A 57,059-nucleotide genomic window follows, 5' to 3' on the forward strand; every position below is an offset into this window, starting at 1 on the left:
ACGTCTCATTGATCTTGAGCATGGCTTCGCGGACGCCCTGCTCCTCGTTGACCTCGGAGTGGAACACTTGGAAACCGTAGGTCGAGCGATAGAACTCGACCGTCTTGTCGAGGTCGAAACAAGCAATTCCGATGTGGTCGATTCGCGTCAGCATGGGTCCAGTGCAGCGCTATTGACGGTGGTTACGCAACGTGCGCGCGATCACACTCGCTGCCCGGTGACCCGGCCCGTACCGCTCAGTACATTGAGGTAAACCCTCGTTCACTACCGCGTCACTACACCTCAAGGGGCCGTGCCTCATGTCTGGAACGAACCGCACCACCTCCGTCATCGTCGCCGGCGCCCGTACGCCCATGGGGCGTCTGCTCGGCTCCCTCAAGTCCTTCTCCGGTGCGGATCTCGGCGGATTCGCGATCAAGGCGGCGCTGGACCGGGCCGGAATCGGCGGCGACCAGGTCGAGTACGTGATCATGGGGCAGGTCCTCCAGGCCGGAGCGGGCCAGATCCCGGCACGCCAGGCCGCCGTCAAGGCCGGCATCCCGATGAACGTGCCCGCGCTGACCGTCAACAAGGTCTGCCTCTCCGGGCTCGACGCGATCGCTCTGGCGGACCAGCTGATCCGCGCCGGCGAGTTCGACATCGTCGTGGCCGGCGGCCAGGAGTCCATGACGAACGCCCCTCACGTGCTGCCGAAGTCCCGTGACGGCTTCAAGTACGGCGCGATCGAGATGCTCGACTCCATGGCGCACGACGGTCTGACCGACCCCTTCGAGGGCATCGCCATGGGCGAGTCCACCGAGAAGCACAACACCCGGCTCGGCATCGCGCGGGCGCCGCAGGACGAGTTCGCGGCGCTCTCGCACCAGCGGGCCGCCGCCGCCCAGAAGAACGGCCTCTTCGAGGCCGAGATCACGCCCGTCGAGATCCCGCAGCGCAAGGGCGACCCGGTTCTCTGCTCGAAGGACGAGGGCATCCGGCCCGACACGACCGCCGAGTCGCTGGGCAAGCTGCGGCCCGCCTTCGCCAAGGACGGGACGATCACGGCCGGTACGGCCTCGCAGATCTCGGACGGTGCGGCGGCTGTGGTGGTCATGAGCAAGGCCAAGGCCGAGGCTCTTGGGCTTGAGTGGATCGCCGAGATCGGGGCTCACGGGAACGTGGCCGGTCCCGACAACTCGCTTCAGTCGCAGCCCTCGAACGCGATTGCGCACGCGCTGGGCAAGGAGGGGATCGGCGTCGAGGATCTCGACCTGATCGAGATCAACGAGGCGTTCGCCGCGGTCGCCGTCCAGTCAATGAAGGACCTCGGAGTTTCGCCGGAAAAGGTGAACGTCAACGGTGGCGCGATCGCCCTCGGGCACCCGATCGGCATGTCCGGTGCGCGGGTCGTCCTGCACCTGGCGCTGGAGCTGAAGCGCCGTGGCGGCGGCGTCGGTGCGGCGGCGCTGTGCGGCGGCGGCGGTCAGGGCGATGCGCTGATCATCAAGGTGCGGGGCAACTGAACCGTCCGTATTCAGGTACGCGGTAGGTACGCCGATTCAAGGAGCGGAGCTGTGATGCAGGACGTCCCCGAGCTGGTGGCTCAGGCGCGAGAGGGCCGGCCGCGTGCCGTTGCCCGGCTGATCTCGCTGGTCGAGGGGGCGTCCCCGCAGCTGCGCGAAGTGATGGCGGCGCTGGCTCCGCTCGCCGGCAATGCGTATGTCGTGGGTCTTACCGGCTCGCCCGGTGTCGGCAAGTCGACATCTACGTCGGCGCTCGTTTCGGCGTACCGGCGGGCCGGGAAGCGGGTCGGGGTGCTGGCCGTCGACCCGTCGTCGCCGTTCAGCGGGGGCGCGCTGCTGGGTGACCGGGTGCGGATGTCGGAGCACGCGTCGGACCCTGGGGTTTACATCCGGTCGATGGCCACGCGCGGGCATCTCGGCGGGCTCGCGTGGGCCGCGCCGCAGGCTATCCGGGTGCTGGATGCGGCCGGGTGCGATGTGGTGCTCGTGGAGACGGTGGGCGTCGGGCAGTCGGAGGTGGAGATCGCCTCCCAGGCCGATACGTCGGTGGTGCTCCTTGCCCCTGGGATGGGGGACGGGATCCAGGCCGCGAAGGCGGGGATCCTGGAGATCGGTGACGTGTACGTCGTGAACAAGGCCGACCGGGACGGGGCGGACGCGACCGCCCGCGAGCTCAACCACATGCTGGGGCTCGGGGAGTCCCGGGGGGCGCACGACTGGCGGCCGCCGATCGTGAAGACGGTGGCGGCGCGGGGCGAGGGCATCGACGAGGTCGTCGAGGCGCTGGAGAAGCACCGGGCTTGGATGGAGGAGCGGGGGGTTCTCGGCGAGCGGCGGGCGAAGCGGGCGGCCCACGAGGTGGAGACGATCGCGGTCACCGCGCTGCGGGAACGCATCGGCGACCTGCGGGGGGACCGGCGGCTCGGGTCGCTCGCGGATCGGATTGTGGCGGGCGAGCTGGATCCTTATGCGGCGGCGGATGAGCTGGTGGCGGGGTTGACGGAGGGGTAGTGCGGGTTGGGTGGCGCGGTTCTTGGCTGTGGCCGCCGTGGGCCCCGTGCGGGGTTTGGCTTGCGCCGGGTGGGCCCCGTGCGGGGGTTGGCTTGCGCCGCGTGGGCCCCGGGCGGGCTCGGGCCGCTCCGGGGGCGCCATTCGGGACTGCATGATTTAGCTGCGGTGCGGGGGCTGCGTGTGCGAGGCCAGTAATTCGCGCACAAATCACGCTTTACGTCCCGAACAGCGCCCCCTGCGTGACCCGCCCCCTCGCGCCGGTGGGTGGTGCCGACGCCGCTTGCCTGGCGGGGTTTCGGCCGGGGGTCCCGGGGGTTGTCCCCCGGGCAGGCACAGCACGTCCCGAACAGCGCCCCCTGCGCGACCCGCCCCCTCGCGCCGGTGGGTGGTGCTGCCCTTCCTTCGGGTCAGTCGTTGTCGCCGTCGTCCGCGTCGTCCGCGTCGTCCGCGTCGTCCGCGTCGTCCGCGTCGTCAACGTCGTCAACGTCGTCCACGTGGGACTTGAGTACCTTCGCTGTGGTCGCGTCTACGTCCAGCTCGTGCTCCTTGCCGTCCTTGCCGTCGATTTCGATCTCCCAGAGCAGACGGCCGTTGCTGTCGTCGTCGTCCAGGTCTATCGACGTCACCTTGCCGGGGGTCGACTTCAGGGCCGTCTCCATGGCCTCGTCGGCCGTCACCGGTGTGCCCTTGGGGGCTCGGTCGTCGTCGTCCTGATCGTCGTCGAATGCTGCTGCCGCGACGCTCGTCGTCCTGGTGCTTGTCGGCTGCGTGGCTTCGTCGTCCGCTGTGGCGAAGGCCGTCGTGGTTCCGCCGACGATGAGCAGGGCCGCTGCGGCCGTGGCGATGGCGAGCTTGCGCTTCATGAGTGTTCTCCCGAGCAGACGTTGGTTGTGTTCGTTGCTGTGGAACCAACATGGCCGAGCGATGCTGAAGGCAGCCTGAAGTCGCCTGAAGGAATCTTCAGGTTCGGTTTGCGAAGCTGGGCGCATGCGCTTGTTGATCGTGGAGGACGAGAGGCGGCTCGCGGTGTCCCTGGCCAAGGGGCTCACCGCCGAGGGCTTCGCCGTGGACGTGGTGCACGACGGGCTCGAAGGGCTGCACCGGGCGGGGGAGGGCTCGTACGACCTCGTTCTGCTCGACATCATGCTGCCCGGAATGAATGGCTATCGGGTGTGTGGTGCTCTGCGGGCCGCCGGGAACGACGTGCCGATCCTGATGCTGACGGCCAAGGACGGGGAGTACGACGAGGCCGAGGGGCTGGATACCGGTGCTGATGATTATTTGACCAAGCCGTTTTCGTATGTGGTGCTGGTTGCTCGGGTCAAGGCGTTGCTGCGGCGGCGGGGTGGTGGTGCCGGCGCCTCGCCGGTGGTCGTTGTCGGGGATTTGCGGATGGATACCGCCACTCGGCGTGTGTACCGGGGCGAGGACGAAGTCGTGCTGACCGTCAAGGAGTTCGCCGTACTTGAGCAGTTGGCGGTGCGGGCGGGCGAGGTGGTCAGCAAGGCGGAGATCCTGGAGCACGTCTGGGACTTCGCGTACGAGGGCGATCCGAACATCGTCGAGGTGTACGTGAGCGCGCTGCGGCGCAAGCTCGGCGCCGGGCGTATTCAGACGGTGCGCGGCGCCGGGTACCGGCTGGTGGCGGGATGATGCGCCGGCTCTTCGGATCCGTACGGGCGAGGGCCGCGCTCGGTGCGACCGTGGTCGTCGCGGTGGCGCTGGTCGCTGCGGGGCTGGCTGTGCTGTTGGTTCTGCGGGCCAATCTGACCGACCAGGCGGATCTTCAGGCCGAGGTCGACGCGCGGGATGTGGCTTCGCAGGTGGCTCTGGGGCGTTCGTACGGCGGGCTGGATCTGCCCGACGACCGGCCCGTGCAGGTCGTCGACGAGGGCGGGCGCGTGGTCGCCGTCAGCGAGGACCTGGAGGCGATCGAGGGGGCGGGGAGTCCGGCGGTGCGGGCCGGCAGCGGTTCCGGGGAGCCGGTGGATGGTGACGATGACGATGATGACGACGACCCGGGGCGCGGCGAAGTGTCGGGGGACGAGCCTCGGATGTCGTCCGGCAGTGCCACGGTGGACGGCGAGCGGGCCGACTACCGCTTCGTCGCCGTCGAGGCGACCGCACCCCAGGGGCAGACCGTCACGGTGTACGCGGGTGCGCCCCTGGCCACCGAGCAGGACGCGGTCGGTACGGTGCGCGAGGCCATGCTGATCGGGCTGCCGCTGCTGCTCGTGGTCGTGGGCGGGGTGACGTGGCTGGTGACGCGGCGGGCGCTGCGGCCGGTGGAGGGCATCCGGCGGGAGATGGCCGCGATCACGGCCTCGGAGGACCTGTCGCGGAGGGTTCCGGAGCCGGACGCGCACGATGAGGTGGCGCGGCTCGCGGTGACCACCAACGAGACGCTCGCGGCGCTGGAGGCGTCGGTGGAACGCCAGCGGCGGTTCGTCGCCGACGCGTCGCACGAGCTGCGCAGCCCGATCGCATCGCTGCGCACGCAGCTGGAAGTGGGCTCCGCACACCCGGAGTTGCTGGATGTGGAGGGTGCGGTGCGTGACACCGTACGGCTTCAGGGTCTCGCCGCCGACCTGCTGCTGCTCGCCCGGCTGGACGCGGGGGAGCGGCCGGGGCAGGGGCGGGTCGATGTGGGGGCGCTCGTACGGGAGGAGATCTCCCAGCGTTCGGACCGGCTGCCGGTGGTGGTGAACGTACGGGCGGGTGCGGCCGAAGTGGAGGGATCGCGCGGGCAGTTGGCGCGTGTGCTGGGAAATCTGCTGGACAACGCGCAGCGTCACGCGCGGAGTTCGGTGGAGGTGACTGTGCGGCGTGACGGTGCGGCTGTGGTGGTGGAGGTCGCTGATGACGGGGGCGGGGTGCCGGTGGACGAGCGGGAGCGGATCTTTGAGCGGTTCGTACGGCTCGACGATGCGCGGAGTCGCGACGACGGCGGCGCGGGGCTGGGCCTGGCCATCGCGCGCGATGTGGCGGAGCGGCACGGGGGGTCACTGACGGTGGCGGAGGCGGTGCGCGGGGCTGGTGGGGGTGCGGTGTTCGCGCTGCGACTGCCGGTGGCGGGAGGGTGAGTTGCGCCCGCCTGCGGCGGGCAGTGCGCGTCCCACCCGCCCGCTCGTTCAGCGGGGCTGGGAGGTGAGCGCCTCCGCTGGGCAGCTCGACGCCGTCGGCGGCTGCCGGGCTGTGGTGCCAGGCCCCGGCGCGGGCGGAGTTCGGCTCAGCGCGCGGTGGCTTGGGTGCCTCTTGCCCGCCTGCGGCGCGGGGCTGTGGAGTGCCAGGCCCCGGCGCGGGCGGAGTTCGGCGCAGCGTGCCGCGGTCGCGGGGTCGGCTCTCCCGGCGCAGCGTCGTGCAGCGTGCCGTAGCCCGGAGGCCCCCGGCCGGGTCGTGTCAGGGGTGCGTTGGGGGGAGGGGGCTGCCGGGGGCTCGCTGGTTCGGGGTGGTGGGGAGTGGCGGCTCCCCGGGGTCTAGCGGTGCCGGCGCGCGGTGGGGAGGGTCAGGACCTGCCGCGGCGGCCGCGTAGTTGGTCTACCACCGGGGTCAGCGATGCCTTCATGTCGGCCAGTGCCTCGGGGGCCAGCATGCCGATGAAGTGCTTGCGTACCGACTCCACGTGGTGCGGCGCGACCTTCTGCATCGTCTCGCTGCCCTCGTCGGTGAGGACGGCGTACAGGCCACGCCTGTCGGACTCGCAGTTCTCTCTGCGGACCAGCCCCGCGTTCTCCATGCGCGTGATCTGGTGGGAGAGGCGGCTCTTGGACTGAAGCGTGGCGGCCGCGAGGTCGCTCATCCGCAGCCGGCGCTCCTCGGACTCGGAGAGGTTGACCAGGATCTCGTAGTCGTTCATCGTCAGCCCGTACGGCTGAAGGTCCTTTTCGAGTTGGTAGGTCAGCAGCCGATTGGCATCCAGGTAGGTGCGCCAAGCGCACTGCTCTGCATCGGTCAGCCAGGGGGTGGCCGTCTCGGTCTCCATGTATGGATTCTACCTAAGAAGTTGAATTCTGGACGAAGTTGCGGAGTGTGACGCCCGGCACGACCGGCGCGCAGAAGGGGCGCAGGCGTTCGACGTCACACTCCGCAGACTACCGCTCACAGGCCGAAGCGGCGCTGGAGGTCCCCCAGCTGACCGGGAAGGCGCGGTGCGGCCCCGTGTTGCCCCTGGCCGGAGCCCGGTCCGCCGCCTCCGCCCGGTACGCCCGGCTCGTGCGGGGTCGTGCCCGTGGCCTGCTCTGTCATCAGGAGTTCGGTGGACTGGAGCAGGACGGTTCCCGCTCCCACGAACTCGAACTGGTGCTCCTCGCCCGACGTGCCGCCGAGGCCGGTCAGTGACCGGATTCCGCCCATGACGCCGGTCATGTACCCGTGGTCGTAGTGGTGGCAGGGCGACGGGCAGTCCGCCCAGCCGACCAGGGCCTGCGGGTCCACGCGGATCGGGGGCTCCATGAAGACCACCGGCCCGTTGGAGGCCGCCACGAACTTCCCTGTGCCGATGAGGGTCAGGAAGCCCGGGACGATCGACTGCTTCAGGGCGAGAGTCGGCTCGTACGCCAGGAGGTTGCCGGAGCGGATGGTGAGGTTGCCGTTGTCGAGGTCGAAGCTGTTGACGTCGAACGCGCGGTCCGCGAGCAGCATCTTGCCCTGGCCCTCCGCCACCACCCAGTCGCTCGCGTGCAGCGGCGAGTGGAAGCTGGTGCGCAGGAGGCGGTCGAAGCGGCCGTGGCCGATGCCGTTGAAGTCGATCTGCCCGTAGTAGGCGATCATCTTGCCCTTCTGGAGGAACCACTGGCTCCCGTTGAGCTCCACACAGAAGGTGTACGCGTTGACGTTGTCGTCGGAGGGGAGGGTGTGCGGGTCGAAGATGACGGGACCTGTCACAGCTTTTCCTCCGAGGCCTGTACGTACACCGCGCCGTTGCCGGACAGCTCCAGCTGGAACGCCTCGCCGGAGCCGCGGCCCACCATGTCGCGCCAGCCGAGTGCGGTGGAGAGCTTGTTGCGTACGTCGCCGTGGTGCGCGACGTACGCCTGCGGGTCGACATGCACCGGGCGCTGCGGGGTGATGGGCAGCTCGATCACGCCGCCGTGCGCCATCACCGCTACCGCGCCGTGGCCCTTGAGGGTGGTCGTGAACAGGCCCTGGCCCGTGACCTGGCCGCGCACCATGCCCATGACGCCGCCCTGCGAGCCCATGAACATCGTGCCCTGGGTGAGAGTGCCGTCGAAGGCCAGGAGGCGGTCCGCCTCGACGTAGAGGGTGTCGCCGGCCAGGTTGATCACCTGGATGTGGTGGCCGCCGTGGCCGAAGACCACCGTGCCCGAGCCCTCGACCGTCATGAGCGGGGTCGCCTCGTCGGCCACCCGGCGGCCGATCATGGACATGACGCCGCCCTGGCCGCCCTGGATATTGGGCGTGAAGGAGACCTCGCCCTTGTACGCGAGCATCGCGCCGCGCTGACTGAACAATTTCTGGCCGGGCGCGATCTGTGCCTCGACCATGCGGGAATTGATTTCGGTGAACGGCATGTCAGACGTCGCCCCCGATGGTGTTGCGCTCGCTGGGCTGCACGTAGACGAGACCGTCGCCCTCGAAACGGATCTGGAACGCCTCGCCCGAGCCCTCGCCGATGAGCGTGCGGAAGTTCACGCCGGACTGGAAATGCTGCTGGAGGTTCCCCTGGTGCGCGATGTACGCACCCGGGTCGACCTGGAGCGGGTACTGGGAGGAGACGCGCAGGACCACCGCCGGGCCGTCCGACATGATCGCTGCCTGGCCGCTGCCTTCCACGGTCGTGGTGAACAGACCGTTGCCGGTCGCGCCGCCGCGCAGCCCCGTGAAGGAGGTGCCGGTGCGCAGACCCGCGTCCGTACAGAGGAGATTGCTGGACTCCACGTACAGCTTCTCGCCGTGGAGCGATACGAGACTGATCTCGCTCGCGCGGTCGGCGAAATAGCAGGTGCCGTGACCCTTCACCTCCATCACGGTCATCTGCTCGCCGGTGAGCCGGCGCGTCACCATGCCGCGCACGCCCTCACCGCCGCCGGACATCTTCTTGAAGGCCATCTGGCCGTCGTACGCGACCATCGAGCCGTTTTTCGCTTTGACGGCGTCGCCGGTCATGTCGACGGCGAGCACCTTGCTGCCTTGGAGTCGGAACTGAGCCACGGAAGTGACGGTATCCCGTGCGCGCGACCCTGATAAAGGGGCGGCGGGTGTGGCTGTCACAATGGGGGCCGAGCTTGTGCGTCCGTTCACAAGATCGACAGTGACAGTTTTCCGCGACTACGAAGGTTGCCCTCCGTGGACATCAAGACCGCTTCCGCACTCCGCCGCCTCCGCCTGGTCTCCACGCCCGAGGCGGTTTCCTTCCTGCTGCTGCTCGTCTGCTCGGTGCTCAAGCGCACGACGGAATTCAACGCGGTCCCGGTCATGGGCGCAGTGCACGGTCTGCTCTTCGTCCTGTATGTCCTCTTCTGGGCGGACGCCTGGAACCGCACCAAGTGGCCGCTGAAGACCGCAGCCTTCTACTTCGCGATGTCCGTCCTGCCGACCGGCGGCTTCTTCGCCGACCGCGGCCTCAAGCGCGAGGCCGAGGACGCGATCATCGCCGGGCGTGCCCGCAAGGAAGGCGTGGTCGGCGCATGATCGTCGCCTTCTCCGTCTCCCCGCTGGGTGTCGGCGAGGACGTGGGCGAGTACGTCGCCGATGCCGTCCGCGTGGTGCGCGAGTCCGGGCTGCCCAACCGCACCGATGCGATGTTCACGTCGATCGAGGGTGAGTGGGACGAGGTGATGGACGTCGTCAAGCGTGCCGTCGCCGCCGTCGAGGCCCGCGCCCCGCGCGTCTCCCTGGTCCTCAAAGCCGATGTACGCCCCGGAGTCACCGACGGCCTGACCTCCAAGGTCGAAACGGTGGAGCGCCACCTGAGCGCCTGATCCGGCTGCCGACGCCGCCCCTGACCGCCCCAAGCGGTCGGGGGCTTTGTCGTGCCTGCGTAACAGGCAAAACCGCCCGCTCGGACGCCCTTGGTTCGACATGCCGACAAATGTCCCCTTCTGTAGGGGGTATCGGGACATGCTCGACAGCTGGAGGCACTATGCGGCCGGAGGGCTACGACTACGAGACCCACAGCATGCTCGCCGGGCCGATATCGGAGCCCGGGCCCGGTCCCTACCGCGTGCGGTTTCGGAGTCTCATGTCCCAGGAGCCGCGCCGAATACGCGCCGTACTGCTGATGACCCTGGCACCGCTCCTCTCGGCCGTCCTCCTGGTTTACCTGGTCTGGCCCACCCAATGGACCGAGCGCGAGGGCGGCGACCGCTGGCTGGTGCATCTCGACTTCGTGATGCTGGTCGCGATCGGGCTGATCATGTCTTTCATGCTGGTCAACGTGGTGTCCATCGCACACGCCACGCTGGTCGCCAGGGACCCCATACCCGTGACGCCCGAACGCGGCACCCGGGTCGCGTTCCTCACCACGTACGTACCCGGCAAAGAACCGATCACGATGCTGCGGGCCACGCTCGAAGGCGCGGTCCGGCTCCGGCACGACGGGCCGCTCGACATATGGCTCCTCGACGAGGGCGACGACGTACAGGCCAAGACGCTCTGCGTGGACCTGGGCGTACGGCACTTCACCCGCCGTGGCGTACCGGAGTGGAACAGGAAGAGGGGCCCGCACCGGGCGAGGAGCAAGCACGGCAACTACAACGCCTGGCTCGCCATGCACGGCAACGCGTACGACTTCTTCGCCTCCGTAGACACCGACCACGTCCCGCTCCCCAACTTCCTTGAGCGGATGCTCGGTTACTTCCGCGACCCGGACGTGGCCTTCGTCGTCGGGCCGCAGGTGTACGGGAACTACAGCGCGTGCGTCACCAAGGCGGCCGAGTCGCAGCAGTTCCTCTTCCACGCGCTGATCCAGCGGGCCGGCAACCGCTACGGCGCCCCCATGTTCGTCGGCACCAACAACGTCGTACGCGTCGCCGCCCTCCTGCAGGTCAGCGGCCTCTACGACTCGATCACCGAGGACATGGCCACCGGCTTCGAGCTGCACCGCAGGAAGAACCCGGTCACCGGGCACTTCTGGCGTTCCGTGTACACCCCGGACGTGCTGGCCGTCGGTGAGGGGCCCGCCTCGTGGACCGACTTCTTCACACAGCAGATGCGCTGGTCCCGCGGGACGTACGAGACCCTTTTCAGGCAGTACTGGAAGGCACCGTTCCGGGTGCCGCCGGGTCGCTTGCTGACGTACACGCTGATGCTCGTGTACTACCCGATGACCGCCGTCAACTGGCTGCTCGGCATCCTCAGCTGCGTCCTGTTCCTGTGGTTCGGGGCCTCCGGCACCCAGGTCTCCTCCTCGGTGTGGCTGATGCTCTACAGCGACGCCGCGGCCCTCCAGGTAGGGCTTTACCTGTGGAATCGGCAGCACAATGTCTCGCCGCACGAGCCCGCGGGCTCGGGGGGACTCGCGGGCATGGCGATGTCCGCGCTCTGCGCGCCGGTCTACGCCAAGTCGCTCGGCTCGGCGCTGCTGCGCACCCGGGGCAGGTTCGTGGTCACGCCCAAGGGCGGCGAGGCCAGCCCCGACCGGCTGATGACCTTCCGCATCCACCTCTTCTGGGCCGCGGTGCTGAGCGTCTCGCTGGTCGCTTCCTTCCGCTACGGCCACACCCATGCGGCGATGCGCACCTGGTCCGTACTCGCGTTGATCATCGCGCTCGCGCCGGTCGGCGTCTGGTGCTGGACCTTGTTGCGTGCGCGCCGCGACAGGGTCGCGGTCGTCGTCGGCACGAGCGGCACGAGCGGTACGAGCGGCATAAGCGGCACGAGCGGCACGAGAAGAACACACGGCGAGGAGCCGGAGCCCGCGTTCGCCACGACGACCGAAGGGAGCTGACGCATGGACTACCAGCCGACGAAGAAGTTCAAGAAGACACTCCTCGGCAGCGGCGCGGTGGTCGTGCTCGCCGGTCTCAACGCTCCGGCCGTGCTCTCGTTCGCCGAGGAGAAGTACCACGCGTACAAGATCGCCCAGCCCGCCTACAAGGCGCAGTACGGCTCCTGGAACACCGTCGACATTCCGGAGGAATACCGTACGAACGCGATCCACGCAGCCCTGCTCCACACGGGCAAGGTGCTGATCATCGCGGGCTCCGGCAACGACCAGAAGAGGTTCGACGAGGGTTCCTTCGACACCGTCCTGTGGAACCCGGCGGACGACTCCTTCAAGCTGGTGCCTACGCCCGAAGACTTCTTCTGCGCCGGACACTCCCAACTCCCCGACGGGCGCCTCCTGGTGGCGGGCGGCACCGCCCGCTACGAGGTGCTCGGCGACAAGGTCATGCGGGCCGGTGGCGGGATGCGGGTGAAGAACGAGAGCCCGGACAAGCCCGTCACGCTCAAGAAGGGCACCCGCTTCCGCTCGCCTTTCGGGGGAACGTACGTCTCGAAGTTCGACGTGACCGTGCCGAAGGCGAAGCGCGAGATCACGTACGCAAAGAGCGGGCGAAGGATGCCCGGGAGGACGAACGTCGTCGCGGCCGAGGCCCGGGTCTTCGTCGAGGCCGTCAAGGAGGGGCCGCAAGGGGTCACCAAGGAGGCAGTGCAGTACGAGATCGAGGGGCTGGAGGGCGACGCCGCCGCCAATACGTACGGGATCGCCCAGGAGATCACCATGGAGAAGCAGGACTTCCAAGGGATCAGGGCGGCGTACGAATTCGACCCCAGGGCCGAGAAGTACATACCTGTCGACCCGATGAAGGAGGCCCGCTGGTATCCGACTCTGGTCACCCTCCAGGACGGCAAGGTGCTGGCCGTCTCCGGGCTCGACGACGTCGGCGCGATCCTCGCGGGCGACAACGAGTACTACAACCCCAGGACGAAGAAGTGGTCCGAGGCGCCCTTCCGGTACTTCCCGACCTACCCCGCACTCTTCCTCACCAAGGGCGGCAAGCTCTTCTACTCCGGGTCCAACGCCGGGTACGGGCCCGCCGACAAGGGGCGCCGGCCCGGGATCTGGGACCTGTCGACCAACACCTTCAAGACGGTCGGCGGCCTCACCGACCTCGACCAGACCGAGACGTCGGCCTCGCTCGTCCTGCCGCCCGCGCAGGACCAGAGGGTGATGATCCTCGGCGGCGGCGGAGTCGGCGAGTCCGACAAGGCGACCGGCCGTACGGCGATCATTGACCTGAAGGAGGACAGTCCGGCCTTCAGGGATGGTCCTCAACTCCCGCAGGGCGTCAGGTACTTGAACAGCGTGATCATGCCGGACGATTCGGTTTTCACCAGCGGCGGGTCGAGGGACTACCGGGGGCGGGGCGCCAGCAACATCCTCAAGGCGCAGTTCTACGACCCGAAGAGGAACGAGTTCAGGGCCGCGGCCGCGCCGAAGGTCGGGCGCAACTACCACTCCGAGGCGCTGCTGCTGCCCGACGGCCGCGTCGTCACCTTCGGCTCGGACTCCCTGTTCGGCGACAAGGACAACACCAAGCTCGGCAAGTTCGAGCAGCGGATGGAGATTTACACGCCGCCGTATCTCTACCGGGACAAGTCGCTGCGGCCGGCGCTCGGACAGGGGCCGCGCGAGCTGGGCCCGCAGAACCGGGCGACATACAAGACCGCCCACCCCGAGCGGATCGCGCGGGCCCGGCTGATGCGGCCCAGCGCGGTCACCCACACCACGGACGTCGAGCAGCGCTCGATCGAACTCGGCCTGACGAAGGGCAAGGGCGAGGTGACGGTGGAGGTGCCGGGCGACAAGTCGCTGGTGCCGCCCGGCTGGTACATGCTCTTCGTCACGGACGCGGAGGGCACGCCGTCGGAGGCGAAGTGGCTGCACGTGGAGTGAGCATGCCCCTCGGGGCTGGGGCGTGTCCGGCGGCCCAGGCCTGATCCGCCGGGCATGCCCTAAGCGTCCTTGGCTCTGTGGGCCAGCCCCAGGGCGTAGTCCGGCCACCAGGCGCCGGCCGCCGGGCCGCCGCGGCAGGGCCCGTCGGACTCGCCGGGCCGCTTCACCCACAGGTACGCGTCGACGAGCGGGTCGCCCGTGCGGTCGGTCGGCGCCAGCCCGAGGGAGCGGCCCGGCGGATTGCACCAGGCCTGCGCGCGGTCTCCGGGCAGCGGGCCGTCGCCGTTGCGGCTGGTGTCGATGACGAAGTGCTTGTTCTTGGTGCCCTTGGAGATCTTGGCGCCGTAGGCCCGGGTGATCGCGTCGGGCTGGAAGTTGGAGACGTTGAGGGCGAAGCCGTCGGCGCGCTCCAGGCCCGCCTTGTAGAGGGGCACCACGAGGTCCATCGGGTTGCGGATCCAGGCCGGATTGCCCGCGTCCAGATAGACCTTGGTGTTCGGGTTCCGCTTGAGCCGGTCGACGGCCTCCGAGAGCAGCCGGTAGCGCTCGGCGTGGTGATCGGCGCGGGTGCAGCCGTCGATGATGTGCGCGACGGCGTCCGGCTCCAGGATGACGACGGCCTTGTTGTCGGCGATGTTGTCGGCGAAGGCGCCGATCCAGCTGCGGTACGCGCGGGCGTCCCGGGCGCCGCCGGCCGAGTGCTGGCCGCAGTCGCGGTACGGGATGTTGTACGCGGTCAGCACCATCGTCCGCCCGGCGGCCCTGGCCCCCGCCCTGGCCCGGCGGATCTCGGGGCCGGGGTCGTCACCCGGTCCCCACAGGGCCATCGGCCGGTCCGCGATCTTGCGCAGCACCTGGGCGTCGCTGCTGCGGCCCTCCGCCTCCCAGGCGGCGACCTGCCGGGCGGCCTCGCTGTCCGGGTCGACCCAGAAGGGGGACGAGTTGTCGATGGGGGCGTGGGCCTGGGCGGCGGACTCGCGCTTCTGCCCGTGCTCGGGCCCGGAACTGCCGGAGGAGGAGCAGCCTGCGGCGAGGAGTGTGATGAGCGCGAAGAGGGCGACGCCTGCGGCGGTGAGCGAGCGGGTCGGTCTGCGGCCGGGCATCCAGCCCCCTTGGGTGGTTCGACGACTGGCGGTAGGTGCTGCGGACCGGGCAATCATTACATAAGGGGCGTATAGGGCATGGGTGCGACACCGGAGGTGCAGTGCGGGTGCCTGTGGCGCAGTTCCCCGCACCCACTCAAAGACCGAAGCGCGAGACGGGGCTGTTCACCATATGACCGGCGGGTAGGGTCGATGGCGTGCCGAAGCCGCTCAGCCTCCCCTTCGATCCCATCGCCAGAGCCGACGAACTCTGGCAGCAGCGCTGGGGCCCCGTGCCCTCGATGGCCGCGATCACCTCGATCATGCGCGCGCACCAGATCCTGCTCGCCGAGGTCGACGCCGTCGTCAAGCCGTACGGCCTGACCTTCGCCCGGTACGAGGCGCTGGTGCTGCTCACCTTCTCCAAGGCGGGCGAGCTGCCGATGTCCAAGATCGGCGAGCGGCTGATGGTCCACCCGACGTCCGTCACGAATACGGTCGACCGTCTGGTGAAGTCCGGCCTCGTCGACAAGCGGCCGAACCCGAACGACGGGCGCGGCACGCTCGCCTCCATCACCGAGAAGGGCCGCGAGGTCGTCGAGGCGGCGACGCGGGACCTGATGGCGATGGACTTCGGCCTCGGGGCGTACGACGCGGAGGAGTGCGCGGAGATCTTCGCCATGCTGCGTCCGCTGCGGGTGGCCGCGAAGGATTTCGAGGAGCAGTAGGGCGGTAGGCGGGTGGTGACGGGCTCCGCCCCGCCCGAAGATCGCCGATTGCGCCCGGTTACGCTCAATGCCATGAAGTCGAATGTGCTGTCCCGGTACCGGGTGATGGCCTACATCACCGCCGTATGGCTGCTGGTGTTCACCGCCGCGATCATCGCGAAGTATGCGTTCAAGGTCGGCGACACCATGCTGATCTCGCAGATCCACGGCGTGCTGTTCATCATCTACGTCGTCTTCGCCTTCGACCTCGGCACCAAGGCGAAGTGGCCGTTCGGCAAGCTGCTGTGGGTGCTCGCGGCCGGCTGCATCCCCTTCGCCTCGTTCTTCGTCGAGCCGAAGGTCACCCGCGAGGCCCGTTCGCTGATCACGGACGTGGCCCCGGCGACCGCCAAGGCGTAGGACTTCACCGCTTCACCGCTGACCATCGCCGCGAGCAAGGCTCGTGGCGGTCAGCCATCGACATTTACTAGGACGTCCTAGTAAATTCGAGGTATGGACGCTGACGCGATTGAGGAAGGCCGCCGACGCTGGCAGGCCCGCTACGACAAGGCCCGCAAGCGCGACGCGGACTTCACCACCCTCTCCGGAGACCCGGTCGACCCGGCGTACGGGCCCCGCCCCGGCGACACGTACGACGGCTTCGAGCGGATCGGCTGGCCCGGGGAGTACCCCTTCACGCGCGGCCTGTACCCGACCGGCTACCGGGGCCGGACCTGGACCATCCGCCAGTTCGCGGGCTTCGGCAATGCCGAGCAGACCAACGAGCGCTACAAGATGATCCTGGCCAACGGCGGCGGCGGGCTCTCCGTGGCCTTCGACATGCCGACGCTCATGGGCCGCGACTCCGACGAGCCGAAATCGCTCGGCGAGGTCGGCCACTGCGGTGTCGCCATCGACTCGGCGGCCGACATGGAGGTCCTCTTCAAGGACATCCCGCTCCGAGACGTCACGACCTCGATGACGATCAGCGGCCCGGCCGTCCCCGTCTTCTGCATGTACCTGGTCGCGGCGGAGCGCCAGGGCGTGGACCCGGGCGTACTCAACGGCACGCTGCAGACCGACATCTTCAAGGAGTACATCGCCCAGAAGGAGTGGCTCTTCCAGCCCGAGCCGCACCTGCGCCTTATCGGCGACCTCATGGAGCACTGCGCGAGCTCCATCCCCGCGTACAAGCCCCTGTCGGTCTCCGGCTATCACATCCGCGAGGCGGGCGCGACGGCAGCGCAGGAGCTCGCGTACACGCTCGCCGACGGATTCGGTTACGTCGAACTGGGCCTGTCCCGTGGCCTGGACGTGGACACCTTCGCGCCCGGTCTGTCCTTCTTCTTCGACGCGCACGTCGACTTCTTCGAGGAGATCGCGAAGTTCCGCGCGGCGAGGAGGATCTGGGCGCGCTGGATGAAGGACGTGTACGGCGCCCAGACGGACAAGGCGCAGTGGCTGCGCTTCCACACCCAGACGGCGGGCGTGTCCCTGACTGCGCAGCAGCCGTACAACAACGTCGTCCGTACGGCGGTCGAGGCGCTGGCGGCGGTCCTCGGCGGCACGAACTCCCTCCACACCAACGCGCTGGACGAGACGCTGGCCCTGCCCTCGGAACAGGCGGCGGAGATCGCGCTGCGCACGCAGCAGGTCTTGATGGAGGAGACGGGCGTAGCAAATGTGGCGGACCCGCTGGGCGGCTCCTGGTACATCGAGCAGCTGACCGACCGTATCGAGGCCGACGCGGAGAAGATCTTCGACCAGATCAAGGAGCGCGGAACGCGGGCGCACCCCGACGGGCAGCACCCGATCGGCCCGATGACGTCCGGCATCCTGCGCGGTATCGAGGACGGCTGGTTCACGGGCGAGATCGCCGAATCGGCCTTCCAGTACCAGCGGTCGGTGGAGAAGGGCGACAAGCGGGTGGTGGGCGTGAACTGCCACCACGGCTCGGTGACGGGTGACCTGGAGATCCTCCGCGTCAGCCACGAGGTCGAGCGCGACCAGGTACGAGTGCTGGGCGAGCGCAAGGCGGCCCGGGAGGAGGCCAAGGTCGAGTCGACCCTGGCCGCACTGCTGGCGGCGGCCCGCGACGGCTCGAACATGATAGAGCCGATGCTGGACGCGGTACGGGCGGAAGCCTCGCTGGGCGAGATCTGCGGCGTACTGCGGGACGAGTGGGGCGTGTACACGGAGCCGCCGGGCTTCTAATACGCGGGCTTCTAGTACGTGAGCTCGGCCCACACCGTTTTGCCCGGCGCGGGCGCGCGGCCGGTGACGGACCAGCGGGTCGCGAGCTGTGCGACGAGATACAGGCCACGGCCGCCCTCGGCGTCGGAATCCGGCGCGGGGGCGGCCGTTGTCGTGGGCTGCCGTTCGGTGCGGGTGTCGCTGACCTCGACGCGGATGGTGTGAGTGGCGGTTTGCGTGAGGCGTACGTGGAAGTCGCGGCCGGGGACGTGGCCGTGGCGCACGGCGTTGGCGGTCAGCTCGGCGGCGATGAGCGTGACGGTGGTGTTGGTGTCGGAGGTGTAGGGGTGGCCCCACGCGTCCAGGCGGTGGGAGACGAGCCGGCGGGCGAGGCGGGCGCCGCGTGTGGTCGAGGTGAAGTGCATGGCGAACTCGTGGGCTGCGGTGCTGGTTTGGGGGAGTACCTCGGACGAGGGAGCTTCTGCGTTCATGAGCATTACGGTCCCGGGCGCGGCGTAGCTTGGCGAGAAGGGACGCGCCTACCGGGGAGTCTGTAACGGGGGGTGCCGTACGTGTACGCGTGGTGGAGGTGCGGGGACCATGACCGACCAGTTGCCGGACGACCCGTCGGGGTCGGGGATTCTCCAGGTGTTCGGGCGCCAGTTGAAGCTGTTCCGCGAGCGGGCGAGCCTGGAGCGCGCCGAGTTCGGCTCGGCGACGGGGTATTCGCCGTCGTCCATCGCGGCGTTCGAGCAGGGGAGACGAATTCCGCCGCCGAAGTTCATCGACAAGGCGGATGAGGTGCTGGGCGCGTGTGGGGTGCTGAGCACGATGAAGGGCGAGGTCGCGCGGGCGCAGTATCCGGCGTTCTTCCGCGATGCGGCCCGCTTGGAGGCGGAAGCCGCTGACCTTCAGGTCTACGACACCCATGTAATCAATGGCCTGTTGCAGACAGAGGAGTACACGCGGGCGCTGCTCGCCATGCGACGCCCTGTGCTGGACGACGAGACGATCGAACTTCGGGTGGCTGCCCGACTGGCCCGGCAGGAGATGCTCGAACGCAAGCCGATCCCACTCTTGAGCTTCGTCTTCGAGGAGCCCGTCCTCCGGCGCCCCTTCGGCGGAAAGACAGTGCTTCGTGGCCAGTTGGAGCATCTGCTGCTCACCGGTCAGCGGCGTAACGTCGAGATTCAGGTCATGCCCCTGGATCGGGAGGACAACGCCGGGGTGGATGGTGCGTTCAAGGTAATTTCGCCGACAGACGGCGAGGAGGTCGCATACATGGAGGTCCAGGGTCAGAGCACACTGGTGACCGACCGTGCACATGTGCGAGCCTTCGCAGCGCGCTATGGGATTATCCGAGCACAGGCTCTCACCCCTCGTGAGTCCTTGGCCTTCATCGAGAAGTTGCTGGGAGAGGTATGAACGTCGTGCGCGAACTCGACTGGTTCAAGAGCAGTTACAGCGGCGCCGAGGGTGGCCAGTGCGTCGAAGTCGCCATGACCTGGCGCAAGTCCAGCTACAGCGGTGCCGAGGGCGGTGACTGTGTTGAGGTAGCCACCTGCCCCCACACCGTCCACGTACGGGACTCCAAGCGCCCCGACAGCGACGTGCTCACCTTCGACGCCGCCCAGTGGGCCGGATTCGTCGCCTTCGCGCAGCGGTAGATGCGAAGAGCGCGCTACGACCAACGCGTACAGGCCCTGATCGAAGTCCGCGGCGGCGAGCGCGACTGGCAGGAGGCCGAGCGGGTCTTCGAGGAGCACGGCTGGCCGGTCATCGGGCACGTACCGGACGCCGACGATCCGGCGGCGCGGCGGATGTACCGCGTCGAGGTGCGGCTGTACGGGTCAGCCTCGCGCGCCGCCGTCGGGGCCGCGTGGCGCGTCGAGCAGGCTGCGAAGGCCGCCCGGCTGGAGATGTACACCCGGCGCGCGGAACTCGTCGTCCGAGACCTTCACCCCTCCCTGGCATGGTGGGTGTTCAGCACCGCCGGGCGGCAGCTGCCCATGCGGCGCGGCGGTCGCCTCGGGGTGGCCGCCGGGCTCAGGGACACCGGCGTCCTGGTCGTCGGCCTGCCTCGGGCCGCGCTGCGGATGGCCCGTTCCGACGGGTGTACGGACGTTGCCGTACGCCCGACGTCCGGACCGTGGCGTGAACGGTCGATCTGGGGCCGGGCCAAGGCGCTGCCGATCCTGCTCTTCCTGGCCTGCGTCACGCTGCTCGCTCTGGTCACGTGGATGGGCTCCCAGTACCCGGAGCACAAACGTGCTTGGGATGTCGCCTTCCTCGTGGTGCTGGGGGTGTGCATGTGGCCTATGAGCGCGTTCTACCGGTACGGCAACCCCTCGCATCGCAGTACGGCGGCGATCACGACCGCCGGAGGATTTCTGCTGCTGGGGCTCACGTGGCTCAAGCAGGAGGAGGATGTGTTCGTCTGGGCCAACCTCCTCACCGTCCCGTTGGCCATGGTCGCGATCTACGGCCTCTGGTTGCTGGTCAGACAGTGGACCTTGGGCGAGTGGGTGACCTGGGCCGTGCCGCTCGTCGTGTCCGTTGCCGTCACCTCGGTTGTCGGGGCCGGATCCGTACTGCATGCGCTGTATGCCAAAGCGTTGGGGATGTCCGCCGACGACCTTGACGTACCGGGGTTCTGGCAGGCCGCTTCCGCGCTGAAGCTGCTGACGTACCTGAGCCTGATGCTGCTCGCGCCCGCGCTGTGGGGCATAGCCAAGCACTTCCACCGCGTACGGTCGGGGGAGCAGTTCAATGGAGTGCTGTACGTCGTCCTGCTCGGGGCCATTCTCCTCGGCGTCGGCAAACTGGCCTGGTCGTCGGCCAGTTCGGCGGCGGAGGCCACCGCCGCAGCCGCCGCGAAGGGCGAGCAGCCGCCGTCGTACTTCGGTGTCGAACCCGAATGGACCTGCGTAGAGGCCGCGGTGCCGCCCGTCCAACTCCCGGGTGAAGGAGGCAGATTGGATCCCACCCGCCCCTACCTCGCCTTCGGGGTCGCAGGTGGCGACGCAGTGCTCTGGGACGCGCGGACGAGCAAACCTCTCAAGGTGCCTGCGGGCAAAGTCCGGCTCGTGCCTGCCGAGTCAGCCGGTGAGAGGTGCCCGCTCACAGCCCCGACGTCAGGCCGCTCACCAGCAGCGCCGTGAAGCTGCGCGCCCAGTCCGCGTCCACCGGTTCCGCGCTCACCAGCGCTCGGTGGACCACGGCGCCCGCGATCACGTCGAAGATCAGGTCCGCATTGCGCGCCGCCTGCGTGGGGGAGTCCTCGTACGGCAGCTCGCCACGGGCCTGCGCGCGTTCCCGGCCGAGCAGCACCAGGCACTTCTGGCGGTCGACGATCGCCGAGCGGATCCGCTCGCGCAAGATCTCGTCGCGCGTCGACTCCGCGACCACCGCCATCAGCGCCGTCTTCGTCTCGGGGCGTTCGAGCAGTGCCGAGAACTGGAGCACCACGCCCTCGATGTCGGCCGTCAGACTTCCCCGGTCCGGGAGTTCCAGCTCGTCGAAAAGGACGGCGACGGCGTCGACGACCAGTTCGTTCTTGTTCGCCCAGCGGCGGTAGAGCGTCGTCTTGGCGACACCCGCCCGGCTCGCCACATCGCCCATCGAGAACTTCGACCAGCCCAGCTCGACCAGCGCCGCCCTGGTCGCCACAAGGATCGCGGCGTCGGCCTCCACGCTGCGCGGGCGGCCCGTACGGGAAGGCGGAGTGGTCGGGGACTGGCTGGGCATGCCCGCGACCATACCGGCCAGTAGGGAATAGAGCGCCGTGAGGGAGATCACCGAAAGAGGGCAGCGCGGTCCCTGCCTTTGGAGTTACGCTACGACCCGTAGCGAAAAAGCGGTCAGCCAAGCGACAACCACGCAAGACAACCGCAGGCGCCGGGTGGGGACCCAGCGCCGACCCACGGTCCTCCTCGGGACCTCCGGCCGTGTACGACCGTACGCCCCGCAAACCGGCGGGGGCTGCGGACGGGCCCGGCTTGTGCATCCGGTTCGTGCACCGGTCCATGTATCCGGTTCGTGTATCCGGGCGCAGTTTTTCTCTACCGCGCGCGAAAGGGGGAGGATGTACGCATGCAGCCTAGGAACATGTCCATGAGCGGCGTCGTCGACCTCGCCGCGGTGAAGGCGGCCGGCGAAGCCCGGCAGAAGGCGGAGCAGGCGCGTGCGGAGTCCGCCCGGGAGGGCGGCGCTGGTGCGGTGTCTCCGTCGAGTCTGGTGTCCGATGTCGACGAGGCCAGTTTTGAGCGCGATGTCCTCCAGCGCTCCGCCGAAGTCCCGGTCGTCATCGACTTCTGGGCCCCGGGCGCCGATACGTCGCAGCAGCTCGGCCCGCTCCTGGAGCGGCTCGCCGTCGAGGCCAACGGCCGGTTCGTCCTTGCCAGGGTCGACGTCAGCACCAACCCGATGCTCACCCAGCAGTTCGCGATCCAGGCCATCCCCGCGGTCTTCGCCGTGGTGGCCGGGCAGGCACTGCCCCTCTTCCAGGGCGTGGCGTCCGAGCAGCAGATCCGCGAGACCCTGGGGCAGCTGATCCAGGTCGCCGAGGAACGCTTCGGCCTGACCGGCATCACCGTCGACCCGAACGCGGCCCCGGAAGGCGGTCCGGCCGAGCAGGCCGAGGCGCCCGCCGGTCCTTACGACGCGCTGCTCGAAGCGGCGGTACAGGCGCTGGACGCGAACGACTTCGCCGGTGCGGCCCAGGCGTACAAGAACGTCCTCGCCGACGACCCCGGCAACACCGAGGCCACGCTGGGCCTCGCCCAGGCGGAACTGCTCGCCCGCGTCCAGAACCTGGACCCGCAGCAGGTCCGCAAGAACGCCGCCGAGAATCCGGCCGACGTAACCGCGCAGATTGCCGCGGCCGACCTCGACCTGGTCGGCGGTCATGTCGAGGACGCCTTCGGGCGCCTGGTGGAAACGGTGCGCCGAACTGTCGGTGATGACCGGAATGCCGCACGGGTGCGGCTGCTTGAGCTCTTCGAGGTCATCGGCGCCGACGACCCGCGGGTGGCTTCGGCGCGAACAGCCCTGGCGAGGGTGCTGTTCTGACCGGTTGTGCCCCCCGGCACCACCGGTGATTTGGCGACACAGTGACAAAACGCGGCCGCGCTTTACCAAAACTTGGTAATCGCGGCCGCTGTTACTTGCAGTAAGCCGAGCGGGGTGTTCTGCCCGTTTCTGAGCGTCAATCACCACGTTTCTCTCGTCACTTGACGGCACCGTCCGTGGCTGCCCGATGCCCGGTGGTCGCGCATCGGTTATCGGGCCGTTACTAGCCAGTAACGAACCCCCTTGTGCCCCGGCTTCGAATGGACCACGATCGGCCACGCTCGGTCCAATACCGCGCCAGCCCGACAGCCAATCGTGCAGCGCGGTCCCGTGGGTCCCCACCGAGCCGGCCGGCGGCAGTGGCGCCGGCCGTGGACAGGGGGGTCTCTGCTGTTCGGCAGGGCCTGTCCAGCAGGTTGCGCGAACGCGTGGCCAGTGGTTGTCGCTCGGGGGTGATCGCCGGTGTTTCGGATGACGTTTCGCGCCTCCGAATCGGGCGCTCTCCTTCCCGAGGACGTAGCACTTCTCCCATCCCCCTGCGGGCTCCTGCCCGTACTGGAGATGTACGTCCGAGAAGGAGGAAAGTCATGGAGTCTGTAGTTCGTGGCGGGACCAGATGGAAGCGGTTCGCCGTTGTCATGGTGCCGAGTGTGGCCGCGACGGCTGCGATAGGTGTCGCCCTTGCACAGGGCGCGCTCGCGGCATCGTTCAGCGTCTCCGGCCAGAGCTTCAAGGTCAGCGCGGAGAGGCTTGAGGGTAAGGGCTTCTTCCAGTACGGAAGCCTTGCTCAGGGCACGGACCTGGAGGGCAACAAGACTGCCCACCCGGTCGCGGTGTCGGCGTTCAAGTCCGCCGAGATCACCAAGATGTGCCAGTCGGTCGTGACGCCCAACGTCCCGATCTTCGGAAACATCACCCTCCAGCTGAACGCCGGCGGGAACGGTACTCCGGTCAAGGCCGAGAACCTGTACCTGGACGTCGAGGACCTCGACGCCAACGCAGAGTTCAAGAACATCAACATCGGTGTTGCCGCGGGCAAGGCCAGCAAGGGCCCGGGTATCCAGCCGGGCACGGAGAAGTCGGTCAACCCGTACGGCTTCTCGCAGGAGGCCGACGAGGCCGTCCTGACCAAGGTGCGACAGAAGGCATGGGCCACGACGGCCGGAACCTTCAAGCTCAGCGGTCTGAGCATGCGCCTGCACAAGGGCATCAAGGAGTGCTACTAAGCACCCCCTCCGCGGGCGGGGCGCGTGACACGCGTGACTCGTGTGACATGTCGTCCCGCCTGCCGCCCCTCCCTTATCTCTGCATTGCAACACCGGTTCCAGGGAGCTGTTTTCCATGAGCGCCGAGTCCTCGGGTCCGAGCCGCGATTTCACATACTGGCGGCTGCGCTTCCGTGCCTGGCGGGGCAGTCGGCCGTTCTGGGCCGGCCTGCTCACGATTCTGGGCGGTGTACCGATCGCATGGCTTCCGTACGCGGAACTCCAGATCGGGCACCTCACGCTGGCCATGGCCACCACCGCGGGAGCGGGCTCGCTGATCATCGGCGTACTGCTCGTCACACTGGGCCTGACCATGTGGTACCACCACATCGTCCGGGTCTTCGCGGGTGTCGCCTCGATTCTGCTGGCACTTGTCTCCATCCCCGTGTCCAACCTGGGTGGATTCCTGGTCGGCTTCCTGCTGGCGCTGCTCGGCGGAGCCCTGTCGATTTCCTGGGCACCGGCCGATCCGGCCAGGCCCGTCGTCGACACCGCCGAGACCTCGCCCAAGGGCGACGAGCCGGACGGCGGCACCGACCAGGCCGACTTCCCGGACGACATGTACGACACATCTGTTGACGCCAATGGCGGGAGGAACAGTGCGGGGTGACGAGGCGGAGCTGACCGCGGCCGGAGGCGACGGGACCCGTGAGAGAAAGGGGCCGCGTCACGCGGCCCCCAGGAAGTCGCTCCTGACGAAGCTGCAGATACCCGCGGGCAAGGCGATGGCCCTGGCCGCGATGCCCACGGCCGTGTTCGTCGGTATGGGGCTCACGCCGAAGCTGGCGATCGCCGACGACGGGATCACCAACCCCTTCGCGCCGGGTCCCTGCGTAACCCGCTCGGACACGCCCGACCCGGACGCCTCCGAGTCCAAGTCCCCCTCGGACAAGCCCTCTTCGACGGCCACGCCGAGCCCGAGCGCCACCGCCGACAAGCCGGCGGAGACGGAGACCCCGACGCCGGGCGAGTCGCCGTCGGCGAGCGCGAGCAGCACCCCGCCGGCCACCGAGCCGACGAAGGAGCCCGAGGCGGGCAAGACCGAGACGCCTGCGCCGGCCCCGACGGAGAGCGAGACCAAGAACCCGCTCGACCCGCTGGGCGTGGGCGACGCGATCAAGGACGTCCTGGACGGCCCGGACGAGGAGACGGCCTCCCCGGAGCCGACCGAGTCGAAGCCGGCAGAGCCGGAGGCAGAGCCCGACACGGCAGCGTCGGACCCGGCCGAGTTGAAGCCGGCCGCCGAGCAGAGCGCGACCACGAAGCCCGACGACGCGAAGGACACCGCGGGCAACGCGGTGGCCGACGCGGCAGACAAGACCGCAGCCGCCATCAGGGACGCGGCGGACAAGGCGGGCGCGAAGGTCGAGGAACTCGGCGAGGACGCCAAGGAGTCCGCCGAGGACGCCGCTGACGAGGCCGGGGCAAAGGCCGATGACCCGGCCGAGGACGCCGACGGCAAGAAGCCCTTCCCCTGCCCGACGGCGGACCCGGAAGCGCTTGCGGCCGCCGACCTGGAACAGGGCATCCCGGACCTGCCGGACGACCCGTGGATCCTGGAGAGCTCGATGCTCACCTTGCGCGGGCTCGACTACGAGGGCATCGTCGAAGTCAGGACCGGCAGCGGCAAGATCAAGAAGGTCCTGAAGTTCACCGCCGTGGAAACCGACATCAAGGACCTGCACCAGAAGGTCGTCGGCCCCAACGGCACCACGGCGCACGTCCAGGCGGCCAAGGGCTCCACGTCGACCCTTCGCAACGGCACGGTCACCATGTACACGGAGGAGCTGAAGGGCAAGCTCTTCGGCCTCATCCCGATCACGTTCAGCCCGGAGACCCCGCCGCCGCTGAATGTTCCGATCGCCATGTTCACCGACGTCAAGGTGACGCAGGCCGGCCAGTTCGGCGGCACGCTCACGGTCCCCGGCCTGCACAACTTCTACACCGGCTGACCTGCTGACACAGATACCGGCCTACGACGGTGGCCCGCCCCCGAAGAACCAGGGGGCGGGCCACCGTCATGCCGTACAGCGGTACGGGCGTGCGTACTGCCGTCAGGCGCTCTCGCCGCCCAGGTGGTGGACCCGCACCATGTTCGTGGTGCCGGGGATGCCGGGGGGTGAACCGGCGGTGATGATCATGAGGTCGCCGTTGTTGTAGCGCTGGAGCTTGAGCAGCTCGGCGTCGACCAGGTCGACCATCGCGTCGGTGTTGTTCACGTGCGGCACCACGAAGGACTCGATGCCCCAGCTCAGCGCGAGCTGGTTGCGGGTCGCCTCGTCCGTCGTGAAGGCGAGGATCGGCTGGAGCGTGCGGTAGCGGGACAGGCGGCGGGCCGTGTCACCGGACTTGGTGAAGGCGACCAGTGCCTTGCCGTTCAGGAAGTCCGCGATCTCGCAGGCCGCGCGGGCGACCGAACCGCCCTGCGTACGGGGCTTCTTGCCGGGGACCAGCGGTTGGAGGCCCTTCGACAGGAGCTCCTCCTCGGCCGCGACGACGATCTTCGACATCGTCTTGACGGTTTCGATCGGGTACGCGCCCACCGAGGACTCGGCGGAGAGCATGACCGCGTCCGCGCCGTCCAGGATCGCGTTGGCGACGTCGGACGCCTCGGCGCGCGTGGGGCGGGAGTTGGTGATCATCGACTCCATCATCTGGGTCGCGACAATCACCGGCTTGGCGTTGCGGCGGCACAGCTCGATGAGCCGCTTCTGCACCATCGGGACCTTTTCGAGGGGATACTCGACGGCCAGGTCACCGCGGGCGACCATCACACCGTCGAACGCCATGACGACGCCCTCCATGTGCTCGACGGCCTGCGGCTTCTCCACCTTGGCGATGACGGGGACCCGGCGGCCCTCCTCGTCCATCACCTTGTGGACGTCCTTGACGTCGTCGGCATCGCGCACGAAGGAGAGCGCGACCAGGTCACAGCCCATCCGGAGGGCGAAGCGGAGGTCTTCGACGTCCTTCTCGGACAGGGCCGGGACGTTGACCGCCGCGCCGGGCAGGTTGATGCCCTTGTGGTCGGAGATGACACCGCCCTCGATGACGATGGTGTGGACCCGCGGGCCCTCGACCATCGTCACCTTGAGCTCGACGTTTCCGTCGTTGATCAGGATCGGGTCGCCCTTGGCGACATCGCCGGGCAGGCCCTTGTAGGTGGTTCCGCAGATGGACTTGTCACCAGGGACGTCCTCGGCCGTGATGATGAACTCGTCACCACGGACCAGTTCGACGGGTCCCTCGGCGAAGGTCTCCAGACGGATCTTGGGGCCCTGGAGGTCGGCGAGTACGCCGATCGCACGGCCGGTGTCCTCGGCGGCCTTGCGGACGCGGACGTACCGCTCCTGGTGCTCCGCATGGGTTCCGTGGCTCATGTTGAAGCGGGCCACGTTCATACCGGCCTCGATGAGCGCTTTCAGCTGCTCGTACGAGTCGACGGCGGGGCCCAGTGTGCAGACGATTTTGGAACGGCGCATGAGGCGGATCCTATCGGTTTGTTTCGCTGCGGAATATTCCGTCTGGTGGAATGTACAAATGGGCGGGAGGCCGCTCAGGCGTTGACCAATGCATACGTCTGCCGGGCGATTTCCAGCTCCTCGTCGGTGGGTATGACGGCGACCGCGACCCTTGCGTACTCCGGCGAGATGAGACGCGGCTCACCGGAACGTACGGCATTGAGGTCCGCGTCCACCGCCAGGCCCAGCTCCTCCAGGCCCGCGATCGCCGCCTCGCGCACGGGGGCGGCGTTCTCGCCGACGCCCGCGGTGAAGACGACCGCGTCGACCCGGCCCAGAACGGCGTAATACGCGCCGATGTACTTCTTCAGCCGGTGAATGTAGATCTCGAAGGCGAGCAGCGCCCGCCGGTCGCCCTCGTCGATACGGCGCCGGATCTCCCGCATGTCGTTGTCGCCGCAGAGACCGACCAGGCCGCTCTTCTTGTTGAGCAGTTCGTCGATCTCGTCGGTGGACATCCCGGCGACCCGCTTCAGGTGGAAGATCACCGCCGGGTCGACGTCACCGGAGCGCGTACCCATCACCAGACCTTCCAGTGGCGTCAGCCCCATCGACGTATCGACGCACTGCCCGCCCCGGACGGCGGACGCGGACGCTCCGTTGCCCAGGTGCAGGACGATGACATTGACCTCGGACGGGTCCTTGCCCAGCAGCTTGGCAGCCTCCCGGGACACGTACGCGTGCGACGTGCCGTGGAAGCCGTAGCGGCGGATGCGGTGGGTGTCGGCGGTCTCGACGTCCATCGCGTAGCGGGCCGCCGACTCCGGCATCGTCGTATGGAAGGCGGTGTCGAATACGGCGACCTGCGGGAGGTCGGGGCGCAGCGCCTGGGCGGTGCGGATGCCGGTGATGTTCGCCGGGTTGTGCAGCGGCGCGACCGGTACGAGCCGCTCGATCTCCGCCATCACCGCGTCGTCGATCACGGTGGGCGCGGTGAACTTCAGGCCGCCGTGGACGACCCTGTGACCGATGGCTGCCAACTCGGGGGAGTCGATGCCGAGTCCGTCGGTCGCCAGCTCCTCGGCGACGGCCTTCAGCGCGGCGTCGTGGTCGGCGATGGGTCCCGTGCGCTCGCGCTTGTCGGCGCCGTCGCCCGTGAGCGGGGTGTGCACGAGGCGGGACGTCTGCTCACCGATGCGTTCGACCAGGCCGATCGCGAGACGCGAGTGGTCGCGCATGTCGAGGAGCTGGTACTTCACCGACGACGAGCCGGAGTTGAGGACGAGGATGCGCGTAGCGGTCACGGGTGCGGAGCTTTCCTTGACGGGGGTGGTGGTCATGCGGACTCGCCCTGGGCCTGTATCGCCGTGATGGCGACGGTCTGGACGATGTCCTGGACCAGGGCGCCGCGCGAAAGGTCGTTCACCGGCTTGTTCAGGCCCTGGAGGACCGGGCCGACGGCGACCGCACCGGCCGAGCGCTGCACGGCCTTGTACGTGTTGTTGCCGGTGTTCAGGTCGGGGAAGATCAGGACCGTCGCCTGGCCCGCGACTTCGGAGTCCGGCAGCTTGGTCGCGGCGACGGACGGCTCGACCGCCGCGTCGTACTGGATCGGCCCCTCCACCCTCAGGTCCGGGCGGCCGGCCCGCACCAGCTCGGTGGCCTCTCGCACCTTGTCGACGTCCGCGCCGGAGCCCGAGCTGCCGGTCGAGTACGAGAGCATCGCCAGCCGCGGATCCACGCCGAACTTCTGCGCCGTGGCGGCCGACTGCACGGCGATGTCCGCGAGCTGGACGGCGTTCGGGTCCGGGTTGACCGCGCAGTCGCCGTACACCAGGACCCGGTCGCCGAGCAGCATGAAGAAGACCGAGGACACGATCTTGGCGTCCGGCTTGGTCTTGATGATCTCGAAGGCGGGGCGGATGGTCGCGGCGGTGGAATGCACCGAGCCCGACACCATGCCGTCGGCCAGGCCCTCGTGGACCATGAACGTGCCGAAGTAGTTCACATCGGCGACCACGTCGTACGCCAGCTCCATGCTGACGCCCCTGTGCGCGCGCATTTTCGCGTACGACTCGGCGAACCGGCCCCGCAGCTCGGAGGTCTGCGGGTCGATGATCTGCGTCAGCGCGAGGTCGATGCCCAGGTCGGCGGCCTTCTTACGGATGACGTCGACGTCGCCGAGCAGCGTCAGGTCGCACACGTCGCGGCGCAGCAGCACATCGGCCGCGCGCAGTACGCGCTCCTCCGTGCCCTCGGGCAGTACGACGCGGCGGCGCTTGGCGCGGGCCCTTTCGAGCAGCTCGTGCTCGAACATCATCGGTGTGACACGGCCGCTGCGGGCCACCGACATCCGGGCCAGCAGATCGGCGGTGTCGACGTGCCGCTCGAACACGCCGAGCGCGGTCTCCGCCTTGCGCGGGGTGGCCGCGCTCAGCTTGCCCTCCATGGCGAAGAGCTCGCCCGCGGTGGGGAAGGAGCCGCCGGCCACCGAGACCACCGGGGTACCGGGCGCGAGGCGCGAGGCCAGGGTCAGCACCTCGTCGCCGGGGCGCTCGTTCAGGGTGAGGAGTACGCCCGCTATGGGCGGGGTGCCCGCGCTGTGGGCGGCGAGCGAACCGACCACCAGGTCGGAGCGGTCGCCGGGGGTGACGACGAGGCAGCCGGGGGTCAGGGCGTTCAGGAAGTTCGGCAGCATCGCACCGCCGAACACGAAGTCCAGGGCGTCGCGCGCGAGACCCGCGTCGTCGCCGAGCAGCACTGTGCCGCCGAGGGCGCGCGTTATCTGGGAGACCGTGGGGGCGGAGAGCGTGGCGTCGTCCGGCAGCGCGTAGCACGGCACGGGCAGGCTGGCCGACAGCCGCTCGGCGATCTCGTGGCGGTCCATCGGGGCGACCCGGTTGGCGACCATGGCCAGAATGTCGCAGCCCAGGGCCTCGTACGCGCGGTAGGCGTTACGGGTCTCGGAGCGCACCGACTTGGCGGTCTGCTTCCTGCCGCCGACCACCGGGATCACAGAGGCGCCGAACTCATTGGCCAGCCGGGCGTTCAGGGCGAGTTCCTCGGGGAGCAGGGTGTCCGCGAAGTCCGTACCGAGGACCAGGACGACCTCGTACTCCCGCGCCACCTTGTGGAAGCGGTCGACGATGCGGGACACCAGCTCGTCGGTGCCCTTCTCGGCCTGGAGGGCGGACGCCTCGCTGTAGTCCATGCCGTACCCGGACGCCGGGTCCTGCGACAGCCGGTAGCGGGCGCGCAGGAGGTCGAACAGCCGATCGGGTCCGTCGTGCACGAGGGGGCGGAATACGCCCACCCGGTCCACTTGGCGGGTGAGGAGCTCCATGACTCCCAGCTCGACGACCTGGCGACCGTCGCCCCGGTCGATCCCGGTCACGTACACGCTGCGCGTCACGCGTGCTCTCCGTCCAGTTAGGGTGGGCTTGCCCTCTTGACAATACCTCTGAGGGTGGTTAGGGCGCCCGCCGGGCGAGGGGTTGCCGGACGCCTGCGGAAACGCCCCGCGGGGACCCTTCTGCGGGGTTTCTCCGGCGTTTCTGCGGCCTTCCTGCCGGAGTGTCCGAAAGCGCGGAGCCCATGCGAACCGTGAAACAATCGGACTCTGGCTCACGTGTATCACTAGCGAGCAGGAGACACAGCACGATGCGTATCGGAGTTCTCACCGCCGGCGGCGACTGCCCGGGGCTGAACGCAGTGATCCGGTCGGTTGTGCACCGTGCCGTCGCAGGTCACGGCGACGAAGTCGTCGGATTCGAGGACGGGTTCAAGGGCCTGCTCGACGGCCACTACCGCCCCCTCGACCTCAACGCCGTCAGCGGCATCCTGGCACGCGGCGGTACGATCCTGGGCTCCGCCCGCCTGGAGCGGGACCGGCTGCGCGAAGCGGCCGAGAACTGGCACGAGTTGTCGGAGCGCTCCGGCATCGACGCGCTCATTCCCATCGGCGGCGAAGGCACCCTCACCGCGTCCCGGATGCTGTCGGACGCGGGGATGCCCGTCGTCGGCGTACCGAAGACCATCGACAACGACATCAACGGCACCGACCGCACCTTCGGCTTCGACACGGCCGTCGGCGTCGCCACCGAAGCCATAGACCGTCTCAAGACCACCGCCGAATCGCACCAGCGCGTGATGGTCGTAGAGGTCATGGGCCGGCATGCGGGCTGGATCGCGCTGGAGTCCGGCATGGCGGGCGGCGCGCACGGAATCTGCCTGCCGGAGCGTCCCTTCGAGGTGGACGACCTGGTCAAGATGGTCGAGGAACGCTTCGCGCGCGGCAAGAAGTTCGCGGTCGTGTGCGTCGCGGAAGGCGCGCGTCCGGCGGAGGGTTCCATGCCGTACGAGAAGGGTGCCATCGACAAGTTCGGGCACGAGCGCTTCGCCGGTATCGGCACCCGGCTCGCGGGCGAGCTGGAGAAGCGCCTCGGCAAGGAAGCCCGCCCGGTCATCCTCGGCCACGTCCAGCGCGGCGGCACCCCGACGGCGTACGACCGCGTCCTCGCGACGCGCTTCGGCTGGCACGCGGTGGAGGCGGTGCACCGCGGCGACTTCGGCAACATGGCGGCGTTGCGGGGCACGGACATCGTGATGGTGCCGCTCGCCGAGGGCGTCGAGGAGCTCAAGAGGGTCCCCGACAGGCGGATGTACGAGGCGGAATCGGTCTTCTGACCCGGCTGGAGGGGGCCCGGGCTGCCCGAGCGGCCCGGGAGCCTGACCGAGAGCGCCGCCGCCCAGGTCAGGGGCGGCGTGCGAGCTGCCAGAAGTGGCCGACGATGGCGTCCAGGAACTCGCGGCCCGCCGCACCGTCCCCCGCCGAATCGCTGCCGCCCCAGCTCAGCGTCGACACCATCCGGGACTGGTAGTCGGCGTGCAGCCGCTGGAGTACGTCCTCCAGCTGGTCCCGCCGCACAGGCACCAGCTTGGCCGTCGGGCGTACGTACGCCTGCCAGCGCGTCATCACCGCGCTGCGCAGCACCCCGGCCAGCTCCTCTTCCCGGCCGGTCGCCTTCACGAACTCCTCCGGCGAAAGGCCGAGCACCTCGGAGAGCGCCGCGGACTGCCGCTCATTGCCGCGCCACCGCCCGGATTCCTCCATGCGCTGGTAGGAATTCAGCTCCACGCCGATCGCCCGCGCAAGATCGGGCACGGCGAGGCCGCGTGCCAGCCGGTGCTCGCGCAGCGTGGTCGGGGAGGCCAGCAGGTCGCTCAGCGAACACCACAGCACGCCGGCGAGCGCGGTGATCTCCCGTGAATCGGGTGCGCGCAGGCCGCGCTCCCAGGCGACGACCAGGTCGGGGACGACGTTCAGCCCGTATTGCGCGCGCAGGCCGTAGGCGACATGACCGGGCGCCATGCCGAGGGCTTCGCGCAGTCGTCGCGCGGCGGGGGCGTTAAAGGGCGGAGTGGTGTGCACGGGGCACACCGTACGTATGAAACGGGTGTGGTGACTACGGTGCGTTCACCCAAGATTACAAGTCGTAGGAACGTCCTACGATCCAATTCTGGTAGCCTCCCCGGCCGGACTTGGAGCGGGAGGGGAAACGCCTTGCGCGGGTTACGGGGGTACGTACGGCTGCGTCGCGCCGTTCCCGTGGTGGTGGTCATCGCGGTGATCGCGGTGGGCGTCGTCGTGTGGCTGGACCGGCGGAGTGAGCAACTGGCCGACAATCGCGCTCAGTTGAAGAGCGCCTGCGCGGGCCTGCTGCCGCAGGGGCATTTAGGGCAATTCCTGCCGAAGGGTGAGGCGGGTCGGCTGCATCAGTACGGCACGATGCTCGATCCGGGGCAGCAGAGCCGTGTCCTGCTGGACTGCCGGCTGTCCTGGGGCGGCGACGAGGAGGTCACCGTCAGGGCGAACGCCCTGCCGGCCCGGGCCGAGGAGACGCCCGGCGAGTTCGACAGCGACTTCCCCTTCCGCCTGCCGCCGAGCGCCCAGGGCACGGTGAAGACCGACCGGAGCAGTGCGGCGCGGGCGATCGCCTCCCTGATCGTCGAGTGCCCGAAGGGCCTGACGGGCCAGGTCCGGCCGAGCAAGGACCTCCAGGTGGCCGTGGGCCTGCCCGTGAAAGTGAAGGACGAGTACGTGAGCGAGCTCTCGCCGGGCAACCGGCGCCTGGTGGCCGGAGCGGCCGTACGCATCGCCAACTGGATCACCGAGCGGAAGAAGTGCGGCGGCGCCCCGCTGGACACCCGGCCCGCCCCGCTGGGCACCCGGCCCGCTGCCCCGGTGCCGGCCTCCGCCGACGCGCCGCGCTCAAGGCCTTCGCCGCCTGCCGCTCCCTGAACCCCAACTCCCGTTCAGCGCAGGGAAATCCACCGGTAGTGCAGCTCCGGGCGCCCGACCTGGCCGTACTGCGGACTGCGCTCGGCCCGGCCCGTGGTGACCAGGTGTTCCAGATAGCGGCGCGCGGTGATCCGCGAGATCCCGACCTCGGCGGCGGCCGCGGCCGCCGTGACCCCGCTCGCCGATGTGCGCAGCGTACGGGTCACTGCGTCCAGCGTCGGCGCGCTCAGGCCCTTGGGGAGGGCTGCGGGCTCGGGGGTGCGGAGGGCGGCGAGGGCGCGGTCCACCTCGTCCTGGCCGCTGGCCTCGCCGGCCGCCGCGCGGAACTCGGCGTAGCGGGTGAGGCGGTCGCGCAGGGTCGCGAAGGTGAAGGGCTTCAGGACGTACTGGACGACGCCGAGGGACACCCCTTCCCGTACGACGGCCAGATCGCGGGCCGAAGTGACGGCGATGACGTCGGCGGTGTGGCCCGCGCCGCGCAGTGAACGTACGAGCTGGAGGCCGTGGCCGTCGGGCAGGTAGAGGTCGAGCAGCAGCAGATCGACGGGCCGCCGGTCGAGCGCGCGCACCGCTTCGGCCCGCGAGTGGGCGACGCCGGAGACGGCGAATCCGGGGACGCGGGCCACGTAGAGCGCGTGGGCGTCGGCGGCGACGGGGTCGTCTTCGACGACGAGGACGCGGATGGGGGTTGCGTTCATGCGGCCACCTCGGGGTGGCGCGGGGCGTGCGGGTGCGGGTGCGGGTGCCTGCGGCGCTGTTCCCCTACCCTTCCCCAAGCTCTCAACTTCGTTCGAGCAGGGGAGACCCCATTCTTCCCGAAACTGGGGCTCCTCCCCAGACCCCCGGGACGCCCTACGGGCGTGTCCTCAATCGCCGGACGGGCTTGATAAATCAAGCCCGTCCGGCGATTGAGGACCGGGGTCTGGGGCGGAGCCCCAGTTTCGGGAAGGGGCGGGTAGGGGAAAGAAAAGATCCGCCGGATGCACAACGTCATGCCCGCACCTCCGCCGCCGCCCGCAACGGCAGCCGTACCGTGAAATCCGCGCCCCCGTCCGCCCCGTCCGCCAGGACCACCGCCCCACCGCCCCGGTGCACCGCCTGCCGGACCAGCGCCAGGCCGATCCCCCGCCCCGGGCTCTTCGTCGACCAGCCGCGTGCGAAGACCGCGTCGGCCGACGCGGGGTCGACGCCGGGCCCCGTGTCGGAGACACGCACCAGCAGCTCGTCGTCCTCCGTTCGGGCCGTCACCGTGACCCTCGCTCCGTCGCTGCCCTGCGCCGCGTCAACCGCGTTGTCGATCAGGTTGCCGAAGATCGTGACGAGGTCGCGCGCGGGCAGCGTGCGCGGCAGCAGGCCGTCGTCGATCCTGCTGTCCTCGTCCAGTACGAGCGCCACGCCCCGCTCGTTCGCCTGCGCCGCCTTGCCGAGCAGCAGCGCCGCGAGCACCGGTTCGCCGACCGCGTCGACGACCTGGTCGGTGAGCGCCTGGGCCAGCTCCAGCTCCGCCGTGGCGAACTCCACCGCCTCGTCCGAGCGGCCCAGCTCGATGAGCGAGACGACGGTGTGCAGGCGGTTCGCCGCCTCGTGGGCCTGCGAGCGCAGCGCCTGCGTGAAGCCGCGCTCCGAGTCCAACTCGCCCGAAAGCGCCTGGAGTTCGGTGTGGTCGCGCAGGGTCACGACCGTACCGCGCTGTTTCCCGGTGGAGACCGGACGGCTGTTGACGACGATCACCCGGTCCGCCGTCAGATGCACCTCGTCGACGCGCGGCTCGGCGGCGAGCAGCGCTGCCGTGAGCGGTTTGGGCAGGTCCATTTCGGCCACCGGGCGCCCGACCGCGTCGTCCCCGAGGCCGAGCAGCTCGCGCCCACCGTCGTTGATCAGCGCGATGCGCTGCCGGCTGTCGAGCATCAGCAGCCCTTCCCGTACGGCGTGCAGAGCGGCCTGGTGGTAGTCGTGCATGTGGCTCAGCTCGGCGGCGTTCATGCCGTGGGTGTGACGCCGCAGCCGGGCGTTGATGACGTAGGTACCGAGGCCGCCGAGGGCGAGCGCGCCCGACGCGACTCCGAGCAGCGCCGCCACCTGCTGCCGCAGCTGCGCGCTGATCCGCTCAATGGTGATGCCTGCGCTGACGAGCCCGGTGATCCGGCCCCCGTCCTCCGGGTCGCGCACCGGCGTCACCACACGCACCGAGCGGCCCAGTGTCCCCAGGTGGGTCTCGCCGTAGGTCCTGCCCTTCAGGGCGGGGCCGATGGTTCCCAGGTACGTACGGCCTATCTCGGTTCCCTCCGGGTGCGTCCAGCGGGTGCCGTCCGGGGCCATGATCACGACGAAGTTGACGCCGGATTCCTTGCGGAGTTCCTCGGTGTACGGCTGGAGGGCCACCGTCGGATTGTCCGAGCGGGCCGCCTCGATCACCGCGGGGGATTTCGCCACGGCGGTCGCGGTCGCGGTGGCCTGCCTGGTCGCGGTCTCCTCCGCCTGGGCCCGGTCGGAGACGTACGTGAAGGCCGCACACCCGGCGACGATCACCGCCACCAGCACGACCTGCATGGCGAAGAGCTGGCCGGCCAGGCTGCGGGGACGGGGTATGCGCATGCCGCCAGTGTGCATGGCCGTCCGCATGGCCGAAAAGCTGTGAACGAAATGCACGCAACGGTGACGGGGCTCACAGCGCTGATGGATAGTCGCCGGGACCCATCGGGACGTGGGTGCCGCAGCCAATAAGAGGAGAACCCCCGTGGCAGAGAAAGCCGCAAGGCGGGACCGTACTCATTATCTGTATCTCGCCGTCATCGGCGCAGTCGCACTCGGTGTCGTCGTGGGCTTCGCGGCCCCCGGCGTGGCCGTCGAGCTCAAGCCGATCGGCGCCGGGTTCGTCAATCTGATCAAGATGATGATTTCGCCCATTATCTTCTGCACGATCGTTCTGGGCGTCGGTTCGGTCCGCAAGGCCGCCAAGGTCGGCGCGGTGGGCGGGCTCGCGCTCGGCTACTTCCTGGTGATGTCGACCGTGGCCCTCGCCATCGGCCTGCTCGTCGGCAACATTCTTGAGCCGGGTGCGGGCCTCGACCTCACCGAATCGGCGCGCAGCGCGGGCGCGGCGCAGGCGGAGGGCGCGAGCGAGTCGACCGCCGACTTCCTGCTCGGGATCATCCCGACGACCCTGGTGTCCGCCTTCACCGAGGGCGAGGTGCTCCAGACCCTGCTGGTCGCCCTGCTGGTGGGCTTCGCGCTGCAGGCGATGGGCTCGGTCGGCGAGCCCGTCCTCCGGGGCATCGGACACATCCAGCGGCTGGTCTTCCGGGTGCTCGCGATGATCATGTGGGTGGCCCCGGTGGGCGCGTTCGGCGCGATCGCGGCGGTCGTCGGCGAGACGGGCATCGACGCCCTGAAGTCGCTCGCGGTCATCATGATCGGCTTCTACATCACATGCGCGCTGTTCGTCTTCGTCGTACTCGGCACGCTCCTGCGCCTGGTCGCGGGCGTGAACCTCTTCCTGCTGCTGAAGTACCTGGCCAGGGAATTCCTGCTGATCCTTTCCACGTCGTCCTCGGAGTCGGCGCTGCCGAGGCTGATCGCGAAGATGGAGCACCTGGGCGTGAGCAAGCCGGTCGTCGGCATCACCGTCCCGACGGGCTACTCCTTCAACCTCGACGGTACGGCGATCTATCTGACGATGGCTTCGCTCTTCGTCGCGGAGGCGATGGGCGACCCGCTAACGATCAGTCAGCAGATCTCCCTCCTCATCTTCATGATCATCGCCTCGAAGGGCGCGGCGGGCGTCACGGGCGCCGGCCTGGCCACCCTCGCCGGAGGCCTCCAGTCCCACCGCCCGGAACTGGTCGACGGTGTCGGCCTGATCGTCGGCATCGACCGCTTCATGAGCGAGGCGCGCGCCCTGACGAACTTCGCGGGCAACGCGGTGGCGACGGTGCTGGTCGGCACGTGGACCAAGGAGATCGACAAGGCCCGGGTCGCCGAAGTCCTGGCCGGACGCGCCCCGTTCGACGAGAAGACGCTGGTCGACGACCACGTCGCGACGCCGGACGAGACGCGGCCCCCGGGCGACGTCCCGGAGCAGCGGGACGGGGTGAGTGTGGAAAAGGCCTCGGCGCAGCTGTAATCAAGCGGCGCGATGTGACGGCGCGATGTGAGGGGAAGGGCTCGGCCGGCGACGGCCGGGCCCTTCCGCCCTTGATGCTTACCTTCTGGTGCGCGGTGCGGTGATGGTGCCGACCCCGCTCGTCGGCGGGCCCGAAGCGCTGATGCTCTACGCCGGTTCGCGGCCGGCTTTCGAGAAGTACGAGACCACTCTGAAGGCACTGGCCGGGCAGGCCGCCCACCTCGGCGAGGACCACGCCCTCGCCGCCGTCTACGACCTGTCGATGCTCGACTTCTTCTACGCGAGCATCTCGGGTCTGGTGCACGCCTTCGCCCTGGCGCGGGAGGACAAGGTGGCCGCGACGGCCCTGGCTCCGTATCTGAACACCATCACCTCAATCCTGCCGCCCATCGCGGCCGGTATGGCGACCGCGATCGCCAAGGGGCACGGCGCGGACGACTGGGCGAGCACGATCGAGGCACTCAAGGGCTGATCCCGCGCCCGGATCCACAGGCAAAAGAAATACCCCGGGGAATTGACACCCGGGGTTTTTCCCTGCGTATATTGAGCGTTTCTGCGACCAGGCGTAAATTGGGTTACAGAGGTGCCGTGTGAACACAGCGTAGCTTGTTGGGAGCTGAATTGTCAACCGAGGAATTTCAGAAAGAGCAGGAATTCATCACCGGTCTCTACGCGCGCCTCGATGACCTGCGAGAAGAGGCCGAGGCCACCGCACAGGCGGCGTTGACGCAGGTGAGGACGGGCCACCAGGCGAAGCTGGAGCGCGACGTGATGGTGGCCGAGCAGTCCGGACTGCTCGCCGCATTCAATGCGGGAGAGAACGGGCTGTGCTTCGGCCGGCTCGACTACCAGGACGGCCGCAAGTACCACATGGGCCGTATCGGAATCCGGCAGAACGACCCGGACCGTACGCCTCTCGTCGTCGACTGGCGGGCCGAGATCGCACGCCCCTTCTATCTCGCGACCGGTTATTCCCCGATGGGACTGCGCCGCAGGCGGCACATCTCCACGGAGGGCCGCGCGGTCACCGCGCTGCACGACGAAATCCTCGACCTCACCGACACCACCCGCACCGGCCACGAGGGCTCCGCCGCCGACACCGTGCTGCTCGCCGCGCTGGACGCGGCGCGCTCCGGGCGGATGCACGACATCGTGCAGACCATCCAGGCCGAGCAGGACCGCATCATCCGCGCCCCGCACCACGGCGTCCTCGTCGTCGAAGGCGGTCCCGGCACCGGCAAGACCGTCGTCGCGCTGCACCGGGCGGCGTACCTGCTGTACGCGTACCGCGACCTGCTCGCCCGCCGCGGCGTGCTGATCGTCGGGCCCAATCCGGCCTTCCTCGCCTACATCGGCGAAGTGCTGCCCTCGCTCGGCGAGACCGGCGTACTGCTCGCGACCGTAGGCGAGCTCTTCCCCGGGGTCACCGCCACCGGCACCGACACGGCCGAAGCCGCCGAGGTCAAGGGGCGGGCCGCGATGGCGGACGCGCTCGCCCGCTTCGTACGGGACCGGCAGACCGTGCCTCATCCGGGCATCGAGATCGAGCACGACGACGGCACGCTCTGGCTGGACCGGGCGATGGCGGAGGACGCCCGGGCCGCAGCCCGCGAGACCCTGCTGCCGCACAACCTCGCCCGCCCCCACTTCGCCTTCCGGATCATCGACGCGCTCACCGAGCAGCTCGCCGACCGGATCGGCGCCGACCCGTACGGCGGTCCCAACTTCCTCGGACCCGACGACATCGCCCAGCTGGGCAAGGCCATCGCGCTCAGCAATGACGTGCACGCGGCCATCGACACGCTGTGGCCGCCGCTCACTCCGCAGCAGCTGGTCGCGGAGTTCCTCGCGGAACCGGTTCATCTCCCGGACGCCGACGCCGAGTTGATCCGGCGCAACGGCGGTCCGTGGACGCCCGCCGACGTACCGCTCCTCGACGAGGCCGCCGAACTGCTCGGCGAGGACGACTCCGCCGCGCGGGCCGCCGAGGAGGCCGAACGGCAGCAGCGCATCGCGTACGCCCAGGGCGTGCTGGATGTCGCGTACGCCTCCCGCACCTACGAGTTCGAGGACAAGGAGGACATCGACAAGGACGCCTCCGAGGTCCTGGGCGCGCACGACATCGTCGACGCCGAGCGGATGGCCGAGCGCCACGAAGAGGCCGACCACCGCAGCGCCGCCGAACGCGCCGCCGCCGACCGCACCTGGGCCTTCGGCCACATCGTCGTCGACGAGGCGCAGGAGCTGTCCGCGATGGCCTGGCGGCTGCTGATGCGGCGCTCCCCGACGCGCTCGATGACCCTGGTCGGCGACCCCGCCCAGACCGGGGACGCGGCGGGATGCGACTCGTGGCAGCAGATCCTCGGCCCGTACGTCGAAGACCGCTGGCACCACACCCGCCTCGGCGTCAACTACCGCACCCCCGCCGAGATCATGGAGGTAGCGGCCGGCGTACGGCGGACCGAAGACCCCTCCTTCGAGCCGCCGAGCTCCGTCCGCTCCACCGGTGAACGCCCCCACGCGCGCGCAACCGAGCCGGACGCCCTCGCCCGTACCGTCGCCGAAACGGTCGCGGACGAGACGCCGGAGGAGGGCCGGCTGGCCGTCGTCGCCCCGCGCGAGCTGCACGGGGCGCTGGCCGCCGCCCTCCCCGGCGCCGCGCACGGCACCGCCCCCGACCTCACCCTGCCGGTCGTGCTCCTCGACCCCCGTCAGGCGAAGGGCCTGGAGTTCGACACCGTGATCGTCGTCGAGCCCGGCCGGATCCTGGCCGGGTCACCGCGCGGTGCCAACGACCTGTACGTGGCCCTGACCCGGGCCACGCAGCACCTCGCCGTCGTTCATACGGGGGTCCTGCCGGAGTGTCTCCGGGGGAACCTCCGGGAGGGGTTCCGGCAGGACCTGGCGGAGGGGCTCACGCCGGCCTGAGCCATACCGTCGCCAGCGGCGGCAGCGTCAGCTGCACACTGGCCGGACGCCCGTGCGCCCCGGTCGACTCGGGCTTGAGCGGCTCCGGGTTGTGTACGTCGCTGCCGCCGTAGCGGGCCGCGTCCGTGTTCAGGATCTCCGTCCAGGCCGGGATGTCGTCCATGACGCCCAGCCGGTAGTCGTGCCGTACGACCGGCGAGAAGTTGGACACGGCCAGCAGCGGTGAGCCCTGCGCGTCGAAGCGCATGAACGAGAAGACGTTGTCCTCGGCGGCGCCGCCGTCCACCCACGCGAAGCCTTCCGGGACGGTGTCCCGCTCCCACAGCGCGGGTGTGGCGGCGTACACCTGGTTCAGGTCGCGGACCAGGTCGCGCACGCCCCGGTGGTCGCCCGCCGAGTGGTACGTGTCGTCCAGCAGCCACCACTCCGGGCCGTGCGCCTCCGACCACTCGGCGCCCTGCGCGAACTCCTGGCCCATGAACAGGAGCTGCTTACCGGGGTGCGCCCACATGAAGCCGAGATACGCCCGGTGGTTGGCACGCCGCTGCCACCAGTCGCCCGGCATCTTCGACACCAGCGCCTGCTTGCCGTGCACCACCTCGTCGTGCGAGATGGGCAGGACGTAGTTCTCGCTGTACGCGTACACCATCGAGAAGGTCATCTCGTTGTGGTGGTACTTGCGGTGCACCGGCTCCTTGGAGACGTACACCAGCGAGTCGTGCATCCAGCCCATGTTCCACTTCAGGCCGAAGCCCAGCCCGCCGTGGTCCGTGGGGCGGGTGACGCCCTCCCAGGCCGTCGACTCCTCGGCGATCGTCACGACTCCCGGGCAGCGGCGGTAGACGGTGGCGTTCATCTCCTGGAGGAAGCCGACGGCGTCGAAGTTCTCCCGCCCGCCGTACTCGTTCGGGGCCCAGTCGCCGCCCTCGCGCGAGTAGTCCAGGTACAGCATCGAGGCGACGGCATCCACCCGCAGGCCGTCGATGTGGAATTCCTCGCACCAGTACGTGGCATTGGCGACCAGGAAGTTACGCACCTCCGTGCGGCCGTAGTCGAATTCGAGCGTGCCCCAGTCGGGGTGCTCGGCACGCCGCGGGTCGGGGTGTTCGTACAGCGGTGTGCCGTCGAAGCGGGCCAGCGCCCAGTCGTCCTTCGGGAAGTGCGCGGGCACCCAGTCGACGATCACACCGATGCCGGCGCGGTGCAGCGCGTCGACCAGGTGGCGGAAGTCGTCGGGCGTGCCCAGGCGGGCCGTCGGGGCGTAGAAGCCGGTGATCTGGTAGCCCCACGAGCCGCCGAAGGGGTGTTCGGCGACCGGCATCAGCTCCACATGCGTGAAGCCGAGGTCGGCGACGTACGAGGGCAGCTGTTCGGCCAGCTCACGGTACGTCAGGCCGGGGCGCCACGAGGGGAGGTGGACCTCGTACACCGAGAACGGTGCCTCGTGGACGGGGTGGTCGGCGCGGTGCGCCATCCACTCCTCGTCGCGCCACACGTGGTGCGAGGCCGTCACGATCGACGCCGTGTCGGGCGGCACCTCGGTGCGGCGGGCCATCGGGTCGGCGCGCAGGGTGTGGCCGCCGTCCGGCTGGGTGATCTCGAACTTGTAGCGCGTGCCTTCGCCGATGCCGGGGACGAACAGCTCCCAGACGCCGGACGCGCCCAGGGAACGCATCGGGAGGCCCGCGCCGTCCCAGTAGTTGAAGTCCCCGGCCAGGCGGACGCCCTGCGCGTTCGGTGCCCATACGGTGAAGCGCGTGCCGTCGACGCCCTCGTGGGTCATCGGCTCCGCGCCCAGCGCCCGCCACAGCTCCTCGTGGCGGCCCTCGCCGATGAGGTAGAGGTCGACCTCGCCGATGGCGGGCAGGAAGCGGTACGGGTCACGCATCTCCTGCTCGCTGCCGTCGTACGTGACGCGCAGCGTGTACTCCGGGACGGAGCGCAGCGGCAGTACGCCGGAGAACAGCCCGTCGCCGTCGTCGTTCAGCTGGAGACGGGTCTCCTTGGCCCTGCCCGTGCCTTCGGTGACCACGGCGACGGCCTGCGCGTACGGGCGCAGGACGCGGAAGGTTACGCCGTCGGGACCGGGGTGGGCGCCCAGCACGCTGTGCGGGTCGTGATGAGCCCCGGCCAGCAGTCGGCCGCGCGTCCCGGCGTCCAGCGGCTCGGCGGTGCTTACGCCGGTGCGGCGTCGCGGGGTCGTCGCCCTGGCCGTGGGGCTCTTCGCGGTCTGCGCCGTTTTGGGGGGTTTGGCGGTCTTGGCAGTCTTCGCTGTCTTGGCGGCGCTCTTGGTGGCCTTTGCGGTCTTGGCAGTGCCGGCAGTGCTGGCTGTTTTGGCGGTCTTCGCGGGCGCGGGCGGCTGCGGGGCCTGCGCCTCGGTCGGGGCTTCGGAAGACTTGCGGGACGGCGGACGGGGGGTCACGGGTGAGGCCTCCTTGGGAGGTTCCGGTCGAGGGTGCGGTGACTTCGGGCGTGGTGCGGTGGTCGGGGGGTGCGGTGCCTTCGGGTCGGTGCCGCGCTGGGGCGTCTCCTCGGGTGTCGAACGGGCGGGGGGTCGCAGTTGTACGCCGCCCAAACTGTGTTCGACACCCTGCGGGGAGCGCCCCTGCACGTCCCCTCCCGCACCTCGGTCTGCGATACCGGGCGGTGCGCGTCCCGGGGGGTTGTGGCGGGTCATGTGTTTGCCAGGCGGTGGATTGCTGCCAGGGGGACCGGGAGCCAGTCCGGGCGGTGCCTTGCCTCGTACAGGACCTCGTAGATCGCCTTGTCGGTCTCGTACGCCCGCAGCAGCTCCGGCTCCTCGCGGGGGTCGGCGCCCGATGCCTTCGCGTAGCCCGTGCAGTAGGCGTCGCGGCAGCGCACTGCCCATTCGGCGTCCCAGGGGTCGTGGGAGCGGGCCGCGTAGTCGAAGGAGCGCAGCATGCCCGCCACGTCGCGCAGGGGTGGCTGGGGGCGGCGGCGTTCCGTCAGGGGGCGTGTCGGTTCCCCCTCGAAGTCGATGACCGACCATTCGCCGGCCGGGGCTCGCAGGGTCTGGCCCAGGTGCAGGTCGCCGTGGATGCGCTGGGCGGCCCATGTCCGGCCCGCCCGGCCCAGCGTCGCCACCGCGTCGAACGCCGTGCGCAGCGCGGGGGCGTACGGGAGCAGGGCCGGCACTGCCTGGGCCGCCGCTTCGAGGCGTTCGGTCATCGTGGTGGCCAGCAGTTGTGTCTGTTGCCTGCGAAGGGTCCGGGTGGGCAGTGCCTCGGCCAGTGCGGTGTGGACTTCGGCGGTGGCGCGGCCCAGTGCTTGCGCCTCGGTGGTGAAGTCGTTGCCCACGGCGAGTGCGCGCAGCGCTCGTTGCCAGCCGTCCTCGGAGCCGTGCAGGAAGGGCTGGAGGACGCCGAGGGTGTACGTCTCGTCGCGGGAGGCGGCGTTGGCCGCTTCGTACCAGGCGACCGGCGCGGGCACCCGCTCGCAGCCCTTGCGGGCCAGCGCGAGCGGCAGCTCCAAGTCGGGGTTCGAGCCCGGCGAGACGCGGCGGAAGATCTTCAGGATGTAGGAATTGCCGTAGATCAGGGACGAGTTGGACTGTTCGGCGTCGAGCGGTCGTGGGGTGAGGGCGGGCGGGATCGTTACGGCACGGTCGCGTTGGAAGTGGAGGGAGCCGTGGACGCCCGGCGTGCGCAGGCGTTCCAGGAGCAGCCCGGCCAGGCGCGGGTCCTGCAGAGCCTCGTACACGGTGCGGTTGGCGATGGGGCCCTCCTGTACGTGGCCGATCAGGGCCGGGGCCAGATGCGGCGGCAGTGAGGCCCGTACGCCGAGGAGCAGTTGGTAGCAGTCGGCCACGGGCGGTGGTGTGGGCGGTGCGGGTTGATGGACTTGTACGAGCAGATGAAGCAGGCCCGGAGCGGACGCCGAACCGACCGGCAGCAGCTCCGTGGCGGAGACCAGCGAGAAGCCGGTGATCGGGCGCCCCTTCCCCGCGAACCACCGTTGCCTGGGCAGCCATTCGTGGAGCAGGTGTGTGAGAGAGGGGAGCAGCGTGGGGGGAGCGGCTGGAGGGGTGGCGCGGTGGGCGGCCGAACTCCGGGTGGATGCAGCCTCCGACATGGCATCGCGTCCTTTCCCCGGGCACACCACAGTTTGCGCAGAGTGTCCCGGATTGCGACCGTAGCTGTCCGGGCGGTGCGTGGGGTTCTCTCCGCGGCAGACGCGGGGAGTGTCGGGTCGGGATGGTCCGTACGGACCCGATATGAGGGGGAGAGTGCCCAAGGCGGGGCAGTGGAAACCGCCCCGCCCCGGACGGGAGCGTCAAACGCGCTTGGCGGGCAACGGCGCTGCGTCCTTGCGGAGCCGGAACCAGTAGAAGCCGTGCCCCGCGAGGGTGAGCAGGTAGGGCCACTCACCGATGGCGGGGAAGCGCACCCCGCCGATCAGTTCCACCGGATGCCGCCCGTTGAAGGACTGCAGATCGAGTTCGGTCGGCTGGGGGAACCGCGAGAAGTTGTGCACGCACAGGACCAGGTCGTCCTTGTACTCGCGGAGGAAGGCGATCACCGCCGGATTGGTGGACGGCAGTTCGGTGTACGAGCCGAGCCCGAAGGCCGGGTTCTGCTTGCGGATCTCGATCATCCGCCGTGTCCAGTGCAGGAGGGAGGACGGCGAGGTCATCGCGGCCTCCACGTTGGTCACCTGGTACCCGTACACCGGGTCCATGATCGTGGGGAGGAAGAGCCGCCCCGGGTCGCAGGACGAGAAGCCCGCGTTGCGGTCGGGTGTCCACTGCATGGGCGTCCGTACGGCGTCCCGGTCGCCCAGCCAGATGTTGTCGCCCATCCCGATCTCGTCGCCGTAGTACAGGATCGGCGAGCCCGGGAGGGACAGGAGGAGGGCCGTGAACAGCTCGATCTGGTTGCGGTCGTTGTCGAGGAGCGGAGCCAGGCGCCGACGGATGCCGATGTTGGCGCGCATGCGCGGATCCTTGGCGTACTCCGCGTACATGTAGTCACGCTCTTCGTCCGTGACCATTTCGAGCGTCAGTTCGTCGTGGTTGCGCAGGAAGATGCCCCACTGGCAGTTGGACGGGATCGCCGGGGTCTTGGCCAGGACTTCCGAGACCGGGTAGCGCGATTCGCGGCGCACAGCCATGAAGATGCGCGGCATCACGGGGAAGTGGAAGGCCATGTGGCACTCGTCGCCCCCCGCCTTGAAGTCGCCGAAGTAGTCGACGACGTCCTCCGGCCACTGGTTGGCCTCGGCGAGGATCACCGTGTCGGGGTACGACGCGTCGATCTCTGTGCGCACCCGCTTGAGGAACTCGTGGGTGCGCGGCAGGTTCTCGCAGTTCGTGCCCTCCTCCTGGTAGAGGTAGGGAACGGCGTCGAGGCGGAAGCCGTCGATGCCGAGGTCGAGCCAGAAGCGCAGCGCCGAGATCATCTCCTCCTGGACGGCCGGGTTCTCGTAGTTGAGATCCGGCTGGTGGGAGAAGAAGCGGTGCCAGAAGTACTGCTTGCGGACCGGGTCGAAGGTCCAGTTGGACGTCTCGGTGTCGACGAAGATGATCCGGGCGTCCTGGAACTGCTTGTCGTCGTCCGCCCAGACGTAGTAGTCGCCGTAGGGCCCGGTGGGGTCTGCCCGGGACTCCTGGAACCACGGATGCTGGTCGCTGGTGTGGTTCATGACGAAGTCGATGATGACGCGCATGCCGCGGTGGTGGGCGGCGTCGACGAACTCGACGAAGTCGGCCAGATCGCCGAACTCGGGAAGGACCGACGTGTAGTCCGACACGTCGTAACCGCCGTCGCGCAGCGGTGACTTGAAGAACGGCGGCAGCCAGAGACAGTCGACGCCGAGCCACTGGAGATAGTCCAGCTTGGCGGTGATGCCCTTGAGGTCCCCTACGCCGTCTCCGTTGCTGTCCTGGAAGGAGCGTACGAGCACCTCGTAGAAGACGGCGCGCTTGAACCACTCGGGATCGCGGTCCTTGGCGGGCGTGTCTGCGAAGGTGTCATGGACGGGCTCATTGACGATCATGATGTGGGTGACCCTCCGATCGGCGGGGACGGTCGCAGGACGACGATGTGCGCGGGTGTACGGCCCGGCTCGAGGCGCACATAGTTGGCCCTGCCCCAGTGGTAGGTCTCGCCGGTGAGCTCGTCGCGCACCGGGAAGGAATCACGCCAGTCGAGGCCGAGTTCCGGCATGTCCAACGAGACCGTGGCCTCCTGGGTGTGGTGAGGGTCGAGGTTGGCGACCACCACAACGATGTTCGATCCCGAGCGCTTCGAGTACACGATGACGGCGTCGTTGTCGGCGTGATGGAAATGCAGATCGCGCAGCTGCTGGAGGGCGGGATTGCGGCGGCGCACACGGTTGAGTGTGGTGATCAGCGGGGCGATGGTGCGGCCCTCGCGCTCCGCCGACTCCCAGTCGCGGGGCCTCAGTTGGTACTTCTCCGAGTCGGCGTACTCCTCGCTGCCCGGCCGGACCGGCCTGTTCTCGCAGAGCTCGTAGCCCGCGTACACGCCCCACGAGGGCGCCAGCGTGGCGGCGAGCACCGCCCGTACCTCGAAGGCGGGGCGGCCGCCGTGCTGGAGATAGGCGTGCAGGATGTCCGGGGTATTCACGAAGAAATTGGGACGCATGTACGAAGCCGCGTCGCCGGAGAGCTCCGTGAGGTACTCCGTGATTTCCTCCTTGGTATTGCGCCAGGTGAAGTACGTGTACGACTGCTGGAAGCCGATCGCGCCGAGGGTGTGCATCATCGCCGGGCGAGTGAAAGCCTCCGCCAGGAAGATCACGTCGGGGTCGGTGCGGTTGATGTCCGCGATGACCTTCTCCCAGAAGGCCACCGGCTTGGTGTGCGGGTTGTCGACCCGGAAGATCCGCACGCCGTGGCTCATCCACAGCCGCAGTACCCGCAGCGTCTCGCGGACCAGTCCCGGCATGTCGGCGTCGAACGCGACCGGGTAGATGTCCTGGTACTTCTTCGGCGGGTTCTCGGCGTACGCGATGGTGCCGTCCGCGCGGTGGTGGAACCACTCGGGGTGCTCGGAGACCCACGGGTGGTCGGGCGAGCACTGCAGCGCGAAGTCCAGGGCGACCTCCATGCGCAGGTCGCGGGCGCGTTCGACGAAGTCGTCGAAGTCGTCGAACGTGCCGAGGTCCGGGTGGATCGCGTCGTGGCCGCCGGCCGGGGAGCCGATCGCCCAGGGGACGCCCACGTCCGAAGCCGTCGCCGAGAGCGAGTTGTTGGCGCCCTTGCGGTGCGTGGTGCCGATGGGGTGTACGGGGGGCAGGTAGACGACGTCGAAGCCCATCGCGGCGACGGCGGGCAGTCGCTCGGCCGCCGTGCGGAACGTGCCGCTGACCTGCGTTCCGTCCTTCTTCGTACGAGCGCCCTCGGAGCGGGGGAAGAACTCGTACCAGGACCCGTAGAGCGCGCGCTCGCGTTCGACGAGCAGGGGCAAGGGGGCGGACGACGTGACCAGTTCGCGCAAGGGGTGGCGGGCCAGGGCGGCGTCGGCCTCGGCGGACAGTGCCGCGGCGAGGCGGGTGGCGGGGGGCTTCCTGGTGTTGCGCAGTGCGTCGACGGCGGCCAGGACGGCCTCGCGCCCGTCGCGCTTCGGGACTCCGGACGCGGCGCGCTCGTACAACTCGGCGCCCTCCGCGAGCACGAGCTCGGTGTCCTGGCCCGCCGGGATCTTGATGCGGGCGGTGTGCCGCCAGGTCGAGACCGGGTCGCTCCAGGCCTCCACGGCGTACGTCCACCGCCCCTCGGCGACCGGGGTCACCCGGGCGCCCCACCGGTCGGTGCCCGGGGCGAGTTCACGCATCGGGGTCCAGGGGCCCTCGCGGCCCGCGGGGTCCCGCAGGACGACATTGGCGGCTACGGCGTCGTGGCCTTCGCGGAAGACGGTGGCGGTGACTTCGAAGGTTTCACCGGCCACCGCCTTGGCGGGCCTTCTGCCGCAGTCGACGGCGGGGCGTACGTCCAGGACGGGGATGCGACCGATCATTGGCTCACCTGGGGGCTGTGCGACCGCGGGCGACCGCGGTTCGCGTTCGAGGGCTTTCTTAGGGTCTGTCCTTTTTAGCTGCTCCGTTGGAGAATGGCGGGCTGCGGGCATGACCGCTCCTGTCCACGTTCACTCGGGTGGACCGACTTTGGGGCGCGCGGGCGTGCGTACCGGGGGAGCCTTCCCTTGGTGTACGGGTGGGCAATCCGGTGCTTTGTTAACTACTTGCGCGTAATGGTTATGGCAAGAAACCGGCCCCGCCTTTTTGGCGGGGCCGGTTTCTTTTTTGGCTTGGTGGTGGAGTGCGTCCTTCATCAACTCGGGGCGCCTGCGGCGGGGTTGGGGATGGATTTTTCCCCACCCCGCCCCTTCCCGCTGTGACATTTTGCGGCTGCCGCCGCGTGGTGGGGCTCCGCCCCAGACCCCGCTCCTCAATCGCCGGAGGGGCTGGTAAATCCAGTTGAGAGCGTGGGGAAGGGTAGGGGAAAGCGCCGCAGGCGCCCTACGACGCGTCGGCCGCTTCGTCCGTCCAGATCTGCCACGGCTGCCTCGCCACCCACTCGTCCACCGGCGTCGGCTTCACCGCGAGCGCCTCCGCGGCCGTGCCTCCGTCGCCCGCCATCAGGTCGGGGCCCGCGCCGCTCGCCATGTAGTGGTAGATCCCCGCCACACCGGCCGCCGCCTCCGCGCCGATCGCCCGGGCCAGGCCCTCCTCGAACACGTGCGGCGGCAGTGCCAGGTAGCGGACCTCCCGGCCGAGGCCCTCGGCGAACGCCTCCGCGAGCTCGTCGCCGGTCAGGCTCTGCGAACCGCCGATGTCGAGCGTGCGGCCCGCGACGCCGTCCGCGGTGAGCGCCGCGTACACCGCCTCGGCGAGATCGCGGTGGGAGAGCCACGCGGTCCGGGTGTCGGCGGGCAGCGGGTAGGCGAGTACGCCCTCCTTCGCCAGCGCCGGGCCGTTCCACGGGCTGAACAGGTTGTCCAGATAGACCGGCGGCCGCAGCACCACCAGTTCCACACCGCTCTCGCGCAGGCCCTCCCGCAGCACCGTCTCGGCCAGTCGGCGGGTCTCGAAGGCCGCCACATTGGTGGAGGCCTCGGGGACGCGCGTGTTGGCGTTGTAGACGAGCCGCTTCAGCCCGGCCTCGCGCGCCGCGTCCGCGATGTGCTGTGCGTACGTCCTGACCGTCCCGGCGTCGTACACCAGCGGCATCACCACCGAGGCATGGGTGGCGCCGTCGAAGAGCTGTCGTACGTCGGCCGCCTTCGCGAGGTCGCCGGAGGCGAAGGAGACGCCCGGCATGTCGGGTCGCTCCGTCTCGTGCTTACGGGTCAAAGTGCGGACGCGGTGGTTCCGCTCGGCCAGCAGCCGGGCTACCGCGCCGCCCTGGAAGCCGGTCGCCCCCACGACCGCGACGCGCATCGGCATGTGATCGGACATGTGTCTGTAGAGCCCTTCGATAGGGTGTGGCTGTTGCCGTGACAGGCCCTTCAAGGCTGGCGGCGGGGGCTTCGGCCGATCAATTAACAAACCGGGGCGGGGGTTGAGGGATCGTCCAATGGACGCCATGGAACGAGAAGGAGACGATCTGCTCAGCGAGCTGCTGAAGCCCCTCCGCCTCACCGGAGTCTTCGACAGCCGCTGGCATGTCCGCGGGCCGTGGGCCATCGAGGGCGATGCCGAGCAGAGTTGCGCCGTACTCCACTACATAGTGGAGGGCGGCTGCTGGATCAGCGGCGACAACCAGACCCCCGTCGAACTGAGCGCCGGGGACCTCATCGTCTTCCCGACCGGCACCGCGCACCGGCTCTCCGACCGGCCCGACCGGCAGGGCGTGCCGCTCAAGGCCGTACTCCCCGAGCGCCAGCCCGGCACGTCCGGCGAGATCAGGATCGACGGGACCGGGCCCGAGAGCAGGCTGCTCTGCGCCGGGTTGCACTACGACGCGAGCGCCGCCACCGGCCTCTACAAAGCGCTGCCCAGAGCGCTGGTGCTCGACGGGCCGCAGGTCGCCGCGGAGCCGCTGCTCCGTGACACGCTGGAGCTGCTCGCCGCCCCCGACCGGCCCGTCGGGCCCGGCGACCGGCTGATCACGCTGCGCGCCTTCGAGATGGCGCTGGTGCTCGCGCTGCGACCGCTCCTGCGCGAACTGGCCGACAATCCCTCGGCGTTGCCCGTCCTGCGCCATGCGGGCATCAGCAGAGCCATGGTCATCATCGCCACCAGATTCGCCGAGCCGTGGACCATCGAATCGCTGGCCCGCGAGGTCGGCATGTCCCGGTCCGCGTTCACGGCCGCCTTCCGCAAGCTCGTCGGCGACGCGCCCGCCAAGCATCTGACCGGGCGTCGGATGCAGGAGGCGGCGCGGCTGCTCGGGGAGACGACGGTGGCCCAGTCGGCGGTGCCGCAGCGGGTCGGCTACCAGAGCTCCGTCGGCTTCCATCTTGCTTTCCGCAAGTGGTTCGGTACGACGCCGGGCGAGTACCGGATCGCGGCCGGCCGGACGGCCTAGACCCGTGACCCAGGCGTTGCTGGCCGGATTGTGTGGCCGGTTCATAAGTCCGGCTGGACGGTCGTTCATTGCCGCAGGTGGGTGCGGGCCGACAGTCTCGGCAGCGGCAGTGCCGTTCCGCATGAGGAGAAATGGTGACAAGGTCCGGTCAGGATTATCTGGAATCGCTGCGAGACGGCCGAGAAGTGTGGCTCGACGGTGAGCGGATCAAGGACGTCACCCAGCACCCCGCCTTCCGCAACACCGCGGCGTCCATAGCCCGCCTCTACGACCTCGCCCACGACTCCGAGCACACGCCGGTGCTCACCTCGCAGGGCGTGCACCGCGCTTTCGCGGTCCCCGAGTCGTACGAGGACCTGGTCGCCAGGCGCAAGGCGTACAAGGTGTGGGCGGAGGCCAGCTTCGGCTTCCTGGGCCGTACGCCCGACTACATGGCGGGCGGTGCGGCGGGCTTCGCCGCCCTGCCGCAGACGTTCACCACCGACAGCTTCGACGGCGCCCCGAACGCCCTCGCCTACCACCGGCGGCTCGCCGAGGGCGACCTGTACCCGACGTTCACCATCACCAACCCGCAGATCGACCGGACCAAGTCCGCCTCCGAGCAGGAGGAGGACGACCTGGTGGTCCGCGTCGTCGCGGAGCGGGACGGCGGGATCGTCGTACGCGGCGCCAAGATGATCGGCACCGGCGCCGTCTTCGGCAACGAGGTCATCGTCGGCACCATCGAGCCGCTCGCCCCGCAGGACATCGAGCACGCCGTGTGTTTCTCCGTGCCGATCGACACCCCGGGCCTGAAGTTCCTGTCGCGCACGTCGTACGAGGCGCAGGCGCGCAGCGTCTTCGACAACCCGCTGTCCTCCCGCTTCGACGAGAACGACGCCCTGCTGGTCTGCGAGGACGTCTTCGTACCGTGGGAGAACGTCCTCGCGTACCGCAATGTCGACGCGAGCTTCGCGATGTGGTGGCAGACCCCGGCGTACGTCAACTTCGTCCACCAGGCCGCGACCCGCTTCTGGACCAAGCTGGAATTCCTCACCGGCGTCGCGATCCTGATGACCAAAGCGAACAACACCTACAAGCTGCCGCCCGTCACCCAGGCGATCGGCCGGCTGATGGGCAAGGTCGCCCAGGCCAAGGCGTTCGTACTCGCCGCTGAGGCGTCGTACGAGAACGTCGAGGGCGGGCGCGGTGTGAAGCCCGGCAAGGAGATCTCCTTCGCGCAGCGCATCATGGCCGGCGAGCTCTACCCGCAGGCCGTGCAGGAGATCAAGATGCTCGCGGGCGGCGGCGTGATCCAGCTGCCCGCCTCCGCCGAGGACCTGCTGCACCCGGAGATCGGGCCGCTCGTCAGGAAGTACATCCGCTCGCCAGGACACCCCGCCGAGGACCGGATCAAGCTGCTCAAGCTGGCCTGGGACGCGCTCGGTTCGGAGTTCGCCGGACGCCACGAGCAGTACGAGCGCTTCTACCACGGCGCCCCGCACATCTACCTGATGCAGCAGGCGTGGGAGGGCGACACCGGCGCGTGCGAGTCCCTCGCGCAGGCCTGTCTCGACGGCTACACGCTGGGCGGCGGGACGTCCGGGGAGCGCTCGGCGCTGTGAAGGGCTCTCCGAAGGCCGCGCTCGCGCTGCTCGCCTCCACCCAGCTGCTGCTGATCATGGACACCGCGATCATCAACGTCGCGCTGCCGTCGATCGGCGAGGACCTCGGCTCGGGCTCGGCGGGACTGTCCTGGGTGGCCAACGCCTATCTCATTACCTTCGGCGGGCTGTTGCTGCTCGGCGGGCGCACCGCCGATCTCCTCGGCCACCGGCGGCTGTTCATCGCCGGTCTGGGCCTGCTCGCCGCGGCATCCGCCGTCGGCGGGCTCGCCCAGTCGTCGGGTGCGCTGATCGCCGCCCGCGCCGTCCAGGGCGTGGGCGCGGCGCTCGCCGCGGCGGCCGCGTTCGCGCTGCTGCTCATCCTCTTCCCGGACGGGCCCGGCCGGCACAAGGCGCTCGGCGCCTTCGCCGCGATGGGCGGACTCGGCGGCGTACTCGGCACCGTCATGGGCGGGGTCCTCACCGACCTGCTCGGCTGGCGCTCCACGTTCTGGCTCAATGTGCTCGTCGGGCTGCTGCTCGGCGTACTCGCCCTGCGCCTCCTTGACGGCGGTACACGCTCTGCCGAGGGCGGCTTCGATCTCGGCGGTGCGCTCACCGCCACCGGCGGGCTCGGCCTCATCGCGTACGCCCTCGTCGGGGCGGGCGAGGCGGGGTGGACCAGTGCGCGCACCCTCGCCGCGGGCGGCGCGGGACTGGCGCTGCTGGTCGCCTTCGCCGTACTCGAAGGGAAGATCGCCCGCCCGCTGGTGCCGCCCGCCGTGCTGCGCAGGCCCGCGCTGCGGCTCGCCAATCTACTGAGCGCGCTCGCCCAGATGGCGCTCTTCCCGATGTTCTTCCTGGTCAGCCTGTATCTCCAGAGCGTCCTCGGCTACTCGCCGCTGATCGGCGGGCTCGGGCTGCTGCCGCTGTCGCTGGTCGTCGTCGTCACCGCGCCGCAGAGCGGGCGCATCATCGCCAGGATCGGACTGCGGTCCACGATGACGCTCGGCTTCGGGCTGCTCTTCGCCGGGACGCTCTGGCTGGCCCTCGCGCTCGCCGCCGAAGGCACCTTCTTCACCACCGTCCTCGCCCCGAGCCTGCTGCTCGGCGTCGCCCTGCCGCTGGTCATGGTCACCACCAATGTGGCCGCCACGGCCGAAGCGGCGCCCGAGGAGACGGGGCTCGCCTCAGGACTCATCAACACCAGCCAGCAGTTCGGCTCGGTGCTCGGCCTCGCCGTCCTCGTCGCCGTTGCCACCGCCGTCACCGACGCCTCCGGAAGCGCCGCCGCCACGGCCGACACCGCGGGCTTCAGGGCCGCTCTGCTCGTCGGCGCCGCCTTCGCAGGGGCTGCCGCCCTGCTCTGTGTCCGGCTGCGCCTCCCGGCCCCCGCGGTACTCCCCGCGGAACCGGCGCGAGTGGGGGACGCCGTGAAGTGAGACAGGGGCGGACGGCACAGCGCCTCCGCTACCTGTGCTCCGCTGCGGTGGAGCGGCCCGGCGTACGGGACGACCTGGCTGGTCCAGCCACGCGCACCACCGCATTGCATCCACCGAACCCATTGTCCGAGGGGGACTTCGCCATGACCATGCACCTGAGGAACGCGACCGGCCATGCCGTGGCCGGCCTTGCGTCAGCCGGCCTCGCATCGCCGGGTCTCGCATCGCCCGGCCTCGATGCGCGCAACGAACCGCGCTACCGGATATCCGAGATACGCGAGGCGGACCCGCTGGCCGCCGATCCGCTGCTCGCCGTACTGCCCGCGATGAACCGCGACGCCGACGTGGCCGCGCTCACCGTCGCCCTGCGCACCCTCCTGCCGACCTCGGGGACCGTCGCCCAGTGGAGCGTCGTCGAGTCGCTCGCCGCGATGCGCGACCTCGGCATGATCCTCGGCTCGATCAAACGGCACGGCACCGAACCGCTGGCCGTGGTCCCCGAAGCCGTGACCGTCCTTGAGGCGCTGGGGCGGCGTACCGACATGGTGCCGCGCGACACCGTGCACCACTACACGACGTGGAACCCCATCGGCGCACGCCAGCGGATGTACACCGGCGAGGAGATGGAGGGCAACCTCCAGGACGCCGTCCGCATGGTCTTCCCGAGCCTCGCCGCCTCGCTGGACACGTGCGCTGCGCTGGCCCGGCTGGAGCCGCACGAACCGGGCTTCTCGCTCGCCCTCGACCGCACCGCCAAGCACGTCCAGGCGATGGTCGACTCCATCGACTTCACCGTCGCCAATGTCTCGCCGGTCTTCTTCGCACAGGTCCTGCGCCCGTACTTCGAGGAGATCGACGTCGCGGGCCGCGACTATCTCGGCCCGGCAGCCGCCCAGGTCCCGCTGTGGCTGATCGACCTGACGCTGTGGCAGTGCGACCACAGCAGCCCGCAGTACGACGAGTTCCTGGCCGAATCCGTGCAGTACAGCCTGCCGTCGTGGCGCGACTTCCACGCCACGCACAAGGGCGGCACCTCCGCCGTCTCCAAGCTGTCCGCCGCCATCAGCTGGGAGACCGTGGACCGGCTCCCTTCCGAACTGGCCGCGTCCGCCGTCTCCCTGGCCCGGGTCCTGCGCATCCTCAAGACGTTCCGCGCCCGCCACATCGGCATCGCCCGCAAGGCGTACAGCGAGGAGGTGCGGCTGTACGAGGTGGGCAGCGGCGGCGCCCCCATCGAACTCCTGCGCTCCGTACTCGACCTGACCCGGGACAACGAGACCCTGGTGCGCCGCGCCACCGAACGGCCGCGCACTCCGGCCGCCTGATCAGGCGAAGGGCTTCCCCCATGACGCACATTCTGATCGCCGGAGGCGGCATCGCGGGGCTCACCGCCGCCCTGAGCCTGCACGCGGCCGGCTTCGACCGGATCACCGTGGTCGAGGCGGCGCGCGAGATCCAGCCGGTCGGCGCCGGGCTGAACATCATGCCCAACGCCGTACGCGAACTCGACGCGCTCGGGCTCCTCGACGACCTCGAAGCGCAGTCCGTACGCACCCGTGAACTGCGCTACTACCACTGCACAGGCAGCCTGATATCCCGCGAGCCGCGCGGCCTCGGCGCCGGCTACGACTGGCCCCAGCTCTCGATCCACCGCGGCAACCTGCAACTGGCGCTGGCCGATGCCGTACGGGAGCGGATCGGCGCCGCCGCCATCGTCGGCGGCGTACGCCTGTCGGGCCTGTCCATGCTGGCGGACGGCCGAGCCCGCGTACACCTGGAGCACCGTGACCGCGGCACCTGCGGCCGCGCCGCCCTGGAACCCGACGTGCTGATCGGCGCCGACGGCATCCGCTCCACAGTCCGCCGCGCGCTCAATCCGGACGAGGGCGAGCCGCCGTGGAACGGCATGCTGGTGTGGCGCGGCACGTCCCGGATGCCCGAGGACCGGGCCGGCACGTTCATGTTCATCGCGGGCTCCGACCGGCAGAAGGCCGTGGTGTACCCGATGACGGAACCGGACCCGGAGACCGGCGAAGTGCTGGTCAACTGGGCCCTGGCGATGCCCGCCGACTCCATCGACGACGCCTCGCGCGGCGACTGGAACAGGCCGGTGCCGGTCACCAAGTTCCTCCACCACTACGACGGCTGGGAGTTCGACGGCGTCAGCGTCCCCGAGGTCCTGCTGGCCGCCGACGGTGCGTTCGAATACCCGATGGTCGACACCGAACCGCTGGAGCGCTGGACCCACGGCCGTACGACGCTGATCGGCGACGCCGCCCACGCGATGTACCCGATCGGCTCCAACGGGGCCACCCAGTCCATCGTCGACGCCCGCGCGCTCGCCCACGCCATGGCGACGCACGCGGACCCGGCCGAGGCGCTTGCCGTGTACGAGGCGGGGCGCAGGCCCCCGATGACCGAACTGCAATGCTCCAACCGGCAGTTGGGGCCGGAGGTCGTCATCAATCTGGCGCACGAACGGGCACCCGGAGGATTCGCCGACATCGACGAGGTGATCCCGGCCGACGAGCTGGCGGCCATCGCCGGGAAGTACGCCGCGACCGGGGCTTTCGACCCCGGGACGGTGAATCTGGGCTCGCCGTACGACGTACTGCCGCACGCGGTGCGCTGATCACACATGAGGCGCTCGCGGGGCAGGTCTGCCACCGCGAGCGCCCGCTGTGCGCCGTGGTTGCGAGGGCGGGGTGGCACTACCGTCGGAGGGAAGGCCGGAAGCACACCGTCGTGCGTCCGACCCGATTCGTTTGTCCCCTGCGAAGGTGGAACACGTGAAGGCCATTCGTCGATTCACCGTGCGCCCCGTTCTTCCCGAATCCCTCCAACCGCTCAGTGACCTGGCCCGCAATCTGCGGTGGTCCTGGCATACCGAGACCCGTGAACTGTTCCAGAGCGTCGACCCCGACGGCTGGGCGGCCGCGGGAGGTGATCCCGTACGGCTGCTCGGGGCCGTACCTGCCGGGCGGCTGGCCGAGCTGGCCGCAGACCGGCGCTTTCTG

At 69.5% G+C, this 57,059-nt stretch carries 49 protein-coding genes (2 of these 49 cut by a window edge); 29 read left to right on the top strand and 20 right to left on the bottom strand.

Annotation, left to right across the window (positions count from 1 at the left end):
* Window positions 1–154: the beginning of a methylmalonyl-CoA epimerase gene (mce, locus tag PXH83_RS21575; RefSeq protein ID WP_274562094.1), read on the bottom strand. Its footprint begins 287 nt before the window's first position; the window shows 154 of its 441 coding nt (coding positions 1–154); its start codon is at window positions 152–154; the stop codon falls past the left edge of the window.
* 145 nt (window positions 155–299) lie between these two features.
* Here mce and PXH83_RS21580 point away from each other — a divergent pair, with 145 nt between their 5' ends.
* Window positions 300–1,502 carry an acetyl-CoA C-acetyltransferase gene (locus PXH83_RS21580; protein ID WP_274562095.1) on the top strand — a complete coding sequence of 401 codons (1,203 nt, stop codon included), beginning with the start codon at window positions 300–302 and terminating at the stop codon, window positions 1,500–1,502.
* A 54-nt stretch (window positions 1,503–1,556) separates the two neighbouring features.
* Window positions 1,557–2,513, top strand: coding sequence for a methylmalonyl Co-A mutase-associated GTPase MeaB (gene meaB, locus PXH83_RS21585; RefSeq protein ID WP_274562950.1), 957 nt, complete (start codon window positions 1,557–1,559; stop codon window positions 2,511–2,513).
* A gap of 407 nt (window positions 2,514–2,920) precedes the next feature.
* On the opposite strand, the gene PXH83_RS21590 is transcribed toward meaB, so the two are convergent.
* On the bottom strand, window positions 2,921–3,376 hold the full coding sequence (locus PXH83_RS21590; protein ID WP_274562097.1) for a PepSY domain-containing protein: 456 nt from the start codon (window positions 3,374–3,376) through the stop codon (window positions 2,921–2,923).
* Between the two features lie 124 nt (window positions 3,377–3,500).
* On the opposite strand from PXH83_RS21590, the gene PXH83_RS21595 reads away from it, so the two are divergent.
* Together PXH83_RS21595 and PXH83_RS21600 are read left to right on the top strand one after the other, a co-directional pair.
* A complete protein-coding gene (locus PXH83_RS21595) occupies window positions 3,501–4,166 on the top strand; it encodes a response regulator transcription factor (protein ID WP_274562099.1) in 666 nt (221 codons plus the stop codon).
* Entirely contained in the window at window positions 4,163–5,596 is a 1,434-nt protein-coding gene (locus PXH83_RS21600) for a sensor histidine kinase (protein WP_274562100.1), read from the top strand. The genes PXH83_RS21595 and PXH83_RS21600 overlap by 4 nt, the downstream gene beginning before the upstream one ends.
* Window positions 5,597–6,018: 422 nt before the next feature.
* On the opposite strand, the gene PXH83_RS21605 is transcribed toward PXH83_RS21600, so the two are convergent.
* The 4 genes from PXH83_RS21605 to PXH83_RS21620 form a co-directional block, all read right to left on the bottom strand.
* The gene (locus PXH83_RS21605) at window positions 6,019–6,495 is read right to left on the bottom strand and encodes a MarR family winged helix-turn-helix transcriptional regulator (RefSeq protein ID WP_214928095.1); all 477 of its coding nucleotides are present in this window, start codon (window positions 6,493–6,495) and stop codon (window positions 6,019–6,021) included.
* Window positions 6,496–6,611: 116 nt separating this feature from the next.
* A complete protein-coding gene (locus PXH83_RS21610; protein WP_274562102.1) occupies window positions 6,612–7,397 on the bottom strand; it encodes an AIM24 family protein in 786 nt (261 codons plus the stop codon).
* Complete coding sequence (locus tag PXH83_RS21615) at window positions 7,394–8,044, bottom strand: AIM24 family protein (RefSeq protein ID WP_274562105.1); 651 nt, start codon at window positions 8,042–8,044, stop codon at window positions 7,394–7,396. Before PXH83_RS21615 ends, PXH83_RS21610 begins: the two co-directional genes overlap by 4 nt.
* 1 nt (window position 8,045) lies before the next feature.
* A complete protein-coding gene (locus PXH83_RS21620; RefSeq protein WP_274562107.1) occupies window positions 8,046–8,684 on the bottom strand; it encodes an AIM24 family protein in 639 nt (212 codons plus the stop codon).
* Window positions 8,685–8,819: 135 nt separating this feature from the next.
* Here PXH83_RS21620 and PXH83_RS21625 point away from each other — a divergent pair, with 135 nt between their 5' ends.
* The 4 genes from PXH83_RS21625 (at window position 8,820) to glxA (ending at window position 13,374) form a co-directional block, all read left to right on the top strand.
* Complete coding sequence (locus tag PXH83_RS21625; protein ID WP_274562110.1) at window positions 8,820–9,164, top strand: DUF3817 domain-containing protein; 345 nt, start codon at window positions 8,820–8,822, stop codon at window positions 9,162–9,164.
* Complete coding sequence (locus PXH83_RS21630; protein WP_214928091.1) at window positions 9,161–9,454, top strand: MTH1187 family thiamine-binding protein; 294 nt, start codon at window positions 9,161–9,163, stop codon at window positions 9,452–9,454. The genes PXH83_RS21625 and PXH83_RS21630 overlap by 4 nt, the downstream gene beginning before the upstream one ends.
* Window positions 9,455–9,615: 161 nt before the next feature.
* The gene (locus tag PXH83_RS21635) at window positions 9,616–11,421 is read left to right on the top strand and encodes a glycosyltransferase family 2 protein (protein ID WP_274562113.1); all 1,806 of its coding nucleotides are present in this window, start codon (window positions 9,616–9,618) and stop codon (window positions 11,419–11,421) included.
* A gap of 3 nt (window positions 11,422–11,424) precedes the next feature.
* Window positions 11,425–13,374 (top strand): radical copper oxidase GlxA, encoded by a 1,950-nt coding sequence (gene glxA / locus PXH83_RS21640; RefSeq protein WP_274562115.1) that lies wholly within the window; start codon window positions 11,425–11,427, stop codon window positions 13,372–13,374.
* A gap of 59 nt (window positions 13,375–13,433) precedes the next feature.
* Here the strand turns inward: glxA and PXH83_RS21645 are convergent, their stop codons facing one another.
* Window positions 13,434–14,477, bottom strand: coding sequence for a glycoside hydrolase family 6 protein (locus tag PXH83_RS21645; RefSeq protein ID WP_274562118.1), 1,044 nt, complete (start codon window positions 14,475–14,477; stop codon window positions 13,434–13,436).
* 197 nt (window positions 14,478–14,674) lie between these two features.
* On the opposite strand from PXH83_RS21645, the gene PXH83_RS21650 reads away from it, so the two are divergent.
* From PXH83_RS21650 to PXH83_RS21660, 3 genes are all read left to right on the top strand, one after another.
* Window positions 14,675–15,184, top strand: a complete 510-nt coding sequence (locus PXH83_RS21650) for a MarR family winged helix-turn-helix transcriptional regulator (RefSeq protein ID WP_274562120.1) — start codon at window positions 14,675–14,677, stop codon at window positions 15,182–15,184.
* 72 nt (window positions 15,185–15,256) lie between these two features.
* On the top strand, window positions 15,257–15,583 hold the full coding sequence (locus PXH83_RS21655) for a DUF3817 domain-containing protein (RefSeq protein ID WP_274562122.1): 327 nt from the start codon (window positions 15,257–15,259) through the stop codon (window positions 15,581–15,583).
* 93 nt (window positions 15,584–15,676) lie between these two features.
* Window positions 15,677–17,377 carry a coenzyme B12-dependent isobutyryl-CoA mutase large subunit gene (locus PXH83_RS21660; RefSeq protein WP_274562123.1) on the top strand — a complete coding sequence of 567 codons (1,701 nt, stop codon included), beginning with the start codon at window positions 15,677–15,679 and terminating at the stop codon, window positions 17,375–17,377.
* Window positions 17,378–17,388: 11 nt separating this feature from the next.
* On the opposite strand, the gene PXH83_RS21665 is transcribed toward PXH83_RS21660, so the two are convergent.
* Complete coding sequence (locus PXH83_RS21665) at window positions 17,389–17,847, bottom strand: ATP-binding protein (protein WP_274562124.1); 459 nt, start codon at window positions 17,845–17,847, stop codon at window positions 17,389–17,391.
* Window positions 17,848–17,956: 109 nt separating this feature from the next.
* Between PXH83_RS21665 and PXH83_RS21670 the strand changes: the two genes are divergently transcribed.
* From PXH83_RS21670 to PXH83_RS21680, 3 genes are read left to right on the top strand one after another with little or no spacing between them, the layout of a single operon-like run.
* Window positions 17,957–18,781, top strand: coding sequence for a helix-turn-helix domain-containing protein (locus PXH83_RS21670; protein WP_274562125.1), 825 nt, complete (start codon window positions 17,957–17,959; stop codon window positions 18,779–18,781).
* A complete protein-coding gene (locus tag PXH83_RS21675; RefSeq protein WP_274562126.1) occupies window positions 18,778–19,023 on the top strand; it encodes a DUF397 domain-containing protein in 246 nt (81 codons plus the stop codon). Before PXH83_RS21670 ends, PXH83_RS21675 begins: the two co-directional genes overlap by 4 nt.
* The gene (locus PXH83_RS21680; RefSeq protein WP_274562127.1) at window positions 19,024–20,517 is read left to right on the top strand and encodes a hypothetical protein; all 1,494 of its coding nucleotides are present in this window, start codon (window positions 19,024–19,026) and stop codon (window positions 20,515–20,517) included.
* Here the strand turns inward: PXH83_RS21680 and PXH83_RS21685 are convergent.
* Complete coding sequence (locus PXH83_RS21685; RefSeq protein ID WP_274562128.1) at window positions 20,477–21,103, bottom strand: TetR/AcrR family transcriptional regulator; 627 nt, start codon at window positions 21,101–21,103, stop codon at window positions 20,477–20,479. The genes PXH83_RS21680 and PXH83_RS21685 overlap by 41 nt on opposite strands.
* 345 nt (window positions 21,104–21,448) lie before the next feature.
* On the opposite strand from PXH83_RS21685, the gene PXH83_RS21690 reads away from it, so the two are divergent.
* The 4 genes from PXH83_RS21690 (at window position 21,449) to PXH83_RS21705 (ending at window position 25,643) form a co-directional block, all read left to right on the top strand.
* Window positions 21,449–22,426 (top strand): tetratricopeptide repeat protein, encoded by a 978-nt coding sequence (locus PXH83_RS21690; protein WP_274562130.1) that lies wholly within the window; start codon window positions 21,449–21,451, stop codon window positions 22,424–22,426.
* A gap of 587 nt (window positions 22,427–23,013) precedes the next feature.
* On the top strand, window positions 23,014–23,652 hold the full coding sequence (locus tag PXH83_RS21695; RefSeq protein ID WP_274562131.1) for a DUF6230 family protein: 639 nt from the start codon (window positions 23,014–23,016) through the stop codon (window positions 23,650–23,652).
* A 115-nt stretch (window positions 23,653–23,767) separates the two neighbouring features.
* Window positions 23,768–24,301, top strand: coding sequence for a DUF6114 domain-containing protein (locus PXH83_RS21700; RefSeq protein WP_274562132.1), 534 nt, complete (start codon window positions 23,768–23,770; stop codon window positions 24,299–24,301).
* Window positions 24,291–25,643, top strand: a complete 1,353-nt coding sequence (locus PXH83_RS21705; protein WP_274562951.1) for a hypothetical protein — start codon at window positions 24,291–24,293, stop codon at window positions 25,641–25,643. Before PXH83_RS21700 ends, PXH83_RS21705 begins: the two co-directional genes overlap by 11 nt.
* 102 nt (window positions 25,644–25,745) lie before the next feature.
* On the opposite strand, the gene pyk is transcribed toward PXH83_RS21705, so the two are convergent.
* The 3 genes from pyk to pta all read right to left on the bottom strand — a co-directional run bounded on the left by pyk (window position 25,746) and on the right by pta (window position 30,564).
* On the bottom strand, window positions 25,746–27,173 hold the full coding sequence (gene pyk, locus PXH83_RS21710) for a pyruvate kinase (protein WP_274562135.1): 1,428 nt from the start codon (window positions 27,171–27,173) through the stop codon (window positions 25,746–25,748).
* Between the two features lie 74 nt (window positions 27,174–27,247).
* A complete protein-coding gene (locus PXH83_RS21715) occupies window positions 27,248–28,492 on the bottom strand; it encodes an acetate kinase (RefSeq protein ID WP_274562136.1) in 1,245 nt (414 codons plus the stop codon).
* Window positions 28,489–30,564: a phosphate acetyltransferase gene (pta, locus tag PXH83_RS21720; protein ID WP_274562138.1), complete on the bottom strand. Its 2,076-nt coding sequence runs from the start codon at window positions 30,562–30,564 to the stop codon at window positions 28,489–28,491. Before pta ends, PXH83_RS21715 begins: the two co-directional genes overlap by 4 nt.
* A gap of 248 nt (window positions 30,565–30,812) precedes the next feature.
* On the opposite strand from pta, the gene PXH83_RS21725 reads away from it, so the two are divergent.
* Window positions 30,813–31,838 (top strand): ATP-dependent 6-phosphofructokinase, encoded by a 1,026-nt coding sequence (locus PXH83_RS21725; RefSeq protein WP_274562141.1) that lies wholly within the window; start codon window positions 30,813–30,815, stop codon window positions 31,836–31,838.
* Between the two features lie 67 nt (window positions 31,839–31,905).
* Here the strand turns inward: PXH83_RS21725 and PXH83_RS21730 are convergent, their stop codons facing one another.
* Window positions 31,906–32,583 (bottom strand): helix-turn-helix domain-containing protein, encoded by a 678-nt coding sequence (locus PXH83_RS21730; protein ID WP_274562143.1) that lies wholly within the window; start codon window positions 32,581–32,583, stop codon window positions 31,906–31,908.
* 132 nt (window positions 32,584–32,715) lie between these two features.
* Here PXH83_RS21730 and PXH83_RS21735 point away from each other — a divergent pair, with 132 nt between their 5' ends.
* Window positions 32,716–33,453: a hypothetical protein gene (locus PXH83_RS21735; RefSeq protein WP_274562144.1), complete on the top strand. Its 738-nt coding sequence runs from the start codon at window positions 32,716–32,718 to the stop codon at window positions 33,451–33,453.
* Between the two features lie 14 nt (window positions 33,454–33,467).
* Here the strand turns inward: PXH83_RS21735 and PXH83_RS21740 are convergent, their stop codons facing one another.
* Window positions 33,468–34,151 (bottom strand): response regulator, encoded by a 684-nt coding sequence (locus PXH83_RS21740; protein ID WP_274562145.1) that lies wholly within the window; start codon window positions 34,149–34,151, stop codon window positions 33,468–33,470.
* 292 nt (window positions 34,152–34,443) lie between these two features.
* The gene (locus PXH83_RS21745) at window positions 34,444–36,048 is read right to left on the bottom strand and encodes a sensor histidine kinase (protein WP_274562146.1); all 1,605 of its coding nucleotides are present in this window, start codon (window positions 36,046–36,048) and stop codon (window positions 34,444–34,446) included.
* Between the two features lie 142 nt (window positions 36,049–36,190).
* Between PXH83_RS21745 and PXH83_RS21750 the strand changes: the two genes are divergently transcribed.
* From PXH83_RS21750 to PXH83_RS21760, 3 genes are all read left to right on the top strand, one after another.
* Window positions 36,191–37,576, top strand: coding sequence for a cation:dicarboxylate symporter family transporter (locus tag PXH83_RS21750; protein WP_274562147.1), 1,386 nt, complete (start codon window positions 36,191–36,193; stop codon window positions 37,574–37,576).
* Between the two features lie 103 nt (window positions 37,577–37,679).
* Window positions 37,680–38,048, top strand: a complete 369-nt coding sequence (locus PXH83_RS21755; protein ID WP_274562148.1) for an imine reductase family protein — start codon at window positions 37,680–37,682, stop codon at window positions 38,046–38,048.
* Window positions 38,049–38,197: 149 nt separating this feature from the next.
* The gene (locus tag PXH83_RS21760; protein ID WP_274562149.1) at window positions 38,198–40,504 is read left to right on the top strand and encodes a HelD family protein; all 2,307 of its coding nucleotides are present in this window, start codon (window positions 38,198–38,200) and stop codon (window positions 40,502–40,504) included.
* Here PXH83_RS21760 and glgB read toward each other — a convergent pair.
* The 5 genes from glgB to PXH83_RS21785 all read right to left on the bottom strand — a co-directional run bounded on the left by glgB (window position 40,491) and on the right by PXH83_RS21785 (window position 49,945).
* Window positions 40,491–43,181, bottom strand: a complete 2,691-nt coding sequence (gene glgB / locus PXH83_RS21765; RefSeq protein ID WP_420803197.1) for a 1,4-alpha-glucan branching enzyme — start codon at window positions 43,179–43,181, stop codon at window positions 40,491–40,493. The two genes, PXH83_RS21760 and glgB, sit on opposite strands and share 14 nt — an antisense overlap.
* The gene (locus PXH83_RS21770) at window positions 43,178–44,596 is read right to left on the bottom strand and encodes a maltokinase N-terminal cap-like domain-containing protein (protein WP_274562152.1); all 1,419 of its coding nucleotides are present in this window, start codon (window positions 44,594–44,596) and stop codon (window positions 43,178–43,180) included. Before PXH83_RS21770 ends, glgB begins: the two co-directional genes overlap by 4 nt.
* Window positions 44,597–44,797: 201 nt before the next feature.
* Window positions 44,798–46,519, bottom strand: a complete 1,722-nt coding sequence (gene treS, locus PXH83_RS21775; protein WP_274562155.1) for a maltose alpha-D-glucosyltransferase — start codon at window positions 46,517–46,519, stop codon at window positions 44,798–44,800.
* Entirely contained in the window at window positions 46,516–48,504 is a 1,989-nt protein-coding gene (locus tag PXH83_RS21780; RefSeq protein WP_274562157.1) for an alpha-1,4-glucan--maltose-1-phosphate maltosyltransferase, read from the bottom strand. The genes treS and PXH83_RS21780 overlap by 4 nt, the downstream gene beginning before the upstream one ends.
* Window positions 48,505–49,006: 502 nt before the next feature.
* Window positions 49,007–49,945 (bottom strand): SDR family oxidoreductase, encoded by a 939-nt coding sequence (locus PXH83_RS21785; protein ID WP_274562160.1) that lies wholly within the window; start codon window positions 49,943–49,945, stop codon window positions 49,007–49,009.
* 127 nt (window positions 49,946–50,072) lie between these two features.
* On the opposite strand from PXH83_RS21785, the gene PXH83_RS21790 reads away from it, so the two are divergent.
* The 6 genes from PXH83_RS21790 to glgP all read left to right on the top strand — a co-directional run.
* On the top strand, window positions 50,073–51,017 hold the full coding sequence (locus tag PXH83_RS21790) for an AraC family transcriptional regulator (protein WP_420803198.1): 945 nt from the start codon (window positions 50,073–50,075) through the stop codon (window positions 51,015–51,017).
* Between the two features lie 131 nt (window positions 51,018–51,148).
* Window positions 51,149–52,621: a 4-hydroxyphenylacetate 3-hydroxylase family protein gene (locus PXH83_RS21795; protein ID WP_274562162.1), complete on the top strand. Its 1,473-nt coding sequence runs from the start codon at window positions 51,149–51,151 to the stop codon at window positions 52,619–52,621.
* Window positions 52,618–54,042, top strand: a complete 1,425-nt coding sequence (locus PXH83_RS21800; protein WP_274562163.1) for an MFS transporter — start codon at window positions 52,618–52,620, stop codon at window positions 54,040–54,042. The genes PXH83_RS21795 and PXH83_RS21800 overlap by 4 nt, the downstream gene beginning before the upstream one ends.
* Window positions 54,043–54,185: 143 nt before the next feature.
* On the top strand, window positions 54,186–55,367 hold the full coding sequence (locus tag PXH83_RS21805) for a monodechloroaminopyrrolnitrin synthase PrnB family protein (RefSeq protein WP_274562164.1): 1,182 nt from the start codon (window positions 54,186–54,188) through the stop codon (window positions 55,365–55,367).
* Window positions 55,368–55,387: 20 nt separating this feature from the next.
* Complete coding sequence (locus PXH83_RS21810) at window positions 55,388–56,674, top strand: flavin-dependent oxidoreductase (RefSeq protein ID WP_274562165.1); 1,287 nt, start codon at window positions 55,388–55,390, stop codon at window positions 56,672–56,674.
* Window positions 56,675–56,831: 157 nt separating this feature from the next.
* Window positions 56,832–57,059, top strand: partial view of an alpha-glucan family phosphorylase gene (glgP, locus tag PXH83_RS21815; protein WP_274562166.1) — the 5' end (the start) only. The gene runs 2,481 nt beyond the window's last position; 228 of the gene's 2,709 nt are visible here — the first part of the coding sequence; its start codon is at window positions 56,832–56,834; its stop codon lies off the right edge, out of view.

The organism is Streptomyces spiramyceticus, from assembly GCF_028807635.1.
Lineage (GTDB): Bacteria > Actinomycetota > Actinomycetes > Streptomycetales > Streptomycetaceae > Streptomyces > Streptomyces spiramyceticus.

What these genes read in the sequence shown, in the direction of transcription:
- PXH83_RS21695 (WP_274562131.1), top strand. Translation starts at nt 23,014, where the DNA reads ATGGAGTCTGTAGTTCGTGGCGGGACCAGATGGAAGCGGTTCGCCGTT.
- PXH83_RS21780 (WP_274562157.1), bottom strand. Translation starts at nt 48,504, where the DNA reads ATGATCGGTCGCATCCCCGTCCTGGACGTACGCCCCGCCGTCGACTGC.
- PXH83_RS21590 (WP_274562097.1), bottom strand. Translation starts at nt 3,376, where the DNA reads ATGAAGCGCAAGCTCGCCATCGCCACGGCCGCAGCGGCCCTGCTCATC.
- PXH83_RS21700 (WP_274562132.1), top strand. Translation starts at nt 23,768, where the DNA reads ATGAGCGCCGAGTCCTCGGGTCCGAGCCGCGATTTCACATACTGGCGG.
- PXH83_RS21635 (WP_274562113.1), top strand. Translation starts at nt 9,616, where the DNA reads ATGCGGCCGGAGGGCTACGACTACGAGACCCACAGCATGCTCGCCGGG.
- PXH83_RS21670 (WP_274562125.1), top strand. Translation starts at nt 17,957, where the DNA reads ATGACCGACCAGTTGCCGGACGACCCGTCGGGGTCGGGGATTCTCCAG.
- PXH83_RS21645 (WP_274562118.1), bottom strand. Translation starts at nt 14,477, where the DNA reads ATGCCCGGCCGCAGACCGACCCGCTCGCTCACCGCCGCAGGCGTCGCC.
- PXH83_RS21595 (WP_274562099.1), top strand. Translation starts at nt 3,501, where the DNA reads ATGCGCTTGTTGATCGTGGAGGACGAGAGGCGGCTCGCGGTGTCCCTG.
- treS (WP_274562155.1), bottom strand. Translation starts at nt 46,519, where the DNA reads ATGATCGTCAATGAGCCCGTCCATGACACCTTCGCAGACACGCCCGCC.
- glgB (WP_420803197.1), bottom strand. Translation starts at nt 43,181, where the DNA reads ATGACCCGCCACAACCCCCCGGGACGCGCACCGCCCGGTATCGCAGAC.
- PXH83_RS21655 (WP_274562122.1), top strand. Translation starts at nt 15,257, where the DNA reads ATGAAGTCGAATGTGCTGTCCCGGTACCGGGTGATGGCCTACATCACC.
- PXH83_RS21745 (WP_274562146.1), bottom strand. Translation starts at nt 36,048, where the DNA reads ATGCGCATACCCCGTCCCCGCAGCCTGGCCGGCCAGCTCTTCGCCATG.
- PXH83_RS21675 (WP_274562126.1), top strand. Translation starts at nt 18,778, where the DNA reads ATGAACGTCGTGCGCGAACTCGACTGGTTCAAGAGCAGTTACAGCGGC.
- pyk (WP_274562135.1), bottom strand. Translation starts at nt 27,173, where the DNA reads ATGCGCCGTTCCAAAATCGTCTGCACACTGGGCCCCGCCGTCGACTCG.
- PXH83_RS21630 (WP_214928091.1), top strand. Translation starts at nt 9,161, where the DNA reads ATGATCGTCGCCTTCTCCGTCTCCCCGCTGGGTGTCGGCGAGGACGTG.
- PXH83_RS21600 (WP_274562100.1), top strand. Translation starts at nt 4,163, where the DNA reads ATGATGCGCCGGCTCTTCGGATCCGTACGGGCGAGGGCCGCGCTCGGT.
- PXH83_RS21810 (WP_274562165.1), top strand. Translation starts at nt 55,388, where the DNA reads ATGACGCACATTCTGATCGCCGGAGGCGGCATCGCGGGGCTCACCGCC.
- PXH83_RS21660 (WP_274562123.1), top strand. Translation starts at nt 15,677, where the DNA reads ATGGACGCTGACGCGATTGAGGAAGGCCGCCGACGCTGGCAGGCCCGC.
- PXH83_RS21770 (WP_274562152.1), bottom strand. Translation starts at nt 44,596, where the DNA reads ATGTCGGAGGCTGCATCCACCCGGAGTTCGGCCGCCCACCGCGCCACC.
- PXH83_RS21680 (WP_274562127.1), top strand. Translation starts at nt 19,024, where the DNA reads ATGCGAAGAGCGCGCTACGACCAACGCGTACAGGCCCTGATCGAAGTC.
- PXH83_RS21805 (WP_274562164.1), top strand. Translation starts at nt 54,186, where the DNA reads ATGACCATGCACCTGAGGAACGCGACCGGCCATGCCGTGGCCGGCCTT.
- PXH83_RS21685 (WP_274562128.1), bottom strand. Translation starts at nt 21,103, where the DNA reads ATGCCCAGCCAGTCCCCGACCACTCCGCCTTCCCGTACGGGCCGCCCG.
- PXH83_RS21605 (WP_214928095.1), bottom strand. Translation starts at nt 6,495, where the DNA reads ATGGAGACCGAGACGGCCACCCCCTGGCTGACCGATGCAGAGCAGTGC.
- PXH83_RS21790 (WP_420803198.1), top strand. Translation starts at nt 50,073, where the DNA reads ATGGAACGAGAAGGAGACGATCTGCTCAGCGAGCTGCTGAAGCCCCTC.
- PXH83_RS21795 (WP_274562162.1), top strand. Translation starts at nt 51,149, where the DNA reads ATGGTGACAAGGTCCGGTCAGGATTATCTGGAATCGCTGCGAGACGGC.
- PXH83_RS21665 (WP_274562124.1), bottom strand. Translation starts at nt 17,847, where the DNA reads ATGAACGCAGAAGCTCCCTCGTCCGAGGTACTCCCCCAAACCAGCACC.
- PXH83_RS21785 (WP_274562160.1), bottom strand. Translation starts at nt 49,945, where the DNA reads ATGTCCGATCACATGCCGATGCGCGTCGCGGTCGTGGGGGCGACCGGC.
- glxA (WP_274562115.1), top strand. Translation starts at nt 11,425, where the DNA reads ATGGACTACCAGCCGACGAAGAAGTTCAAGAAGACACTCCTCGGCAGC.
- PXH83_RS21580 (WP_274562095.1), top strand. Translation starts at nt 300, where the DNA reads ATGTCTGGAACGAACCGCACCACCTCCGTCATCGTCGCCGGCGCCCGT.
- PXH83_RS21690 (WP_274562130.1), top strand. Translation starts at nt 21,449, where the DNA reads ATGCAGCCTAGGAACATGTCCATGAGCGGCGTCGTCGACCTCGCCGCG.
- meaB (WP_274562950.1), top strand. Translation starts at nt 1,557, where the DNA reads ATGCAGGACGTCCCCGAGCTGGTGGCTCAGGCGCGAGAGGGCCGGCCG.
- PXH83_RS21715 (WP_274562136.1), bottom strand. Translation starts at nt 28,492, where the DNA reads ATGACCACCACCCCCGTCAAGGAAAGCTCCGCACCCGTGACCGCTACG.
- PXH83_RS21755 (WP_274562148.1), top strand. Translation starts at nt 37,680, where the DNA reads ATGGTGCCGACCCCGCTCGTCGGCGGGCCCGAAGCGCTGATGCTCTAC.
- PXH83_RS21725 (WP_274562141.1), top strand. Translation starts at nt 30,813, where the DNA reads ATGCGTATCGGAGTTCTCACCGCCGGCGGCGACTGCCCGGGGCTGAAC.
- PXH83_RS21615 (WP_274562105.1), bottom strand. Translation starts at nt 8,044, where the DNA reads ATGCCGTTCACCGAAATCAATTCCCGCATGGTCGAGGCACAGATCGCG.
- PXH83_RS21740 (WP_274562145.1), bottom strand. Translation starts at nt 34,151, where the DNA reads ATGAACGCAACCCCCATCCGCGTCCTCGTCGTCGAAGACGACCCCGTC.